Here is a 55,473-nt window from a genome sequence, read left to right on the forward strand (position 1 = left end):
GAAGCCGACGGCACCCGCGACGCCGAGCGACGCGGCCAGCGTCGTGCGGGCGAGCATCGTGCGAAACAGCGATTTCGTGCGAAACAGCGATTTCACGGACATGAAACCATGACCTTCTGCTGGTGTGACCTTTGTCGTTCTCGACCGTCCGGCCTCCCGGAGGCCGGACAACGCTGATCCTGCCGGGCGACGGCTGAACGCTCCCTGACAGGGTGCGTTTCAGCCCGCGGCGACGGGTCCGGCGGCCGGCGGGCGCGCGGCCCGGCGGAGGATGCGCCGGCGCATCGGCTCCTCGAGGCCCCGGTGCAGGAGGACGCTGAGGGCGAGGGCCAGGGCGGCGGCGAGCCCCGCCCCGAGCCAGGGCGCGGCGGCGAGGCGGCCCCCGAGGGCGATCCGGTCGAGGCTGTTGACCAGGGCGTAGGCCGGGACGTGGATGAGGTAGAGGGCGAAGGAGATCCGGCCGAGGAAGACGAAGCCGGGCCTCACCAGGGGGCCGCTGCGGAGCTGGGCGCCGGCCAGGATCAGGGGCGCCCAGGCCAGGGCCGTCAGGCCGTTGTGGAGCAGCACCGCGGGCAGGTGGGGCGCCCCCGCCACCAGCGCGAGGCCCGCCAGGGCCGCCAGGGCGAGGAGGGCGGGCGTGGGCAGGCGCCACCGGGTCCAGGCCCCGTAGAGGAGGAGCCCGGCCACGAATTCCGGCAGGCGCAGCAGGGGGTTGTACTTGATGGCCTGGGCCAGCAGCACCGGGCCTGCGCCCCCCGCCTCCGGATCGATGAGCGAGACGCCGGGGGCGTAGCGCGCGAAGGCGAGGGCAGCCCCGGCGGTCAGGACGATCCACGCGGCGAGGGTCAGCCGCGCGGTGCGGCCGGGCGCCCCGCGCGCCAGGGGCAGCAGGAGGGGAAACAGGGCGTAGAAGACCACCTCCACCGAGATCGACCAGCTCGGGCAGTCGAGGGCGCAGGCGGCCCCCGGCACCCAGGCGTGCAGGCCCAGCGGCGCCAGCACCGCGCTCGCGGCCATCAGCCCCTGCAGGGGCGGGGGGGACTTCGCCACCCAGGCGACGAACCAGGGCAGGGCGAGGACGAGGCAGGCCAGGTAGACCGGGTAGACCCGCGCCACCCGGGCCCAGGCGAAGCGCGCGCGAGCGGCGCGGTCGGTCAGGTCCACGTCCCGGTAGGTGTAGGCCAGGATGAAGCCCGAGAGCAGGAAGAAGAAGGTCACCCCGGAATAGCCGAGGCGCACCGCCCCGGGGATCGCCGCCTCCGCGAAGAAGAAGGTCGCGTAGTGGAACGCCACCACGTAGGCGGCGGCCACGAAGCGCAGGGCGGTGAGCGCCGGCAGCGGCGCCACAGGGGGATGGGCGCTCATCGCGGGGCCTCCGCGACCACCCGCCCGGCGGCACCGAAGCGCAGGCCGAAGACCGAGAGGGCGACGAGGAAGAACAGCGCGTTGGTGGCCTGGTAGAACACCGATTCGAAGACGCCCACCATCAGGCCGAACAGCCAGATCCGCAGGAAGAGCAGCCGCAGGGGGTCGAGGGCGGGGCCGGCCCCGGACCGGCTTTGGGCCTGGAGGTCGGAGAGGGGGGCCAGCACCATCCACCACACCGTGAGGGCGAGGCCCGGCAGGCCGCTCTCCAGGGCGGTGTTGAGGTAGCCGTCATGGGCGTCGGTGGCGCGGTTGACCCAGGTCGTGGCCTCGCCGCCGCCGCCGTAGAACACGCTCTCCCAGAAGGCGCCGTAGCCGAAGCCGGTGAGCGGCTTCTTGGCGATGTTGTCGAGGGCGAAGCGCCAGATCTCGGTGCGGCCGGTATAGGTCGGGTCGGCGGCCAGGCCCGCCACCAGGGCGCCGAGGCTGGGCGACAGGACCGAGCCCACGGTGAGCAGGAGCAGCAGCACCAGGGGGCCGAGGAGGATCAGGCGGCGCCAGGTGCCCGAGGCCAAGAGGGTGCAGGCCCAGGTCAGGCCGAGCACCGCCGGGGTCATGACCAGGGAGGTCTTGGCGTTGGTGAAGACGAGGAACACCCCCGCCAGCCCCACGACCGCGTAGCCCAGGAGGCGCTGGCCCATCCCGGCCCAGAACAGCCCGACGATGATGAACAGGCTCATGGCCGCGCCGGCGCCGTTCTTGTGGGCGAAGACGCCGCGCCAGCTGCCCGCGTGCTCGGGCTCGATCAGGTCGAGGGCGGTGTGCATGGCGCGCTCGGGCACCAGCACGAGGCCGAGGTAGCAGGTCGCCAGCACGAGGAGGACGGTGCCGCCGAGGACCTGGGCGAACTGGCGCGCGTCGCGGGCGAGCACCAGCACGCTCACCACCCCGCCGAACATGATGACGAGGGAGACGAGGCGCCGCGCCGAGACCGCGGGTTCGATCGAGAGGGCGGTGGAGACGCCGATCCAGGCCAGCATCGCCAGGATCGGCAGGGTGGCCAGGGGGCGCAGGGCCTCCCGCCCGCGCCAGGCCAGCGCCGCCGCCGCGATGCCCGCCATGACCAGGAACAGCCCCTGGTTGACGAGGTTGCCGCCGGCCCGCGAGGCGGCGTTCTCCGCCGCCGTCCCGTCGAGGAAGGGATCGGCCCCGATCAGGATGAAGAGCAGGATCGCGCCCATCGCCCCGATGCGCAGGGCATCGGGGAGGTCCGCCCGCCGCGTCGCACCCGCGCCGGTGGCGATGCCCGTCGTCATGGTCCACTCCCGCGCTCGAGGGCCGGCAAGGTCTTGCGCACTCTAGATCCGCCGGTGCCGCCCGCTAGGCGCGCAGAATACGTTTAAGAACGCGCAAAGGACCGGCGGGCCCGCCTCACGGCCCGGCCGGCCCCCAGGGGACGATGTCGGTCGCCCCGGTGATCGCGCCCACGATGCGCTCCCGCTCGGCCCGGCCGGCGGCGAGGCGCCCCCGCACCGCCGCCAGCACGGCGGGGTCGGCGCCGGCGGGCGTGCCGGCGGCGAAGGGCGGGGCGGGCGCGTATTCGAGGCCGAGCTGGATCGCCTCCGCCGCCGGCCGCCCGGCGAGCTCGGCCGCCAGGGTCAGGGCGAAGTCGATCCCGGCGGTGACGCCGCCCCCCGTGAGGAGGGTGCCGTCGCGCACCACCCGCTCGGCGACCGGGATCGCCCCGAAGGCCGCCAGGAGGTCGAGGCTGGCCCAGTGGGTGGTGGCGCGCCGGCCCCGCAGGAGTCCGGCCGCCCCGAGCACCAGGGCCCCGGTGCAGACGGAGGTGACGTAGCGGGCGCCCCCCGCCTGGTCGCGCAGGAAGGCCAGGACCGCCGCATCCCGCATCAGCCGGTTCACCCCGAGGCCGCCGGGCACGCAGAGCACGTCGAGCTGCGGGCAGTCGGCCATGGCCAGCGTCGGGGCGAGCACGAGGCCGGTGGAACTCGTCACCGGCGCCCGGTCGGCGGCCACGAGGTGGACCCGCGCCTCCGGAATCCCGACGAAGACCTCGTAGGGCGCGGTCAGGTCGAGCTGCTGGACGTCGGGGAAGGCGAGAAGGCCGATCGTGAGGGGCATCGGGACTGTCTCCGGCTGTCTGGACAGGACGACCCTAACCCCGCAGGCTCCGGCCGACATGACCAAGAGGCCTCGTTTCCTGCCAGATCGCACCGCGGACGAACCCTTGCGCCACGAACCCTTGCGCCACGAAGTCTCGCGCCACGAACCCCGCCGCATCGAGATCCTCGCCTTCCCGGGGGTGCAGCTCCTCGACGTGTCGGGGCCGCTTCAGGTGTTCGCCACGGCGAACGATCTCGCGGGCGAGGCCCCGGCGCCCTATGCCCTGCGGGTGGCGGCGGCGGGCGGCGGCGTGGTCCTGAGCTCCGCCGGGCTCGGCCTCGCGACGGAGCCGCTGCCGGCGGCGGAGGCCCCCGTGGACACCCTCGTGGTCGCCGGCGGGCGCGGCGTCGACGGGGCGATCGCGGACGGGCTGCCCGCCTGGGTCGCCGCCCGGGCACCCCGCGCCCGGCGGGTGGCCTCCGTCTGTACCGGCGCCTTCCTGCTCGGGGCGGCCGGCCTCCTCGACGGGCGCCGGGCCGTGACCCACTGGACCCGCTGCGACGCGCTCGCGCGGCGCCATCCGGAGGCCCGGGTCGAGCCGGATCCGATCTTCATCCGGGACGGCGCGGTCTGGACCTCCGCCGGGGTGACGGCGGGCATCGACCTGGCGCTGGCCCTGGTGGAGGCCGATCTCGGCCGGGCCGCGGCGCTGGCGGTCGCCCGCCACCTCGTCGTCTTCCTCAAGCGCCCGGGCGGCCAGGCCCAGTTCAGCACCGTCCTGTCGCAGCAGGTCCTGTCGCCCGGGGCGGGCGGCGCCCGCTTCGAGGCCCTCCAGGCCTGGATCGCCGATCATCTCGCCGAGGACCTCACCGTGCCGCGCCTGGCCGAGATGGCCGGCATGAGCCCGCGCGGCTTCGCCCGCCACTACCGGGCGGCCACGGGGCTGACCCCCGCCCGCGCCCTGGAGCGCCAGCGGGTCGAGGCGGCCCGGCGGCTCCTGGCCGAGACCGCGCTGCCGGTGAAGCGCATCGCCGCGCGCTGCGGCTTCGGCTCCGAGGAAACCCTGCGGCGCAGCTTCCTCCGCCACGGGGCGGTGGCGCCTGGCGTCTGCCGCCAGCGGTTCCACGCGGCCGGGGCGGGGGGGCCGGGCGCGGCGGCCGGCGACCCCGCGGAACCGGAGATTTGACATTCCCGGCCGCATCATCGACACCGCCGGCCTCGCGGCATCGACCGGAATCAGCGACCGGATTCCCGGGTCGGGTGCCGGTCCGGAGCCGCGTATGTCCCCCCTGACGGCCCATCCGCCCGCATGACCGACCGCGCCACCGTGCCCCGCCCGGCCCGTGGGGACGCCTTCGCGTTCCCGGACAGCCTCCTGTCCGCCGCGGCCCGGAGCCATGCCCGGGCCTGCGCCCTCCTGGTGGCCCTCTGCCTCGTCTGCTTCCTGCCCGGGATCGTCTCGCTCCAGCCCATGGACCGGGACGAGCCGCGCTTCGCCCAGGCCTCCAAGCAGATGCTGGAGACCGGCGATCTCGTCGACATCCGCTTCCAGGCCGAGGCCCGGCACAAGAAGCCCGTGGGCATCTACTGGGCCCAGGCCGCCGTGGTCGGCGCCGCCGAGGCGCTCGGCGTGCCGAACGCCCGCACCACCATCGGCCTCTACCGCATCCCGTCCCTGCTGGGCGCCATCGGGGCGGTGCTCCTCACCTACTGGTCGGCCCTGGTCTTCCTGCCCCGGCGGGGCGCCGTCCTCGCCGCCGCCCTGTTCGGGGCCTGCGTCGTGCTCTCGGCCGAGGCGCGCCTGGCCAAGACCGACGCGCTGCTCTGCGCCTGCGCCGTGGCGACCTTCGGCGGCCTCGCCCGGGCCTGGCTCCGGCGCGACCGCGCGGAGGGGCATCGCGTCGAGGGCCCCCTCGACACCGCCACGGTGCTGACCTTCTGGCTCGGCCTCGCCCTCGGCATCCTGATCAAGGGCCCGATGGTGCCGCTGTTCTGCGGCCTGCCGGCCCTGATCCTCTCGCTGCGGTGGCGCTCCGGCCGCTGGCTCGGCGCCCTGCGGCCCGGCCTCGGCCTGCCGCTGACCCTGCTGATCGTGGCGCCCTGGTTCGCGGCCATCACCTGGAAGAGCGGCGGCGCCTTCTACGGGGAGGCGGTGGGCCACGACATGCTGAGCAAGGTCCAGGGCGGCTCGGAGAAGCACTTCGCCCCGCCCGGCGCCTACCTGGTGGCGTTCTTCGGCACCTTCTGGCCGGGTGCCGCCTTCGCGGCGCTCAGCGCCCCCTTCGCCTGGGGCTACCGGCGCGAGCCCGCCATCGCCTTCCTCCTCGCCTGGATCGTGCCGACCTGGATCCTGTTCGAGATCGTGCCGACCAAGCTGCCCCACTACGTGCTGCCGCTGATGCCGGCCATCGCCATCCTCACCGTGCGGGCGCTGGCCGCCGGCGCCCTGCACCCCGAGCGCCGGGGCGCGCGCCTCACCGCCGGGCTCGTGGTGCTGATCCCCGTCGGCCTCACCCTCGGCCTCTCGGCCTTCGCCTTCGCCTACGACCGGACCCTGCCCTGGGCCGGGCTGCCCCTGCTGCTCGGCGCCAGCGCCGTCGCCGCCCTGGCCTGGCGCGCCTTCGCCCGCGGCCTGCCCGAGCGCGCCCTCGGCCTCGGCGTCCTCGCGTCGATGCTGCTCTCGCCGGCCGTGTTCGGCCTGACCCAGCCGGTGATGGCCGCCCTCAAGGTCTCGCCCCGCCTCGCGGCGATCCGCGATGCCTTGCCCTGCCCGCATCCCCGCGTCGCCAGCCTCGGCTACCGCGAGCCGAGCTTCGTCTTCCTGATCGGCACCGACCTCGCCATGCTCGGCACCGGCACGGAGGCCGCCGACTTCCTGAAGGGCGACGGTTCGCTCAGGGGGGACGCCTGCCGCCTCGTCTACGTCGAGGGCCGGTTCGCGAGCGAGTTCGACGCCGCCGTCAAGGCCGCCGGGCTGGCGCCCAACCGGGTCGGCACCGTCTTGGGCTTCAACATCAACGGCGGACGCCGGGTCGACCTCTCGGCCTACGCGGCGACGCCCTGACCTCCCTCGGATCGAACCTCCATGCGCCTCTCCGTGATCATCCCGGTGAAGGACGAGGCCGGCAACATCGCGAGCCTCGTCGCCGAACTCGAGACCGCCTGCGCGCCCCTGGCGCCCTTCGAGGTGATCTACGTCGATGACGGCTCCACCGACGGCACCGCCGAGGCCCTGCGGGCGGCCCAGAGCGGACGGCCCTGGCTGCGGGTGCTCGCCCACGACCGCACCGCCGGCAAGGCGGCCGGCATCCGCAGCGGCATCGCGGTGGCGCGGGCGCCGGTCTGCGCCCTGATGGACGGCGACGGCCAGAACGACCCGGCCTTCCTGGCGCCCCTGCTCGAGGCCATCGAGGCGGGCGGCGCGCGGGTCGGCCTCGCCCAGGGCCAGCGCGTCGGGCGCAAGGACGGGCGGCTGAAGAGCCTCCAGTCGCGGATCGCCAACGGGGTCCGGGTGCGCATCCTGAAGGACGCCACCCGCGACACCGGCTGCGGCTACAAGCTCGTGCGCCGGGACGTCTACGGGACGCTCCCGTTCTTCGACGGGCAGCACCGCTTCATGCCGGCGCTGGTCGCCCGCGAGGGCTTCGGCGTGGTCCACCGGGACGTGGTCGACCGGCCCCGCTTCACCGGCACCTCGAAATACGGCCTGTTCGACCGCCTCTGGGTCGGGCTCCTCGACCTGGCCGGGGTGTGGTGGCTGATCCGGCGCAAGCGCGTGACGCCGCGGGTCACGGACGTGACGGGAGCCTAAGCCATGCTGATCCAGCTCGCCGAGGACGTGCGCGGCTACGTCTACGACGTCTTCGTCACCCGCTTCGATGCCTGGCTGGTCTTCGGCATCCTGGCCCAGGCGGTGTTCGGCGCCCGCTTCGTGGTGCAGTGGCTCGCCTCCGAGCGGGCGGGCAAGAGCGTGATGCCCCTCGCCTTCTGGTTCCTCTCCATCGCGGGCGGCCTGATGACCCTGGTCTACGGCCTCGTGCGGCGCGAGCCGGTGATCATCTTCGGGCAGGCGCTGTCGACCTTCATCTACCTGCGCAACGTCGCCCTGATCCTGCGCGAGCGCCGCGCCGCCCGGGCGGTGCCCTGACCATGGACCCGCTGCCGCCCTTCCACGACGACCTGGACGCGGCCCTCGCCGAGGTCTGGCGCCTGCTGGTCGAGGGGCCGCGCTTCCGCCGCAACGCCTTCCACATGCCGGCGCTGGCCACCGTCGACGCGCAGGGGCACCCGCAGGTGCGCACCGTGGTGCTGCGGCACGCCGACCCGGTGGCCGGCGCCTTGCGCTTCCACTGCGACCGCCGCTCGGACAAGGCCTCCGAGATCGCGGCCTCCGGGCATGCGGCCCTGCACGGCTACGATTCCGCCGCCAAGATCCAGATCCGGGCGTCGGGCCCCGCGACGCTCCACGGCGACGATGCCCTGGCGGAGGCGGCCTGGGCCGGGTCGATGGCCATGAGCCGGGTCTGCTACGGCGCCGACCCCGCCCCCGGCGCGCGCCTGCCCGCGGGCGATGCCTACACCCTGCCGGACCCCGAGACGGCCCTGACCCTCGGCCGGCCGAACTTCTGCGCCGTGGTGGTCACGCTCGCCCGCCTCGAATTCCTCTACCTCGACCGGCGCGGCCACCGCCGGGCCGCCTGGGCGCGGGCCGACGGCTGGCGCGGGGTCTGGCTGGCGCCCTGAGGGCGCGCCGCCGCCGAGCCGCCGGGCGTTGAGCGGCCCGGCCACGGGGACGCGGCCCCGCCGCCGGGGCCGGCGCGGGGGATGGCCCACGGAGACCGGGCGGAACGAACGCCCGGCGAAACGGGAGACGCGGGACGCCGCGAGACCACGTTTTGGAAACAGGTATGCCGGTCCCCCGGCGTCCCTCGGCCCGGCCCCTCGCGGGGCCGATCCGGTTCGTCACGACGTCTTCTCGGCACCGGCGACCCGGCTTGTGGCAGCCCCCCTCCGGATCCGCCGCCCTGGCGGGCGGTGCGGTCCGGCGGCCGTCTGATCAGGGCGCGTGGCCCCGAGCCCGCCTCGTAGTGGGCGGGCCGTCCGCTCTCTCGGTGCGCCTCAGGGGACCGGGTGCAGCCGTGCGGCCTTGCAGCCGTGCGGCCTTCCCGTCCGAGACGCCTTGCGTCGCCGATGCGGCCCGGGGCGATGGCGAAACCGGGCCATCGACGCGGGGCGCCGTCTCCTCCCCCCGAGCCCCCCGGCCCGGTCCGCCGGGGGGCCTCCCGCGTGGGAGGCGAGTGCCCGGACTGAACCACACAATAGGAATATTGTCAATGCTTTTCGGTGGCGGCGGTGGGGCCGCCGGCGCCGGACCGGAGAAATCCGTTGCGGCTTCGTCGTGCCGGCGCCCGCTCACAGCGCCGCGCGCAACCGCGAAAACCCCGCGTCGAGATCCGCCTGCAGATCCGCAACATCCTCCAGGCCGATGTGGAAGCGCAGGGCCGGGCCCTCGGGGGCCCACCGGGTGGCGGTGCGGTAGGTCCTGCAGTCGAACGGGATGACGAGGCTCTCGAAGCCGCCCCAGGAGAAGCCCATTCCGAAGAGCTCGAGCCCGTCGAGCATCGCCGCCACGGCCCGCTCCGGGGCGGGCTTCAGGATGACGCCGAACAGGCCCGAGGCGCCGGCGAAGTCGCGCTTCCAGATGGCGTGGCCGGGATCGTCGGGGAGGCCTGGATGGAGCACGCGGGCCACCTCCGGCCGGGCCTGGAGCCACCGCGCCATGGCGAGCCCCTGGGCCCCGTGCTCGCGCAGGCGCAGGGCCATGGTGCGCAGGCCCCGCAGGGCCAGGAACACGTCCTCCGGGCCGGGACACATGGCGAAGTGCTCGAAGGTCCGGTGCAGGGCCGGCCAGTATTGCGCGTTGGCCGAGGTCAGGCCGAGGAGCAGGTCCGAGCCGCCCGACAGATACTTGGTCCCGGCCTCCACCGCGATGTCGACGCCGCGCGCATGGGGCGGGAACAGCAGCGGCGTCGCCCAGGTGTTGTCCATGATGACGGCGGCGCCCCGGGCGTGCACGATCTCGGCGATGGCCGGCACGTCCTGCATCTCGAAGCTCTGCGAGCCCGGGGCCTCCACCAGCACGGCCTTGGTGGTGTCGCGCATCAGGGCGCCGATGCCGGCGCCGATCAGGGGATCGTAGTACTCGACCGCGACCCCGAAGCGCTTCAGGACGCCGTCGCAGAAGATGCGGGTGGGGCGGTAGGCGGAATCGCTGACCAGCAGGTGGTCGCCGGCCGAGACCACCGCCATCAGGGCCACGGTCAGGGCGGCGAGGCCCGACGGCGTCAGCACGGTGCCGGCCGCGCCCGCGAGCTCGCTCCAGGCCTGGGTCAGCGAATCCGTCGTCGGCGTGCCGGAGGTGCCGTAATCGTAGCGCCCGCGCCGGTGCTGGAGGTCGTCGTAGGTCGGGAACAGCACCGTCGAGCCGCGATAGATCGGCGTGTTGACGAAGCCGTGCTGGGCGGAGGGATCGCGCCCCGCATGGACGAGGCGGGTGCTCGCCCCGAAGCGGGCGGGGTCGCGGGGAGGGGTGTTCGACATCGGCACCGGTGGGCGAGGGGTGAGCGTGCGGCGACCGAAGCCCGGCCCGCGCGCCGGCGTCAAGCCGGGCGGCCGGATCAGGCCTCCTCGTCCGCGCGCCTCAGGGGAACGACCGTCACGAGCCTGGCGACGCCATCGGCCTCGACTTGCCAGACCGAGCGCACCCAGGGCTCCCGGCCGTTCGGCGCGCGAAGCCGCCCTTCGAAGACGAGCTTGGTCGGGCCGTTTTCCCGATATTCTGCAACAACCTGACTCAAAAGCGTTGAGGTAGGATCTGGCTACGAGGTGAAGTCATCTGCGAAAGGTTGACAGGGGCAGCCTTCGCACTGACTTTGGTTGACTCTACCAACCTTTTCCTTCAGCGCCACGAGACAGCCGTTGACTTGTGAGTCAACCGACACCCATATTGCGGCATTGGAGGCGGCTGGAGAGTTGCACCTTTTTGTGCCGCACATGCGGGAGGACCAAGCGTATAGGCGTCGCCTATGGCTGACATCGGACGTATGGACATGGGTCCACCCAAAGAGAAAGGGACCATCGAGCTAACGCACGGACCTTTCTCAAACGGTTTGTGATGGGGGAGGATTTTGACAACGATACGCTGCTCAAACGCCTTCGGCCTCCAAAGCAAGGCCTCTACGCTTTCCGAGTTTTGTTCGACCCACAACATCGCATCGTCGGCGGCTTCCTCAGGCCGGGTGAGTTCGTGGCAACGGCTCACCGGCTTCGCCGTGACTTGGGAACAGAAACCTGGGTACCGACGCTTACTGCCGCCAAAACAGAATGGAGTCGTTTGCTTCCACAGCATCCCCGCTTACTTTCGGATAGAGTCCTGAATTTGGTTGATTTCACGCCATGACCGCTTTCGTGCCAGTACCGCTTAATCTAGAGTTTGAGGATGATCTGCGAGCTGACGCGCGCGCAGAAATGTTTTTTACTCTACAAAAAGCGTTTAAATCTCGCGGCATAAAGGCCAAAGAACTTGGTGATATTTTAAACAAAAATAAAAGCTATGTTTCGCGGGTTTTGAATGGGTCTCAAGGGTCTATTGATTACGAAACCTTGTGCGTCTTTATGTATGCACTTGGGTACCATGTGCCTTTGAGCCCGTTATCGTTTGAGGAAGTGCGCTGTAGGAAAGCAAATTTCGACGCTAGGCCGCGCTATACAAGCGATGTTCAGGCGAACAAGTTTAATAAAAGCATTGATTTTAAAGATAGCCAAAATAGCTCAGAATTTACTAAAAATTCTTCTGGGGTAGTAAAGAAGCCGTATTTCAGAGAGGCATCGGTTTCGCTGGAGAAGGCGTCATGACCGAGAAAACGATGACTGTTGGTAGCGCTATTCTTTGCGATGATCTGCGCACCGAGATTACCGGGAAAAATATAATCATTGGAGTTTATGATCCGATTTTCTCAGTCGAAAGCTTCCCAATAAATCATAAATTTGCCATCGCCTTCATTGTAGATGTTTCTGCTGGCGGTAACCATAGCTTCCGATTTCGAGTTATAGATAACTCTGACGGCCAAGTTCTTAATGGCAGAATTCAGCTTGACACGGAAGAGGGTGGGAAAAACGTGTCGCTACCTGCGGTTTTTTTCAATTTAGAAATGAAGAAATCAAGCACGTTAGACATTGAAGTCTCTTACCCCAATGATGAGGAAAATTGGAACAATGTTGGGGTATGGAAGATAGTTGAAGAGTTAAGGCAGGATCCCGTTTCCTCTTCTGAGAACGTAAGACCTGTTAATAGTGTTGATTAGTGAAATTTGGTTATTTAATGCCAAAATTCTAACGTTTGCGCGCCTCCCAGCATATTTGATCCCGCCTTGGACTGCGGCTCGCGCGAGGCTTTGAACCAGACGGTAGGCTGAAGCCGAAGGCCAGGAAGAAGCGTGCCTTCGAGCCGCCCCGTGGATGGGAGAGGTCCAACAGGTAGTCGACGAGCTTGTTGTTGCGGATCGTGAACCGCGTCGGAGAGGCCGCCGGCCCGCTCAAGCCGCCCGGCGCCCGATCCGCTTGATTCCGGTGGCCCGAACCGTCGCGAGGGCGCCTTCGGGCTCGGCGAACTCGACCTCGTAGGCTGATCCGTCCTGCCAGACGGCCACCACGGTTCCCTCCGTGCCGGCCTGGATCAGTGTTCCGTCATCCGTCCGCGCGTCGGCCAGCAGCACGACGTCATCGAGTTCCCTGAGATCGACCCCAGGCTCGTCCTTTCGCAGGAGATAGAAGACTTCGACGGACATGGGCGAAGGATATCCGGCGCGCGCCGGCCGGACAAGCCACGCGGCCCGATCCTTTGGTCTTGGGGCCCCCTGGTCTTGGGCCCGACGCCTGGGTTCCCGGCTTGACCCCGGCCGCCGATGCCCTGCAATGCGCGCATGCGATCCCTGTCGATCCCGCTCCTCGCCGCCCTGCTCGCCGCGTCTCCGGCGCTGACCCAGACTGCGGCGCTCGCGCAAGGCGACACCCTCGCCCAGGTCAAGGCGCGCGGGCACCTCGTCTGCGGGGTCAGCGGCGGGGTGGCGGGCTTCAGCATGCCGGACGGGCAGGGGCGCTGGCACGGGCTCGACGTGGATTTCTGCCGGGCGCTCGCCGCGGCGATCTTCGACGATCCCGACGCGGTGCGCTTCATCCCGCAATCCTCGGCCGCGCGCTTCACCGCCCTGCAATCGGGTGAGATCGACGTGCTCGCCCGCAACACCACCTGGACCCTGTCGCGCGACACCGCCGCGATGAACTTCCCGGTGATCACCTTCTTCGACGGGCAGGGGTTTCTCGTGCGCAAATCCCTGAACGTCACGGCGGTGAAGCAACTCGACCGGGCCACGATCTGCCTGCAGCAGGGCACCACCACGGAGCTCAACACCGCCGACTGGTTCCGCACCCGCGGGCTGACCTACCAGGTGGTCACCTTCGCCAACAGCGAGCAGACCCTGGGCGCCTACGAATCCGGCCGCTGCGACGCCTACTCCACGGACAAGTCCTCCCTCTTCGGCGAGCGCCTGAAGACCGCCCACCCGGAGGCGCACGTGATCCTCGAGGAGGCGATCTCCAAGGAGCCCTTCGCGCCCGGCGTGCGACAGGGCGACGATGCCTGGCGCGACCTCGTCGCCTGGACCCACTACGCCATGCTCGACGCGGAGGAGGCGGGCATCACGCAGGAGAACGTGGACCGGCTCCGGGGCGAGACCCTGAGCCCGGACGTCAAGCGCATCCTCGGGCTGGAGGGCAAGTACGGCCAGGGCCTCGGGCTGACCGGCGACTGGGCCTACCGGATCGTCCGCCACGTCGGCAATTACGGCGACGTCTTCGCCCGCAACCTCGGCGACGGGACGCCCCTGAAGATCCCGCGCGGGCTGAACGCGCTCTGGACGAACGGGGGCCTGCACTACGGGCCGCCGATCCGGTGAGGGGGGATGGGATGGACCGCGCGTCCGGGCGGACCCGCCCCCGCAGCGGGGGGAGGGGTGCGCGGGGAGGTCGGCGCGTGCCTCGATCCCCGCGCGCCCTCGCGCTCCAGGCCCTCGTCGTGGTCGCGCTCGCCGCGCTCGCGTATGTCGCCGCCACCAACGCGTCCGAAAAACTCGCGCGCCAGGGCATCACCGCCGGCTTCGGCTTCCTCGGACGCTCGGCGGGGTTCGACATCAGCCAGCGGCTGATCCCCTACGCCGCCGCGACCGCGACCTATCTCGACGCGTTCCGCGTCGGGCTCCTCAACACCCTGCTGGTCTCGGGCCTCGCCATCGGGCTGGCCACGCTGATCGGATTCGCCGTGGGCATCGCCCGGTTGTCGCCGAACTGGCTCGTCCGGACCCTGGCGGCCACCTATGTCGAGACCCTGCGCAACCTGCCGCTGCTGCTCCAGCTCCTGGTCTGGTACGTGGCCGTGCGGGTGGCGCTGCCCGAGGCGCAGCGTCCGGCGGCCTGGGGCGGGGCCTATCTCAGCCAGCGCGGGCTGGTCCTGCCCCGCCCGGAATTTTCGGGTGTCGCCTGGCTCGTGCCCGCAGCCGTCCTGGCGGGGATCGTCCTGTCGGGCGCCTGGGCGCGCCGCAGGGCCCGCCGCGTCGAGGCCGGGGCCGCGCCCGGCCCGATCGTGGGGCCGGCCCTCGCCCTGGTGCTCGGCCTGCCGGCGCTCGCCTGGATCGGTCTCGCCCGCGCCGGGCACCCCGTGCCGGTCGCCTGGCCGGCGCCCGGTCCCTACGGACCCGAGGGCGGGCTCGGAATCCTGCCGGAATTCGCCGCGCTGCTCCTCGGGCTCTCCACCTACACGGCGGCCTTCATCGCCGAGATCGTGCGCGCCGGCCTCAACAGCGTGGCCCGGGGCCAGGGGGAGGCGGCCGCCGCCCTGGGCCTGAGCCGGGCCAAGACCTTGGCGCTCGTCACGATTCCCCAGGCGATGCGGGTGATCGTGCCGCCGCTCACCAGCCAGTACCTCAACATCACGAAGAACTCGTCCCTGGCGGTGCTGATCGGCTATCCCGACCTCGTCCACGTCTTCATGGGCACGGTGCTCAACCAGACCAACCAGGCCGTGGAGGTCGTGGCGATCACCATGGCGGTCTACCTGACCCTGAGCCTCGGCCTCGCCGCGCTGATGAACGCCTACAACCGCCGCGCGGCCCCGGGGATGCGATGAATCCGGGGTCCCCATGAGTCCGGTCTGTCCATGACCATCGTCCGCGAGACCCTGCTGCCCCCGGCCCCGCCGCCGCGCCGGACCGGCGGCCCCGTCGGCTGGCTGCGGGACAACCTGTTCTCGGGCCCCGGCAACACGCTCGCCACCCTGGTGGTCCTGGCCGGGCTGGCGCTCCTGCTGCCGCCGGCGATCCGCTTCCTCGTCACCGACGCGGTCTGGAGCGGGACGTCGGGCGAGGCCTGCCGGCCGGCGACCGCCGGGCACCCGGTGGGCGCCTGCTGGGCCTTCATCGGCGACAAGATCAACTACCTCGTCTACGGCTCCTACCCGGCGGCCGAGCGCTGGCGGCCGAACCTGTTCTTCGGCCTCGTGGCGCTCAGCGCGGTCTGGATGCTGTGGCTCGACGCGCCCAAGCGCGGCCTCGGGGCGGTCTTCGTCTTCCTGGTGGGCCCGATCCTGTCGGTCTGGCTGCTCTCGGGCGCCTCCGTCCTCGGCCTCGCTCCCGTCGCCACCAGCCTGTGGGGCGGCATGCTGGTGACCCTGGTGGTCTCGCTCGTCGGCATCGTCGCCGCCCTGCCGCTGGGCATCCTGCTGGCCCTGGGGCGGCGCTCCGAACTGCCGGTGCTGCGATACGCCTGCATCGGCTTCATCGAGTTCTGGCGCGGGGTGCCGCTGATCACCGTGCTGTTCATGGCCAACGTGATGCTGCCGCTGTTCCTGCCCGGGGACCTCACCGTGGACCGGCTGGTGCGCCCGCTCGTCGGCATCGCGCTGTTCGCCTCCGCCTACATGGCCGAGATGGTGCGCGGCGGCCTGCAGGCGATCCCCGAGGGGCAGGGGCGGGCGGCCCTGGCGCTGGGCCTCACCCGATGGCAGGCCCTGCGCCTCGTGATCCTGCCCCAGGCCCTCAAGGTGGTGGTGCCCGGCATCGTCAACACCCTGATCGGCCTGTTCAAGGACACGACGCTCGTCTCCATCGTGGGTCTGGCCGACTTCATCCGGGTGCTGGAGGCGGCGCGTGCCGATCCGCGCTGGTCGGCGCCGACGATCCCCGCCACGGCCTACGCCTTCGCGGCCCTGTTCTACCTCGCGGTCTGCTTTTCCATGGCGCGCTACGCCGCCTTCATCGAGCGGCGTCTGGCCGCCGGCGAGCGGGGCCGGTCGTGACGGACGGCCCCGCGACCCCGGATCCCGCGACCCCTGATCTCAAGACCCCCGCCGTCGAGTTCCGCGGCGTGAACAAGTGGTTCGGCACCGCCCACGTCCTGCGCGAGGTCTCCCTCACGGTGGCGAAATCCGAGCGAATCGTGATCTGCGGCCCCTCGGGCTCGGGCAAGTCGACCCTGATCCGCTGCGTCAACGGCCTCGAGGCCCACCAGGGCGGCACGATCCGGGTCGCCGGCCAGGACCTCACCCCGGCCCGCATCCCGGCGGTGCGGCGGACCGTCGGCATGGTGTTCCAGCACTTCAACCTGTTTGCCCACCTCACCGTGCTGGAGAACTGCACCCTGGCGCCGATCCACGGGCGCGGCATCGGGCGTCGGGCCGCCGAGGCGCGGGCGCGGGACGAACTCGAACGCCTCGCCGTCGCGGATCTGGCGGACCGCTACCCCGGCCAGCTTTCCGGCGGGCAGCAGCAGCGGGTGGCCATCGCCCGCGCCCTCTGCCTCGACCCGGCGGTGATGCTGTTCGACGAGCCGACCTCGGCCCTCGACCCCGAGATGGTGCAGGAGGTGCTCGACGCCCTGACGGATCTCGCGGGACGCGGCATGACCCTGCTCTGCGTCACCCACGAGATGGGCTTCGCCCGGCGGGTCGCCGACCGGGTGGTGTTCATGGACGCGGGCCAGATCGTCGAGGTCGCGCCGCCGCAGGCCTTCTTCGACCGGCCCGAGCATCCCCGCACCCGGGAATTTCTCGCGCGTCTTCTCTGAGGGACGGGAGGCCCCGCGCTGCGGGCGCGGCCCCGGCGGAGTTGTGCCGGCGCAGGACCGTTCGCGAAACCGGACGCTCCGGTTCGTTAACGCCGATGCGCTAAATCCATCCCGGTACTCGCGTATCCGGGAAGCCCGTCCCTTGCGTATCCTGCGGAACATCGTCGTCGGCAGCGTCTTCGGCGGCAGCGCCCTGGTCATCGCCTTCGCCTGCGTCGACCGGCTCGACCATCCGGCGCCCCGGGCGGCCGTGCCGGTGGCCGCCCTCACCCGGCTCCGCCCGCCCGAGCCCACCGTGACGGGCGCGCTCCCGGCCGAGACCGGCCCCTCGATCAGCGACATCCTCGGGCGCGACGCCGTCGCCCGCCAGACCGTCACCCGTCCGCCCGTGCCCAAGGCCTCCACCACTCGCGAAACCCCTGCCCGCGAGACGGCGGGTCGGGCCCCGGCCAAGCCCGTGGCCAAGGTCGCCGCCGCGCCGGCCCCGAAGCCGGCGAAAAAAACCGCCGAGGGCTTCGACACCGAGCGCCTGAACGCCCTCATGCGCGGCGACCCCGCCGTCACCCTCGCGCGCACGCGCTGAGCCCGCCGGGCGCCCCGAGCGCCCCCGCCATGCGCCATCCCGCACGGGGCGCGTCCCTGAACGCCTGCTATAAGCCGCGCCCGGTCCCCCCGCGGGCCGCGGCGAGGCCGCCGGCAAAGGGCCGGCGGCAAGGGGAGGCGGCCTTTGGGTCTGATCTACGCGCTCGGCGCCTATCTCAGCTGGGGCCTCGTGGTCCCGGTGCATTTCCGCCTGCTCGACGCCGTGCCGGCCCCCAGCATCCTGGCCCACCGCATCGTCTGGTCGAGCCTGCTCGTCGCCGGCCTGCTCGTGGCCCTGCGCCGCCGGATCCGGACCCCCTTCCCCCTGGTGCGCCGGCACGGGCTCCTCGTCCTGTCGGCCGGCCTGATCGGCGTGAACTGGCTCCTCTACCTCCGGGCCGTGCAGTCCGGGCACATGCTCGACGCCAGTCTCGGCTACTTCATCAACCCGCTGATGAGCGTCGGCCTGGGCGCCCTGGTGCTGGGCGAGCGCCTGCGCCCGGTCCAGGCCGCGGCGGTGGCGCTGGCCGCCGGCGCCGTGCTCCTGGCCGTCGCCCTGGCGGGCAGCCTGCCCTGGGTCTCGCTCGCGCTGGCCGGCAGCTTCTCGCTCTACGGGCTCGCCCGCAAGGTCGTGGGCGTCGACGCCATGGTGGGCTTCGCCGCCGAGACGCTGGTGCTCCTGCCGGTGGCGCTGCTCTACCTCGCGGCCTTCGCGCCGCCGGTGATCCAGGGCGACCCCGTGCGGGCCGGCCTGATCCTGCTCACCGGAGTCACCACGGCCCTGCCGCTGATCTGGTTCGCGGCGGCCGCCGAGCGGCTCACCCTGGCGACGCTCGGGCTGATGCAGTACCTCGCGCCCTCCTGCCTCCTCCTCCTCAGCACCCTCGTCTACGGCGAGCGGCTGGAGCCGCACCGGATGGTGCTGTTCGGGCTGATCTGGCTGGCGCTGGCGATCTACGCCGCCGACGCCTATCGCGCCGCCCGGCAGGCGCGGGCCGCCTGAGGGCCCGCGCCGGAACCCCTCGCCCCGAACCCCTCGCCCCGAACCCCTCGCCCCGAACCCCTCGCCCGAAGCCCCGCCGCGTGCGATCCTGGCCCCCCGGGAGGAGGTGACCCGTGCCGACCAACCGCATCACCGACATCGCCGGCCTCCGGGTCGGCCACGCCAGCGATCCGCGCCTCGCCAGCGGGGTCACCGCGCTCCTCTTCGACGAACCCGTGGTGGCGGGCGTCGACGTGCGCGGCGGCGGCCCCGGCACCCGCGAGACCGAACTCCTCGATCCCGAGCGCACCCTGGAGCGCATCGACGCCCTGGTGCTCTCCGGCGGCTCGGCCTTCGGCCTCGACGCCGCCGCGGGCGTCGTCGCCCACCTCGCCGAGACCGGGCGCGGCTTCGCGATCGGCCCGGCCCGGGTGCCGATCGTGCCGGCCGCGATCCTGTTCGACCTCCTCAACGGCGGCGACAAGGCCTGGGGCCGGTTCTCGCCCTACCGCGACCTCGGCTACGCGGCGGCCCTCGCCGCCACGCGGGCGTTCGCCCTCGGTTCCGTCGGGGCCGGGACGGGGGCGGCCACCGCCAACCTGAAGGGCGGCATCGGCTCCGCCTCGGCGGTCGTCGCGGGCCTCGCGGCCGCCGGCGTCGCGGCCGGGGGGCCGGCCGAGAGCGGATCGCCCGTGCGGGTCGGGGCGCTGGTGGCGGTGAACGCCTTCGGCCGGGTGACGCTGGGGGAGGGGCCGCATTTCTGGGCCGGCGCCGACGAGGTCGGCGACGAATTCGGGGGCCTCGGATTGCCCGCCGCGATGCCGGCCGATGCCTTCGCCTGGCCGCCGCGCAAGGCGCTGGCCGGGGCGAGCACCACCCTGGCGGTGGTGGCCACCGACGCCGCCCTCACCAAGGCCCAGGCCCTCCGCCTGGCCGTGATGGCCCAGGACGGCCTCGCCCGGGCGATCCGCCCGGTCCACACGCCGCTGGACGGCGACGTCGTCTTCGCGGTCTCCACCGGGCGGGTGGCGCTGGCCGATCCCGTCACCGACCTCGCCCGCATCGGCGACGCGGCCGCCCGAACCCTGGCGCGCGCCGTGGCGATCGGCGTGCATCGCGCGACGGTGCCGCCCGGATGGGCCGGGCCGCCGGCCTGGCGGGATCGCTTCGGGACGTGACCGGTTCGGAACGCGGCCGGCCCGGTTCAGGCTCGGCGCGATTCGGGCTCGGCGCGATTCGGGCTCGGCCCGGTTCACGTCTGGCCGAGTTCGGCCTTCGAATCCGCGATGAGGCCGGCGAGGCCGGCATCGACCTCGGCCCCGAGCAGGCGGCGCTCGGCCTCCGTCAGGTCGGCGGCCCAGCCGCGCTGGCCGAAGCCCTCCGCGCACTTGGCCCGCTCGGCCGTAAGATAGGCCTCCGTCTCGGCGGGCTGCGTCCGCATGGCCTGGACCAGGCCGAACCAGGCCGCGCGCTCCACCACCGCGAGGCGGGCGCGCAGGCGGATCATCACCGCGCGGTCGGGGTCGACGTCGTCCATGGCGTGTCCGGTCTCCGGGAGCGCCGCGTCAGCGCCGCGGCTCGCAGCGCGTCTTCACGTAGGTGCCCTGGTCGTTGCCGTGCCCCGCATTGGCGGCGAGCACGGGCCCCTGCATCAGGCATTCCTGCAGGGTGTGGGCGGGGCCCGTGATGATGTCGAGCGCCGTGTCCCGCGAGCAATCCGGGGCCTGGACGGTGGAGGCGCAGACGAGGGCGACGACGAGGACTGGGTTCATGGGGGGATTAACTGGATCAGGCCGGCGACGCGGCAAGGGCGGCTTTTGCCGCGGGTGCAGTTTAATGCCTGCGGGGTGATGCCTGCGGGGCTCCTCGACACCGGCCGCTCTCCGCGCCGGCCCGCGTTCCTCCTTTGTTCAAGTAGGGACTCTGGGATCGCGTCGGTCAAGGCCAAGATGCCTAGGATATCGCGCCTAGGTTCTTGCACCTAGGACAAGAGGCTCATCCTCCGCATTCCCTTCCAGGGTGACTCGAACGAAAGAGGAACAAAGGGGGACCTGCCGGCTCTGTCTGCGCGCCGGGTGCGGCCCATGGCCTGTGGATGCCGGCCCCGCGCGACGGACCGGCCCGATGGCGCGCGTGTTAAGGTCTTCGTGCGAGAGCCAGGAGGTGCGGAGGACCAGCCTCCGCGCGGGAGCCGGAGCAGGCATGACGGTCGGCATCGAGATGGGTCTGAGCATGGGGCCGGGGGCGGAGCCCGCGCGCCTCGACCTCGAGGAGCTCCTGGCGACGCGTCTCCTGGTCCAGGGCAATTCGGGCTCGGGCAAGTCGCACCTGCTGCGGCGCCTGCTGGAGCAGAGCGCCGGCGCGGTGCAGCAGGTGGTGATCGACCCCGAGGGCGACTTCGTCACCCTGGCGGAGGCCTACGGCCACGTGGTGGTGGACGGCGCCCACGGGGAGGCCGACCTGCAGGCCATCGCCGCGCGGGTGCGGGCGCACCGGGTCTCGGTGGTGCTCACCCTGGAGAGCCTCGACATGGAGGCACAGATGCGCGCCGCGGCCGCCTTCCTGGGCGGGCTGTTCGAGGCCGAGCGCACCCACTGGCACCCCGCCCTGATCGTGGTCGACGAGGCCCAGATCTTCGCGCCGGCGGCCGCCGGCGACGTCTCCGACGAGGCCCGCAAGGCCTCGCTGGGGGCCATGACCAACCTGATGTGCCGGGGCCGCAAGCGGGGCTTGGCCGGCATCATCGCCACCCAGCGCCTGGCCAAGCTCGCCAAGAACGTGGCGGCCGAGGCCACCAACTTCCTGATGGGCCGCACCTTCCTCGACATCGACATGGCCCGCGCCGCCGACCTCCTCGGCCTCGACCGGCGCGGGGCCGAGCGCTTTCGCGACCTGTCCCGGGGCGAGTTCGTGGCGCTCGGCCCGGCCCTGAGCCGGCGGCCCCTGGCGCTGCGCATCGGCCCGGTGACGACCTCGGCGCGCTCCGGCTCGCCGAAGCTCGTGCCGCTGCCCGCCCCGGCGGATGCGGACCTGCGCGCCCTCATCCTCACCCGCTCGCCCGACGAACCGACCCTGGCCTGGGCGCCGGCGCCGCGCACGCCGCCGACCCCGCGCGCCACCCCGGCCGATCTGATGCGCGAGCTCAGCGCCTACCGTCCGGAGCCGGTGGAGGCGCCCGAGCCGATGAGCGAGGACGAGATCCGCGCCGGGCTCGACGCGGTCCTGCGCGGCATCGCCGCCGACCCGGATGCCGGCGGCCAGCCGGTGGCGGTGGTCTACCAGGACTTCCTCGTGCGCTGCCGGATGCGCGGCCTCGACGGCGAGGCGATCAGCCTGGCCGCCTTCCGCCGCCGCCTCGGGGTCGCCCGGGCCGGGTTCGACGGGGCCGACGTCGCCCCGGACGAGGCGGACGGGCGCTGGGAGGAGGCGCAAGGGGTCGCCGCCACCCTGCCGGACGAGGTCCAGGGCCTGTTCCTGCTGCTGGCCCGGGCGGCCCTCGCCGGCGAGCCCTGTCCCGGCGACGAGGCCCTGGCCCGGGCGATCGGCAGCCGCTCGCCCGGCCGGGCCCGGCGCCTGCTCGCCTATGTGGAGACCCGCGGCACCATCGTGTGCCGCATGGATTACCGCGGCAACCGCATCGTCGCCCTGCCGGCCCTGGCCTGCGAGACCGGACCCGGTGATCCGAAGGCGCCGGTCGAGGCCAAGTCCGGCGCCGCGGCCGCGGCGCCGCCGGCCGCGGAATCCGGCCTGCCGGGCCTGTTCGCCGCCGAGTAGGCCCGCGGGCGAACAGGCTCTCAGCTGAACAGACCTGGGGCCATCGCCGCGCGCAGCATCTGCGCGAGGCGGTCCAGCGCCGGGGAGCGGCGCCCGGTCGAGGCCCGCAGCGACAGACCGATCCGGGGCAGCGCCGGCAGGTTGGCCTCGGCCGGCTCCAGGGCGCGGAGGGTCGGCGGCAGCCCGTGGGGCACCCGCAGGGCGATGCCGAGGCCGGCCCCCACCGCGGCCCAGAGCCCGGTCAGGCTCGGCGACGCGAAGGCGACCCGCCACGGGATCGCGGCCCCGTCGAGGGCCCGCAGGCCCGCCTGGCGGAACAGGCACGGCGCGGCGAAGGCGACCAGGGGCAGGGGCGCGTCGGGCGCGCGCACGAACCCGTCCCGCGGCCCGATCCAGGCCATCGGCAGGTCGAGGCGCGCGAGCGGCGCCGGGCCCGGCCAGGCCTCCGACGGCACGGCGCCGGATTCCCAGGCCAGCACGAGGTCGAGGCGCCCGGCCTGAAGCCCCGCCAGCAGGGCGGCGTTGGTCTCCACCCGCACCTCCACCTGCACGCCGGGGTGCTGGCGCGCGAAGGGGCCCAGGAGGCCCGGCAGCCAGGTCTCGGCGAAATCCTGCGGCAGGCCGAGGCGGACGGTGCCGGCCAGCGCCGGTTCGCGCAGCCGGGCCAGGGTCTCGTCGTTGAGGGCGAGCAGGCGCCGGGCCGGGCCGAGGAGGGCCTCGCCGGCCTCGGTCAGGGCGAGGCCCCGGCCGGACTTCCGGGTCAGCGGCTGGCCGAGTTGCGCCTCGAGCTTGCGCAGCTGCAGGCTGAGGGTGGACGGCGAGCGGCCGAGGCGGTCGGCGGCCTTTGCGAAGCTGCCGAGGTCGATTCCGGTGACGAAGCTGCGCAGGGCATCGAGGTCGAGGCTGGTGGCGACCATTCGGTTTTCCCAAACGATCCGTTCGGATCTTCGCGATTTTCGCGACGATGCTGCGCCTCTAAGCTTGGATGGGTCAACACCACACCCCGCGAACCCCCACCCGCAGGAGCCCCCCATGCCGTTCGTCCGCGTCACCCTCTCCGGCCTGCCCCCGAGCGGGCGCGCCCGCGAGGCACTCCAGGGGGGCGTCACCGCCCTGATGGCCGAGGTCCTGGGCAAGCGCGCCGACCTGACGGCGGTGCTGGTGGAGGGCACGGCGCCCGGGGCCTGGAGCATCGGCGCGGAACCGGTGGAAACCGCGGCCCATCTCGAGGCCACGGTCACGGCCGGCAGCAACAGCCCGGCCCAGAAGGCGGCCTTCCTCGCGGCGGCGCACCGGCTGCTCGCCGAGACCCTCGGGGCGGGCCTGCCCCTCGCCACCTACGTGGTGGTGAACGAGGTCCCGGCGGAGTCCTGGGGCTATGGCGGGCTCACCCAGGCGCAGCGCGCCCGGGACCGGGCCTGACGGGGGCCTTCAGCGCTTCGTGGCGGCCTCGTAGTATTTCGGCTCGAACAGGCCCTCCAGGGGGACGTCCTTGTCGAGGGTGCCGATCGAGACCTGGTAGGCCTGCATCGCCTTCGTGGCCGCGATGATCTGGCGCGGGTCGGCGGTGAACTTCGCCGCCGGCGAGGTCAGCGCCCGGGTGATGGTGGCGGTGTCGGTGATGCCCTTGCCCAGCGCCGCCTCCACGGGCTTGGCCGCGCGGGCCGGATCGCTCTTCAGGAGCTCGGTGGCGCGCACCACGGCCTTCACCAGGCCTTCCACGGCGGCGGGGTTCTTGTCGGCGAAGGCCCCGAACACGCCCACCACGGTGCCCGGCTGGTCGGGGAACATCTCGCCCCCGGTGGCGACGAGCTTGATGGCGGGGTTGCGCATCTGCACGATGGTGAGCGCCGGCTCGCGGATCGAGGCGCCGTCGACGGCCCCGGCCAGCATGGCCTGCTGGGTCGCGTCGATGCCCATCGCCACCACCTCGGCATTGGCCTTGTCGGCCTTGGCCACCTGCCAGAGCCAGTGCTGCAGGGTGGTGTTGGGCACCGAGCCCGGCGGCTGCGTGGCGAGGCGGGCGGGTTTGCCCTCCTTGGCCCGGAACTGCGCGAAGGCCTGCGCCTTGTCGGCGCCGTCGGCGAAGTAGGGCGCGAGCTTCGGGCCGGCCACGAACACCATCTCCTCGATGGCGGTGGCGGCCACCACCCGCACGTCGATGCCCTTGGTGCGGGCGACGGCCAGCGGCGCGACGCCGGCGACGTAGACGTCGATGGTGCCGGAGGCCAGGGCCTGGATCATGTTCGGGCCGGATTCGAAGGTGGTGAAGGTGGGAGCGAGGCCCGCCTCCTTCAGCCAGCCCTCGCCGTTGGCCACGAAGATCGGCGCCGCGCCGATCACCGGGATGACGCCGATGCGGACCGGGACCGGCGCGGCGGTCTGCGCCGCGGCCGGTCCGGCGGCGAGGAGGCCCGCGCTGGCGGCGAGGGTGGCGGCGAAGAAGGTCGCGGCGAAGGTGACGGTACGGCGGGTCGGGCGCATCGGGTGGTTCCGGTCGGGGGCGGGCCGAACCCGGGCGCGCACGCGGCGGGACGGCGTGCGGCGGCGCGGGGCCGGCCAGGAGGATGCCGCGCAGTGGCACGCACGGGGCGTCAGCGCAAGAATCCGCTCCGGTCTCGGCGCCCCACCCCGGATGTTTGGCGTTTTCATCTCCGCCGCATGCGCGAAGGAGAAGATGAATCTCCTGCCGGCGAAGGGTTGCAGGCGGGCCGGCAAGGTCGAGAGCCCGTCGAATTCGCCCGCGCCGCCTTCGGGATCCGTCCCGTTACGGGAACGGGTCCGGACCCACCCCGTTGTCACCCCGTCGCGGCACCGGCCGCCGACGTGAGATTGAGGGAAACCTGTTATGAGCCTCCTCGGCAGCATCGTCAGCAAGATCCTCCATCCGTTCGGCGGCGGCGACGCGCAGGCCAAGCCGTCCGAGGCGAACGCACAGCCCTCCGCCGGCGGTTCGGACGCCCCCGCCTCGACCCCGACCAGCACCGGCGCCCCGGCCGGCGGCCCCGTCGACGTCGAGCAGGTGCTCAACGGCATGGCGGCGAAGAATTCGCAGACCCTGAACTGGCGCACCTCGATCGTCGACCTGATGAAGCTCCTCGACCTCGATTCGAGCCTCACCGCCCGCAAGCAGCTCGCCGACGAACTGCACTACACCGGCGACAAGGAGGACTCGGCCACGATGAACGTCTGGCTGCACAAGCAGGTCATCAAGAAGCTCGAGGAGAACGGCGGCAAGGTGCCGGCCGATCTCAAGGACTGATCTTTTTTCGGACGATCCGGCGCGGCCCGATGTCGGGTCGCGCAGAGGGGCAGGGGACGGCGTTCCCTGCCCTTTCTCGTGTCACCGCTTACCATGAAGGGGCAGGCGTCTGCGGCCTGGATCAGTCGGATGTCCGGCCGGCTTGTTCGTCTTCCATGTGGCGCCGCAGCACGGCGTTCATGCGCGCCTGGTAGCCCTTCCCACCACGTTTGAAGAACGCGACCACATCCCGGTCGAAGCTCGCGTGCACCGTCGTCTTGACCGGCGGCAGGCCGATCGTCGCCTCCGCCCAGTGGTTCTCGTCGGAGGCGGGGTTGTCCGCATCATCGGCCGCGAGCCGCTCGATCTCCGCGGGGGGCCTGGCGTGAAGGGCGGTCCAGTCCGTTCGTCCCGGAAGCGCCTTAGCTGTCTTGCTGACGGGCACGGAAAATCCTCCTTTCCTTTCGGCCCGCGAGCCGAGCCGAGATGATACGATACCTGGGCGGCCGCACCGTGAACGTGACGTTCAGAACGAGCCCGCCGTGTGCGACGAGCATATTGAACCGTTTTTCACCGTAGTCCCAGCGCCTGTCTTCGACGATCAGCGCGAAGCGTCCGTCGAAGACCTCATCGAGGTCGGCGAAATCGATCCCGTGAAGCGCAATGTTCGCGGCCGCTTTGAGATCGTCCCAGACCGTGCGCTCCGCCTCGCCCATCGTCTCGGCCGGTGGTGTGACGTGGGGAGAGGATCGCTGCCGCGATCGCCCGACGCGAAACGCCATCCTAGGGAGAAAAAATCCAGCTTTGCAACCGGGGGTATCGATCGGCTATGGCGCGGGAACCCGCCTTCAGCCCTCCAGCCGCTGCCCCAGGCGCCCGGCAAGATCCTGGATGAACTGGAACGCGGTCCGGCCCGAGCGCGAGCCGCGGGTGGTCGCCCATTCGAGGGCCTCCGCGCGGACCCGGTCCGGCTCGGCGCGCAGACCATGGCGCGCGACATAGGCGCGGATCATCGCCAGGTACTCGTCCTGGCTGCACTTGTGGAAGCCGAGCCAGAGGCCGAAGCGGTCGGAGAGGGAGACCTTCTCCTCCACGGCCTCGCCCGGGTTGATCGCCGTGGAGCGCTCGTTCTCCACCATCTCCCGGGCCAGCAGGTGGCGCCGGTTCGAGGTGGCGTAGAACAGCACGTTCTCGGGCCGTCCCTCGATGCCGCCGTCCAGCGCCGTCTTCAGGGACTTGTACGAGGTGTCGTCCCCGTCGAAGGAGAGGTCGTCGCAGAAGACGATCCAGCGATGGGCGTCGCCCCGCAGCGTCGCCATCAGGTCGGGCAGGGCCTCGATGTCCTCGCGATGGATCTCCACCAGCTTCAGGGGGAGGGCGCCGGGCGCCCGCGCCGCGTTGATCTCCGCGTGCGCCGCCTTGACCAGCGAGGACTTGCCCATGCCGCGCGCGCCCCAGAGGAGCGCGTTGTTGGCCGGCAGGCCGTCGGCGAACAGGCGGGTGTTCGCCACCAGGGTGTCGCGGGCCCGGTCGATGCCGGTCAGGAGGCCGATCGCCACCCGGTTGACGCGTGGCACCGGGATCAGCCGGCGCTCCGGCCCCCACAGGAAGGCGTCCGCTTCCGTCAGGTCGACGGGCGCGCGCGGGGCGGGGGCGGCGCGCTCCAGGGCGGCGGCGATCCGCTCCAGCACCGGCAGGAACGCCGCCAGGGTTGCCGGATCGACGGCCGGGTCGGCGGGGGGCGTGGCGGTCATGGACGGCTCCTCGAACTCGGGTCCCGCGACGGGGCGGACAGGGCGGGTCAGACGTGGCGGGTCAGACGTGGCGGGTCGGACGTGGCGGGTCCCGTGCTTTACGGTGCCGGAGCGCCGCGATGAACCCGATAAATCGCGCCGCCGCCGGCGATTCGCGGCCCCGGACCCATTCGCCTCACCCGGGCGGCGTTGCTTTCACTTAGGCCCTGGCTATAGTCCGCGCGCTTTTTGACAAGCCCGGACGCCCCCTCGACCGAGGGTCTGGCGGCGCGGGCCTTATCCTTGAGGAGTCACCCGCTTGATCACCCCCGCCTTCGCGCAAGGGGCCACCTCGGCCGCTGGCGGAGCGGACATCGCCTTGCAGGTGGTGCCGTTCGTCCTCATCTTCGTCATCATGTACTTCCTGATCCTCCGCCCGCAGCAGCGCCGCGTGAAGGAGCATCAGAACATGGTCAAGAACGTCCGCCGCGACGACACCGTCGTGACCACCGGCGGCATCGTCGGTCGCGTCACCAAGGTCGCCGACGAGGCCTCGGAGATCGAGGTCGAGATCGCGCCCAACGTCCGCGTCAAGGTCGTGCGCGCGATGATCTCGGAAGTCCGCGTCAAGGGCGCGCCGGTCAAGGCCGCCTGAAGGCGGCGACCCGGGCGCTGCAGGCCGGGCCCACGGCCCGCGGCGCCCTTGAGGAAACGGACACAGGACGGACCCGGCGGATGCTGCGCTTCTCGAGAACCAAGATCGTCACGACGCTGGCCGTCATCCTGATCGGCCTCAGCCTCGCCGTGCCGAGCTTCTTCTCGGCCGAGCAGCGCAGCCACTTCATGGCCTCCCTGCCGAGCTGGTTCCCCAGCTGGATCGTGCCCCAGCGCGCCATCGTGCTGGGCCTCGACCTCCAGGGCGGCTCGCAGCTCCTCCTCGAGGTCGACCAGAACGACCTCGCCAAGTCCCTGACGACGGCCCTGCGCGACGATGTCCGCCGGGTCCTGCGCGAGGCCGGCGGGGTGACGCCGGAGGGCGGCATCCAGATCATCCCGCGCGGCGTCCAGCTCCGGATCTCCAACGAGGCCGCCCGCGCCAAGGTGCTGCCGAAGCTGCGCGAGCTCGCGCAGCCGATCTCCAACGCCCTGGTGGGCCAGGGCGGCGGCCAGACCCTGACCGTCGCCGAGAAGCCCGAGGGCGTGATCCAGCTCACCCTCACGGATGCGGGCCTGACCGACCGGACGCGCCGGGCCGTGACCCAGGCCATCGAGGTCATCCGGCGCCGCATCGACTTCGGCGGCACCAAGGAGCCCTCGATCCAGCAGCAGGGCGCCGACCGCATCCTCGTTCAGGTCCCCGGCCTCCAGGATCCGCAGAAGCTGGAGGACCAGCTCGGCAAGACGGCCAAGCTCGAGTTCCGGATGCTGGCGGATTCGCCCTCCGGCGACGTCGACCTGCTGCCCTCCAAGGACGAGAAGGGCGCCCGCGTCCCCGTTGAGCGTCGCGTGATGGCCTCCGGCGCCGACCTCACCGACGCCCAGCCGGCCTTCGACCATCAGACCCAGGAGCCGATGGTCAGCTTCAAGTTCAACCTGAAGGGCGCCCAGAGCTTCGGCCAGGCGACCTCGGAGAATGTCGGCCGCCGCATGGCCATCGTCCTCGACAACGAGGTGGTCTCGGCCCCCCGCATCAACACGCCGATCACCGGCGGCTCCGGCCAGATCACCGGCAACTTCACCGTGGCCCAGGCCAACGAGCTCTCGATCCTGCTGCGGGCCGGCGCGCTCCCGGCCAAGCTCACCGTGGTCGAGCGCCGCGTCGTCGGCCCCGGCCTCGGCAGCGACTCGATCCAGGCCGGCAAGTACGCCACCCTGGTGGCCGGCGCCCTCGTCATCGCCTTCATGTTCGCCACCTACGGGGTGTTCGGCTTCTTCGCCAACATCGCCCTCATCGTGCACGTGGGCCTCATCCTCGGCCTGATGTCGGTGCTGGAGGCGACCATGACCCTGCCGGGCATCGCCGGCATCGTGCTCACCATCGGCACGGCGGTGGATTCCAACGTGCTGATCTACGAGCGCGTGCGCGAGGAGGTCCGGGCCGGGCGCTCCATCGTGTCGGCCCTCCAGGCCGGCTTCGACAAGGCCTTCGCCACCATCATCGATTCGAACTCGACCATGGCGATCGCCGCCCTGATCCTGTTCTTCCTCGGCTCCGGCCCGGTGAAGGGCTTCGCCGTGGTCTTCATCCTCGGCATCCTCACCACGGTCATCACCGCCGTCACGCTGACCCGGATGATGATCGCCCTGTGGTACAACATGGCCCGGCCCAAGGCGCTGCCGTTCTAATCCGCCGTTCGCCCGTTCACCGTTTGCAAGAGGAGGTCGATCCGATTTTCGCGTGATCCGCTCGGTCGCCACGCCACCACGTCATTCCGGGGCGCCGCAGGCGAGCCCGGAATGACGGGGAGCCCGGAGGAGACGAGCGCGGCCACGCAGAAGCCCGATCGACCGCATCGCCGAAAGACCCGAGACCGATCATGCGCCTGCTCCGCCTCTGGCCCGACGAGTCGCACGTCGACTTCATGCGCTTCCGGCGCATCACCTTCCCGCTCTCGGCGTTCCTGTCGGTGGCGACGGTGGTGTTGTTCCTCACCGTCGGCCTGAACTTCGGCATCGACTTCAAGGGCGGCACCCTGGTGGAGCTGCAGGCGAAGTCGAAGACGGCCGATGTCGGGGCCGTCCGCCACACCGCCAACGGCTTCGGCTTCGGCGAGACGGAAGTGCAGGAGCTGGGCGGCGAGGGCACCGTCCTGGTGCGCTTCCCCCTGCAGCCGGGCGAGCAGGGCCAGACCGCCGTGATGCAGAAGGCGCACGCCGCCTTCGACGCCGAGTACGAATTCCGCCGCACCGAGACCGTGGGACCGCGCGTCTCGGGCGAGCTCGTGCAGTCCGGCACCATCGGCGTCGTGCTCTCGGTGCTCGCCGTGCTGTTCTACCTCTGGTTCCGCTTCGAGCGGGAGCTGGCGCTCGGCGCCATCGTGGGCACGCTGCACGACATCGTGCTGACGCTGGGCGTCTTCGTCATCAGCCGCATCGAGTTCAACATGACCTCGATCGCCGCGATCCTGACCATCGTGGGCTACTCGCTCAACGAGACCGTAGTGGTGTTCGACCGGACCCGCGAGCTGATGCGGCGCTACAAGACCATCCCCACGGTGGAGCTCCTCAACCTCTCCATCAACTCGACGATGTCGCGCACGGTGATGACCGCGACCTCGGCCTTCCTGTCGCTGCTCGCCCTGGTGCTGTTCGGCGGCGAGGCGATCAAGGGCTTCGCCATCGTGATGCTGGCCGGCGTCGTGATCTGCACCTACTCGGCGATCTTCGTCTCGACGCCGGTGCTGATCTATCTCGGCCTGATGCTCTCGGGCGTGAAGGCGCAGGGGCGCCCGGCCGGCGGGCGCGTGCCCCAGGCGGCGGAGTAGGGGCGGGCATGGCGTCCCTCGGCAGCCTGCACGACGGCTTCGTTCCCGGGCGCCACCTCATCGACGCCTACGGCAACGGCGGCTTCCGCTTCGCCGAGATGTCGCATCGCGGCTCGATCCTGGTCACGCCGTCGGGCATCCGGGCCTGGGACGTGGGCGCGCCCCGCGCCATCGACCGGAACAGCCTGCGCCCGATCCTCGCCGAGGCCGGGGCGGTGGACCTGCTGCTGATCGGAACCGGGCTCGAGATCGCGCCTTTTCCTGATGCGCTCCGGCGCTGGCTCAAGGAGGGCGGCATCGGCTTCGACGTGATGCAGACGGGGGCGGCGGCGCGCACCTACAACATCCTCATGGCGGAGAACCGCAAGGTCGCCGCCGCCCTGATCGCGGTCGCATGATGAATTGCGGGACATGACGGATTCGGACACCCGGACCAGCCCGGCCGAGGGCAACCTCACCTTCGCCTTCCAGCATTGCGAGGCCCTGGTCCGGGAGGGCGATCCCGACCGCTACTTCGCCACCCTCTTCGCGCCCGCGAGCGCCCGTCCCCACCTCTTCGCCCTCATCGCCTTCAGCCTCACCGTCGCGCGGGTCCGCGAGGCCGCCTCCAACCCGATGGCCGGCGAGATCCGCCTGCAATGGTGGCGCGACGCCCTCCAGGGCGAGGCCCGCGGCGACGTGAAGGCCAACCCCGTGGCCGCCGCCCTCGACGACGCCATCGTCCGGCGCAAGCTGGGGCGCCAGCCCTTCGTCGATCTGATCGACGCCCGGGTCTTCGACCTCTACGAGGACCCGATGCCCCGGGTGAACGACCTCGAGGGCTATTGCGGCGAGACCGTCTCGGCCCTGATCCGCCTCGGCGCCCTCGTCCTCTGCGACGGGGTCGAGCCCGGCGGGGCGGCGGCCGCCGGCCATGCCGGCGTCGCCTACGGGGTCACCGGCCTCCTGCGGGCGCTGCCCTGGCACGCCCGGGCCGGCCAGGTCTACCTGCCCGCCGACATCCTCAAGACCTACGGGGTCACCCGCGAGGACATCGTCACCGGGCGCGGCGGCCCCGGGCTCCTGCGGGCCACCGCCGATCTCCGGGCGCTGGCCCGCCGCCACCTCAAGGCCTACGCGGCGGCCCGCGCCACCATCGCGCCGGCGGCCCGCCCCGCCTTCTTAGCCGTCGCCCTGGTGGAGCCCTACCTCGCCGCCATGGAGCGGCCGGGCTACGACCCCCTCAACACCGTTGTCGAGATCCCGCGCTGGCGCCGCCTCTGGACCCTCTGGCGGGCCTCCCGCCGGGCCTGAGGGCGGGCCGGTCGCCCATGAAAAAGGGCGGCCCCCGAAGGAGCCGCCCGTCATCCCTCGCGAAAGAGGCGGCCCCGAACGAGCCGCCCCGTCATCCGTCGCGAAAAATCCGCCTCAGCGGGCCTTCTTCGTCAGCTTCTCGGCGATCTCGAACATCTCCTGGGGCGCGTAGTCCGGGGTGAAGGCCGAGGGCACGCCGGTGAGCTGGTGGATCTTGCCGCCGTCGGGCATCCCCTCGACGACGCTGAGCTCGCCCGGCGGGTCGCCCGGAAGCGCCACCTCGCCGTTGCCCCAGATGCCGGCCATCTCGGTGTAGTCGCCCGGGCTGAAGGTGTAGAGCCGGCGGTGCGAGCCCTCCTGCAGGTACTTCTGGCACTCGGGGATCTTGTCGAGGTTGATGTTCGGGGTCGGCAGGAACTTCTCGATCTCGACGCCGGTGATCTTCTTCAGCGCCAGGGCGTAGGCGTGGGCGTGCACCGAGCCGCGCACCAGCAGATAGCCGCAGACCTCGCGGCCCGTCGGGTCCGTCAGGGTCTCGTAGACGCGCAGCTTGTGCAGGCGGGCGCCGCACTCGAGGTGGAAGTTGTGCAGCAGGTCCACCACGACGTTGCCCGTGGTGGTGATGAAGTCGTTGTTCCAGGACGCGCCGTTGCTGTTGACCGGCGTGACGCCGCCGCCGTTCGACAGGAAGGCGGCCGCGAGGCGGATGTCCTTCATGTCCTCGAACGGGGCCTTCGAGATGTCGCCGCCGTCCTTCTCGTCGCCGTCGTTGTCGGGGCCGTTGTTCAGCATCGCCACGCCGTTGCTGACGAGCTCCACGTGACCGAGTTCCTCGGCCGTGATCGCGGCGACGAGGCTATAGAACGGGCGCAGCTTCGATTTGCTTCGAAAATTGAAGCTCTGGAACATGTAGTTTCCCAGGGTCGACATCTCGCCGTACTTGCCACCGAGCAGTTCCTGCAGGGCCGCAGCGGCGTTGGGATCCTTCCGCTTGGGGGCGGGAAGCTCGGCCTGTAGCTTGTCGACGCGCATAAACATGGATTAAATCTCCGCTTCCCGTCGTTCGGGGTCTCGACAGGGAAGTGGTCGCCGGACGCGCATGTTCCGCTGGCCCGGCCAGGAATGCGGCGGCCGCGGCGTCGCGGACCGGGGCGGGTGCGCCGGCGGCGCGGACGGATCTTCGTGCAACACCCTCTGAATACATGATTAACCGCGTTGAGCCGGCCGAACGGCTCTGCTAGCAACGGGAACAAGGCCCGGCATGAGATCGGGTTGCCCTGGAGGAGGACGGCCCCCGTGAACACAGTGACCACCTGGAATCAGGTCTACGACCCATTCGGGAACGCCTGGCTCTCGACGCTTGCGGCCTCGCTGCCCGTCATCGCCCTGCTCGGCATGATCGCGAGCGGCAAGGTCCAGGCCCATATCGCGGCCGTGCTCTCCCTCGTGCTCGCCTTCTGCGTCGCCGTCTTCCTGTTCGGCATGCCGGGCGACCTCGCCCTGCGCGCCTCCGGCTACGGCGTCGCCCTCGGCCTGTTCCCCATCGGCTGGATCATCCTGAACGTCATCTTCCTCTACCGCCTGACGGTGGAGAAGGGCTGGTTCGCCACCCTCCAGCAATCGGTGGCGGGCATCACCACGGACCGGCGCCTCCAGCTCCTCCTCGTGGCCTTCGCCTTCGGCGCCTTCTTCGAGGGGGCGGGCGGCTTCGGCACCCCGGTGGCGGTGACGGGCGCGATCCTGATCGGCCTCGGCTTCTCGCCGCTGGCCGCCTCCGGCCTCTCGCTCATCGCCAACACGGCGCCCGTGGCCTACGGGGCGCTCGGCGCGCCCATCCAGGGCCTCGCCTCGGTGACGGGCTACGATCCCTACATCCTTGGCGCCATGATCGGCCGGCAGCTGCCGTTCTTCTCGATCATCGTGCCGTTCTGGCTGATCTGGGTGTTCGCGGGCTTCCGCGGCATGATCAAGATCTGGCCCCCGATCCTGGTCTGCGGCGGCTCCTTCGCGGCGGCCCAGTTCCTGATCTCGAACTACGTGAACCCCTGGATCGTCGACATCGGCGCCTCCCTGATCTCGATGGCCGCCCTGGTGGCCTTCCTCAAGGTCTGGCAGCCCAAGGAGGTCTGGACCTCCCCGGCGCTTCGCGGCAACGACCCGTCGATCGGCTACGTCAACGGCGGCCGTCCGGTCTCCCTGGGCGCCGCCGTCCCGGGCGACCTGCCCAAGGTGGATCTCGGCGGCCGCACCGCGACCTCCCGCGAGATCGCGATGGCCTGGGTTCCGTGGATCATCCTCTCGGTGATCGTGGCGATCTGGGGCACCGGCTGGTTCAAGAGCCTCGTCAACCCGATCTTCACCTGGAAGTACGAGGTCCCGGGCCTGCACAACGTCATCATGAAGGTGCCGCCGGTGGTGGCCAAGGCTCATCCGGAAGCCGCCGTCTTCGCCTTCACCTACATGTCCTACACCGGCACCGGCGTGCTGTTCGCGGCGATCATCTCCGGCCTGATCATGCGCTTCTCGCCCTGGCGCCTGGTGACGGCCTACATCGAGACGATCTGGGTCTTGCGCTACTCGCTCATCACCATCGCGGCGATGCTGGCTTTGGGCGTGCTCACCCGCTACGCCGGCGTCGACGCCACCCTGGGCCTCGCCTTCGCCGGCACCGGCATCCTCTACCCGTTCTTCGGCACGCTGCTGGGCTGGCTCGGCGTCGCGCTCACGGGGTCGGACACGGCCTCCAACGTGCTCTTCGGCGGCCTGCAGAAGATCACCTCGGAGCAGCTCGGCCTGTCGGGCATCCTCATGGCCTCGGCGAACTCGTCGGGCGGCGTGATGGGCAAGATGATCGACGCCCAGTCGATCGTCGTCGCCTCCACCGCCACCGGCTATTTCGGCCAGGAGGGCAAGATCCTGCGCTTCGTGTTCTGGCACTCGATCGTGCTGGCCTGCCTGGTCGGCGGCCTCGTGATGCTGCAGGCCTACGTGCACCCGTTCAGCGCGATGGTGATCCACCCGTAGGGGCGATCCGCTCGACACCCTGACGACAGGGCCCGCCCCGGAGACGATCCGGGGCGGGTTTTTTCGTGACCGCGCACGGCCCGGGGGCCGGCCGCCCGCGATGCCGCTTGTGTCCCGGGCCGCGCGGGGGCAAGTCCTGGGGATGTTCTTCCGCAAGCTCGCCGCGCGCTACAGCCTCGCGAACCTCAAGCCGGTGGAGACCGCGCGGCTGCGCCTCGCGCCGCTGGTGCCGTCCGACGCCGAGGCCCTGCGCGCCCTGACCGACGACCCGGCCATCACCGGGGCGGTCGACTTCCTGCCCGCCCCCTTCACCCTGAAGGACGCGCGCCAGCTCATCGGCCCGGCCAAGGTGACGAAGGACTGCTTCCTCGGCGCATGGCTGCGGACGGACGGGGCGCTCGCGGCGGTGATCGGCCTGCACCTGCGCGGCGACCACGCCGCCGAGGTCGGCTACTGGGTCGGCGGCGCGGCCCGGGGGCAGGGGCTCGGCACCGAGGCGGTCACCGCCGCGGTGGGCCTGCTGCAGGAGCGCTTCCCCCACCGCGTCATCATCGCCCAGTGCCGCCCCGAGAACGCGGCCTCGGTCGGCCTCCTGCGCAAGGTCGGCTTTCGCGACACCGGCGACCCGGGCCAGCTGCCCGGACGCCGGATCTTCACGGTCGCGTCGGCGTGACCGGGGCCGGGATTCCGGTCGCCGGCAGGTCCGACGCCCGCCGGCGGTGGACGACGACCGTGGCCAGGAGACCGCAGGCGCCCCCCAGGGCGAGCCACAGGCCGGGGGCCGCCTTGTTGCCCGTCTCCGCGATGAGCCAGGTGGCGACCAGCGGCGTCATCCCGCCGAACAACGCGGTCGCCAGGGAATAGGCCAGGGAGAACCCGGCCGTGCGCACCTCCGGCGGCACGATCTCGGTGAGCGCCACCACCATGGCGCCGTTGTAGCCGCCATAGAGGAAGGACAGCCACAGCAGCACCCCCAGCATGGTCTCGAAGCTCGGATGCGCCACGAGCCAGGCCAGGGCCGGATAGGCGGTGACCAGGGTCAGGCCCGAGAACAGCAGCAGGATCGGGCGCCGGCCGATCCGGTCGGAGAGCGCGCCCATCACGGGGAGCCAGACCAGGTTCGACACCGCGACGCAGAAGGTGACGATCAGGCTGTCGGTGTCGGAGAGCCGGAGGACGGTCTTGCCGAAGGTCGGGGTGTAGACCGTGATCGCGTAGAACGCGATCGTGGTCATCGCCACCATCAGCATTCCGAGCCCGACGATCCGCCAGTTCCGCCCCAGGGTGCGCAGCACCGCGCCCACCGGCGGGTGGACCTTGCGGGCCTGGAAGGCCGGGGTCTCCTGCAGCGAGCGCCGGATGTAGAACAGGAACGGCACCAGGAGGCAGCCGATCAGGAAGGGGATGCGCCAGCCCCAGGCGCCCATCTCGGCCGGCATCAGCAGGCGGTTGAGGGCGTAGCCGATGGCCGCCGCCGCCATGATCGCCACCTGCTGGCTGCCCGATTGCCAGGCGACATAGAAGCCCTGGCGGCCGGGGGGCGCGAGTTCGGCGAGGTAGACCGAGACGCCGCCGAGCTCGACCCCGGCGGAGAAGCCCTGGAGCAGGCGGCCGACCAGCACCAGGATCGGCGCCACGAGGCCGATGCTGGCGTAGTCGGGGACCAGGGCGATCAGGATCGTGCCGGCGGCCATGATGGCCAGGGTGACGATGAGCCCCTTCCGGCGGCCGACCCGGTCGACATAGGCCCCGAGCAGCACGGCCCCCAGGGGCCGCATGAGGAAGCCGGCCCCGAAGGTCATGAAGGTCAGCATCAGCGCGGCGACGTCGCTCTCGCTCGGGAAGAACGCCTTGGCGATGTAGGCGGCGTAGAACCCGAAGGCGAAGAAGTCGAACATCTCCAGGAAGTTGCCGCTCGTCACCCGCAGGACGGCGGCGGCCCGGGAGCCGGCCTGGTCGTGATCCGCATGGCCCGCCATCGCAGTTCCTCGCCTGATACGTTCGGCCCTGGGCCGTTCATCCCAGGGTGACCGCATTTTTTCGCCGCCGCTAGGGCGGGGGAGGGGCGGAGCGGTTTCAATGCGGGCGCCGTGTTCGGGGCGCCGCGGCGGGCTCCCTACTCGGCCGCGATCTGCGCCGGTCCGTGGCCGAGCCAGGCCGCGAGGTCGGCCCGGGCCCGGTCGGTCATCGCCTTCTTCTTGGCCACCGCCTTCTCCGGCCCCTTCAGGCGCTTGCCCCCCTCGCCCTTCGGGGCGTGGTCGAGGGGCGGGAACAGGCCGAAATTCACGTTCATCGGCTGGAACGAGCGCGGGGCGCCGGCCTCCTCGGCCGCGATGTGGCCGCCGGTGATGTGGCCGATCAGGGCACCCAGCGCCGTGGTGGCGGGGAGGGGCGCGAGGGCCTCCCCGCGCGCTTCGGCCACCGCGAAGCGGCCGGCCATCAGGCCGATGGCGGCGCTCTCCACGTAGCCCTCGCAGCCGGTGATCTGGCCGGCGAAGCGCAGGGACGGCCGCGCCTTCAGGCGCAGGGTCGCGTCGAGGAGGCGGGGGCTGTCGAGATAGGTGTTGCGGTGGAGGCCGCCCAGCCGCGCGAACTCGGCGTTCTCCAGGCCGGGAATCGTGCGGAACACCCGGACCTGCTCGGAATAGGTCAGCTTCGTCTGGAACCCGACCATGTTGTAGAGGGTGCCCAGCGCGTTGTCCTGGCGCAGCTGGACGATGGCGCAGGCCTTCACGGTGGGGTCGTGCGGGTTGGTGAGGCCCACCGGCTTCATCGGGCCGTGGCGCAGGGTCTCGGGGCCGCGCTCGGCCATGACCTCGATCGGCAGGCAGCCGTCGAAATAGGGGGTCGAGGCCTCCCACTCCTTGAAGCCGATCTTGTCGCCGGCGACGAGCGCCTGGATGAACCGGTCGTACTGGTCGCGATCCATGGGGCAGTTGATGTAGTCGGCGCCCGTGCCGCCGGGCCCGACCTTGTCGTAGCGCGACTGGAACCAGGCCTTGCCCATGTCGATAGAGTCACGGTGCACGATCGGCGCGATCGCGTCGAAGAAGGCCAGCGACTCGGCCCCGGTCAATTCGCGGATCCCCTGCGCCAGGGACGGGGCGGTGAGGGGGCCCGTGGCGATGATGGTGCGGCCCCAGGCCTCGGGGGGCAGGCCCTCGACCTCCTCGCGCACGATGCGGATGCGCGGATGGCCCTCGATCGCCGCGGTGACGGCCCGGGCGAAGCCCTCGCGGTCGACGGCGAGCGCCCCGCCGGCGGGAACCTGGTGCGCGTCGGCCGCGCGCAGGATCAGCGAGCCAAGGGTGCGCATCTCCTGGTGCAGGAGGCCGACGGCGTTGCCGTTGGCGTCGTCCGAGCGGAACGAGTTCGAGCAGACGAGTTCGGCGAAGTCGCCCCCGTGATGGGCCTCGGTGCCGCGCACCGGGCGCATCTCGTGGAGCACCACGTCGTGGCCGCTCTCGGCGATCTGCCAGGCGGCTTCCGACCCGGCGAGGCCGCCGCCGACGATGTGGATGGGCAAGGATTCCGCGTGGTCCGTCATCGGCACGGGATAGACCCGCCCGGGACTTGGATCAATGCGGGGCTTGGATCAATGCGGGGCGGCTCAATGCAGCTGCGGCGAGACCAGGAAGCGCTCCCGGTCCGAGGAGGTCACCGAGAGCTTGAGGGGCTTGCCGTCGCGCTGGATCGTCAGGGGCACCCGCACCCCGGCCTCGCCCAGGGCCCAGACCTGGCGGAAGAAGCCCGCGAGGTCGGCCACCGGCTCGCCCGCCACCGCCACGATGACGTCGCCCGGGCGCAGGTCCGCCGCCTCGGCGGGACCGTCGTCGGCGAGCCCCATCACCACCACGGACTCCTCGCCGTCGCTGGCATAGAGCCCGAGCCAGGGGCGGACCGGCCGGTCGACGCGCCCGCGGGTGGTGAGGTCGTCGAGGATCGGCGGCAGCAGGTCGATCGGCACGATCATGTTGATGGTCTTCGGTCCGGCGGTGCCGCCCTGCTGCAGCTGCAGGGAGCCGATGCCGAGGAGCGCCCCGTCCGGTCCGATCAGCGCCGCCCCGCCCCAGTGCGGATGCGAGGGCGCGGTGAACAGGGCCTCGTCGAGGACGTATTCCCAGTAGCCGGCGAATTCCTGGCGGGCGACGATCTCCACGGCGAGGCTGCGCGCGCGTCCGCCGACCCCGGCCATCACGGCCCGGTCGCCGATCTTGACGGGCGCGGAGCGCCCGAGCTTCAGCGGCTTGATCCGCAGGTCGCCCAGCGCCTGGACGAGGCCGAAGCCGGTGACCGCGTCGAAGCCGACCACGTGGCCGGGCACGGAGCGCCCGTCATGGGTGGTGAGCCAGACGGAATCCGCCTCGGTCACGAGGTAGCCGATGGTGAGGACGAGGCCGTCCTCGCCGATGACGACGCCGTTGCCGGCCCGCTCGGTGCCCAGCGTCTCGGCGGTGAAGGCCTCCGGCGGTACCCGCGTGGAGAGCGCCACGACGGCGGTGAGCGCCTGCTCGAGGTCGTAGCCGTAATCTGCGGCCTTGGGCTGGGCGGATGCGGGGATCTTCCAGTCTCCGGGCGAGGCCATGGGCGCGTCTTTCCTGCCGTCGTGTCGTGTCGATGAGACCGGAGATAGGTCGCCGGCTCGGATTCCGACAGTCTGGAGCGACCCTGCGACCGCTCAAGGCCCGGCGCGCAGCACCTTGCCGGGATTGAGCAGGCCCTGGGGATCGAGAGCGCCCTTGATCCGGCGGGCCAGCGCCATCTCCTCCGGCCGCCGGTGGTGGACGAGGGCGTCGACCCGGTACTGGCCGATGCCGTGCTCGGCCGAGATGCTGCCGCCGAACCGCGCCACCGCGTCGTGGACGATGCGGTTGATGGCGTCCGATCCGTGCCCGGGGCCGATCAGGACGTTGTAGTGGATGTTGCCGTCGCCCATGTGGCCGAAGATGTTCGGCCGGGTGCCCGGCGCGCCCGCGGCCAGGGCCTCGCCCGCCGCCGCCAGGAAGTCCGGGATCGCCGGGATCGGCACCGAGACGTCGTGCTTCACGCTCTTGCCGGCCCGGGCCTCGGCCTCGGTGATGTGCTCGCGCAGGGCCCAGAGGGCGGCCGCCTGCGGGCCGGATTCGGCGAGCACGCCGTCGGTGGCGTCGCCCCGCTCCAGGGCCTCGCCCAGCAGCGTCTCGACGGCCTCGCGCAGGCCGGGCAGGCTCGATCCCGCCTCCATCAGCACGGTCCAGTCGGCGGCGGCGATGGGACTCGCCAGGCCCGCATGCTGGGCCACCAGGGCGAGGGATTCCCCCGCGATCAGCTCGAAGGCCTGGATGGTGTCGCCCAGCGCATCCTGGGCCGCCCGGAGGAGGCGCAGGGCCGCCGCCGGATCGGGCACCGCCAGGAGCGCCGTGGCGGTGTGGCGCGGGCGCGGCACCAGGCGCAGGATGGCGGCGGTGACGATGCCCAGGGTGCCCTCGCTGCCGATGAAGAGCTGCTTCCAGTCGTAGCCCGCATTGTCCTTGCGCAGGGCGCGCAGGCCGTCGACCACGGTCCCGTCGGCGAGCACCACCTCGAGGCCGAGGACGAGGTTGCGGGTCATGCCGTAGCGCAGGACGTTGAGGCCGCCCGCATTGGTGGCGATGACGCCGCCCAGCATGGCCGAACCCTCCGCCGCCAGGCTGACGGGGAGGAGGCGCCCTTCCGCCGCCGCCGCCTCCTGCGCCACCTTGAGGATGCAGCCGGCCTCCGCCTCCAGGGTCAGCCCGAGGGGGTCGACCCGGCGGATCGCGTTCATGCGGGCGAGCGACAGCACCACCTGGCCGCCGGAGGCGTCCGGGGTTGCGCCCCCCGCAAGGCCGGTATGTCCCCCCTGGGGCACCACCGCGACGCCGGCGGCGTGACAGGCGGCCATCACGGCGGCGACCTGCGCCGTGGTGCCCGGGCGCGCCACCGCCGCCGGCCGGCCCGGGAACAGGCGGCGCCAGTCGACGGCGTAGGGCGCGCAATCCTCCTCGCCCGTCAGCAGGCCGCCCCGGCCGAGGCTGGCCTCCAGGCGGCCGAGGAGGTCGGCCTGTGCGCGCGTCTGGCTCATCGGAAGGCTCCTCGTGCTGGCGGTCCGGCCCGGGCCGGACGGTCCGGGAAACGGGTCGTCCCGGCATTCCGGCGCCGGCCCGCCGGGTCAAGGGGGCGGCCTGACAATCGCCGCCGATGCTCAAGGCCGGCCCTTGACCGGACCCGTGAACTGGCTTCTCACACGGCCCATTCGGGCGCCGGCGTCACGGTCCCGGCCGCGTCGCGCGGCCTTCGGGGCCGGCGCCCCATCCGCCCGCCACGGGCGCGAGATCCGAGAAGAACACGACCATGGCCGAACGACTCTCCTTCCCGAAGGACAAGATCCGCGTCCTGCTGCTCGAAGGCATCAACGACAGCGCCGCCGAGCTGTTCGCCGCCGCCGGCTACACCAACGTCGTCCGGGTGGCCAAGGCCCTGGACCGGGAGGCCCTGCACGAGGCCCTGAAGGGCACGCACATCCTCGGCATCCGCTCGCGCACCCAGCTCGACGCGGCGGCCCTGGCCCACGGCGAGCGCCTCCTGGCGGTGGGCTGCTTCTCGGTGGGCACCAACCAGGTCGACCTCGAGGCCGCCCGCCACCGGGGCATCCCGGTCTTCAACGCGCCCTACTCGAACACCCGCTCGGTGGCCGAGCTCGTCATCGGCGAGATCGTGATGCTGCTGCGCCGGATCGTGCCGCGCTCGGTGGGCGCCCATGCGGGCGAATGGGACAAGTCGGCCACCGGCTCGCAGGAGGTGCGGGGCAAGACGCTGGGCATCGTCGGCTACGGCAATATCGGCTCGCAGCTCTCGACGCTGGCGGAAGGCATGGGCATGCGGGTGGTGTTCTACGACCAGACCGACAAGCTGCGCCACGGCAACACCGAGCCCACCGACAGCCTGGAGACCCTGCTGGCCCAGAGCGACGTGGTCTCCCTGCACGTGCCGGAGACGCCCGAGACCCACAACATGATCGGCGAGGCCGAGATCCGGGCGATGAAGCCCGGCGCCTTCCTGATCAACAACGCCCGCGGCACCGTGGTCGACCTCGACGCCCTGGCCCGCGCCCTGCGCGACGGCCACCTGCGGGGGGCCGCCGTCGACGTGTTCCCGGTGGAGCCCGGCTCCAACCAGGAGCGCTTCGTCAGCCCGCTCCAGGGCCTGCCCAACGTGATCCTGACGCCGCATATCGGCGGCTCGACGGAGGAGGCGCAGGAGCGCATCGGCTCCGAGGTGGCGCGCAAGCTCGTCGATTACTCCGACATCGGCTCGACCGTCGGCACCGTGAACTTCCCGCAGGTGCAGCTGCCCGCCCGTCCCACCGGCACCCGCCTGATCCACGTCCAGCGCAACATCCCGGGCATGCTGGGGCGCCTCAACGACACCTTCGCCCGGCGCGGGGTGAACATCGCGGCGCAGTTCTACCAGACCGACGGCGAGGTCGGTTACGTGGTGGTGGAGACCGACGTCACCGATGCCGACGCCGAGAGCCTGCTGGAGGAGATCCGGGCGCTGGACGGCACCATCCGGGCCCGCCTGCTCTACGAGCGCCGCTGAGGCGCGCGCAGTCGCCTGCTCTACGCGTGCCGCTGAGGCGCGCGCAGTCGCCTGCTCTACGAGCGCCGCTGAGGCGCGCGCAGTCGCCTGCTCTACGCGTGCCGCTGACGCGCGCAGTGGCGCACCGGCGCCGCCTCGGTTAACCTGGGTTGAGACGGTGCCATCCGAAGCACCGTCGCCGGACCGATCCCGCGCGCGCCGGAGACAGAGGAAGCCCAGCCGTTGCGTGCAAGTCCCCTGCGTGACGGCCCCCCGCGTGGCGGTTCCCAGCCCGATGGTCCCTCGGCGGACGATCCGGCGCGCACCGATGCGGTCCTCGTCGATCTGATCGCCCGGATCGCCCGGCGCGACGAGGCCGCCCTGCGGACCCTCTATGATCGGACGGCCCCGAAACTTCTCGGCGTGGTCCTGCGTATCCAGTCCGATCGCGGCCTGGCCGAGGACGTGCTGCAGGACGTGTTCCTGCGCATCTGGCAGAAGGCCGCCACCTACAGCCCGGCGGCCGGACGGCCGCTGGCCTGGCTCTGCACCATCGCCCGCAACCGGGCGATCGACGGGGTGCGGCGGCGAAGCGAGACGCAGGGGCCGGTGACCGAGGACGGGGAGGATTGGGTGGAGCGGCTGGCCGACCCCCACGACAGCGAGGGCGCGATCCTCGGGCGCAACGCCCTCCAGGCCTGCCTCGGCCGGCTCGAGGCGCTGCACCGCGACTGCATCGTGCTGGCCTATTGCGAGGGCCAGTCCCGGGAGGATCTCGCCCTGCGCTACGACCGCCCCGTGAGCACCATCAAGACCTGGCTGCATCGCGGCCTCGCGACCCTGCGCGGCTGCCTGGACGGTGCCCCATGACCCCCGATCCGGAGGAGCGCGACCTGCGCCTGGCCGAGTACGTGCTCGGCACCCTGCCGCTGCCCGAGCGGGCGGCGGTGGATCTCGAGCTCGCCGTGGACCCCGCCGCCCGCGCGGCGCGCGACGCCTGGGAACGCCGCCTCGCGCCCCTCGCCCTCGGGGCACCCGAGGTCGTGCCGGGGCCGGAGGTCTGGCCGGCGATCGCCCGGCGGCTCGCCGCCGACGGGCCGCGTCCCGCCTCGACGATCGACGTCCATCCGGGCGGCGATCTCGGACCCGCCGCCAACGACGACCGCATTGGCGCCCTGCAGGGCGCCCTCCGGCGCTGGCGCTTGACCGCCGGCACGGCGGCCGCCCTGGCGGCGGGGCTCGCCCTGTTCATCGCCGTCGGCGGACCGCGCCCCGGCACCGGGCCGGGCGAGGGCGACGGGCGCTACGTGGCGGTGGTCAGCCGCGGCGGCGAGGCCCCGGCGCTCCTCGTCAGCATCGACACCCGGGCCGGGACCGCCCGGGTGCGCCCGGTGGGGGCGCAGGCCCCGGCGGGGCACAGCCTGGAACTCTGGTACGTCGGCGCCGGCGCGGCCCCGAAGACCCTCGGCCTCGTGGGCACCGACGCCAGGGTGCTGGACAAGGCGCTGGCCCTGCCGGCCGAGGCCGGCGCGCTGGCGGGCGGCACCTTCGCGGTCTCCGTCGAGCCGGCGGGTGGCTCGCCCACCGGCCAGCCGACCGGGCCGGTGGTCTATTCCGGCCCGCTGATCCGCGAATAGGCGGCGGGCCCGGGACGGCCGGCCCTGCGCCTCACCCCAGCAGCTTGTCCAGGGTGATCGGGATGTCGCGCACCCGCACGCCGGTGGCGTGCCAGACCGCGTTGGCGATGGCGCCGGCGGTGCCGGTGATGCCGATCTCGCCCACCCCCTTGATGCCCAGCGGGTTCACGTGCGGGTCGTGCTCCTCCACCAGGATCGCCTCCATGGCGGGCACGTCGGCGTTCACCGGGATGTGGTACTCGGCGAGATTCCCGTTCATCACCCGACCCGAGCGCGGGTCGAGCAACGCGTGCTCGTGCAGGGCCAGGGACACGCCCCAGATCATGCCGCCGTAATACTGGCTGCGCACGAGATGCGGGTTGATGATCCGCCCGGCCGCGAAGGCGCCCACGAGGCGCGTCACCCGGATCTGGCCGAGGTCGGGGTCGACCTTCACCTCCGCGTAGACCGCCCCGTGCGCGTGCATCGCGTAGGTCTTTCGCGATGCGGGGTCGCCCGCGCCCTGTCCCTTGGCCTCGACGGAGGTCCTGCCGGCGCGGGCCAGGATCTCGCCGAAGGATTCGGAGCGGGCGGGGTCGTCCCGGCGGGCGAGGCGGCCGTCGGCGGCGGTGACGCCGGCATTGCCGGCGCCGTAGAGGGGCGAGGCCCGATCGGTGACGGCGAGCTCCGCCAGGGCGGCGATGGCGCCCTGCGCGGCGTTGTCCACCGCCGTGCCGCTGGTGGCGGTGCCGGTGGAGCCGCCGGCCAGGCCGCCGTTCGGCAGGTTCGAATCGCCGATGCGCAGCTCGACTTGGGTAATCGGGAGGCCGAGCCCGTCGGCGCCGATCTGCGCCAGCACCGTCCAGGCGCCCTGGCCCATGTCCTGGGCGGCGGTCTCGATGAGCCCCGTGCCGTCGGCCCGGATCGTGGCGCGGGCCTCGCCCTGCATCATCCCGGCCGGGTAGGTGGCGGTGCCGAGGCCCCAGCCGACGAGGAGCCCGTCGGCGTCGCGCATCTGGCGCGGCTGGCGCGGGCGGGCGGCCCAGCCGAAGCGCGCGGCTCCTTGGGCGTAGCATTCGCGCAGCGCCTTCGAGGAGAAGGGCCGATGGGTGATCGGCTCGACCTCCGCGTAGTTGCGCAGGCGGATCTCCAGGGGATCGAGGTCGAGCTCGAGGGCCAGCTCGTCCAGCGCACTCTCCACCGCGACGCTGCCCGAGGCCTCGCCGGGGGCCCGCATGAAGATCGGGGTGCCGATATCGGCCCGGGAGACCGCGTGCGTGGTGGCGATCGCGCCGGCCGCGTAGAGGTGGCGCGAGAGGATGCCGGAGGGCTCGATGAAGTCGTCGTGCCGGCTCGTCAGGGTCAGGGTGTGGTGGTCGAGGGCCGTGAGGGTGCCGTCCCGGGAGGCGCCGAGCTTCAGGGTCTGGCGCGTGGCGGCGCGGTGGCCGACCGGGCCGAACATCTGCTCGCGCCGGGTCACCAGCTTGACGGGGCGTCCCACGAGCTTTGCCGCCATAATGCCGAGGATCTGCGGCGCGGCGATGAAGCCCTTCGAGCCGAAGCCGCCGCCGAGATAGTGGCAGACCACGTGGATGTTCTCGGGCGGAATGCCGAACAGGCCGGCGAGCCGGCCCTTGGCGATCCAGAGCGCCTGGGTCGGCGTGTAGAGGGTTAGGCGGTCGCCGTCCCACGCGGCCACGCTGGCATGGGGCTCCAATGCGTTGTGGTACTGCGCGGCCGTGTCGTAGGTCGCCTCGATCCGGGTCTCGGCCGCCGCCATGCCGGCGGCGAGGTCGCCCGAGCCCTCGTCGGTGGCCGAGCCGGCCCCGACGGTCTCGGGGCGGAAGATCTCGCCGGCCCCGAGGGCGACGCTGACGGGCTCCGAATCGTAGCGGGGCGCCAGCAGGGCCGCGCCCTCGGTGGCGGCCTCCAGCGTCTCGGCGATCACCACCGCGATCGGCTGGTTGGCGTAGCGCACGCCGTCGTTCTGCAGGAGGTCGAGGCGGAAGGCGAAGGGATTGTCCTTCAGGTCCGGCGACTGGGCGAGCGCCGGGGCGTTCTGCGGCGTCATCACCGCGACGACGCCGGGATGGGCCTCCGCCGCCGCGACGTCGAGATGGGTGACCCGGCCGCGGGCGACCGCACTCACCGCCATCACCGCGTGGGCCAGGCCCTCGGGCCGGAAATCCGCGCTGTAGCGGGCCGCCCCGGTGATCTTGGCATGGCCGTCGCGCCGGGTGAGCGGCTGGCCGATGGAGGCGCCGTGGCGCTGACGCTCAGGCATGGGCGGGGGCTCCGGCCGAAGGGATGAGGGGATGGGGAGCGAAGGGACTGGCCGGCAGCGCGGGGACGCGGTCCGGGGTGCCGGCGGCCGCCAGGGTGAGCGCGCGGACCACGATGCGGCGGGCGAGCTCGATCTTGTAGGCGTTGTCCCCCGAGGGCTTGGCGTCGGCCAGCGCCGCCTCGGCCGCCTTCGCGAAGGTCTCGGGCGTGGGGGCGGCACCGGCCAGCAGATCCTCTGCCGCCCGGGCGCGCCAGGGCTTCAGGGCGACGCTGCCGAGCGCGATGCGGGCCTGCCCGATCCGGTCCCCGTCCATCGCCAGACCCACCGCCGCCGACACCACCGCGAAGGCGTAGGAGGTGCGCTCGCGGACCTTGAGGTAGCGGCTGTGCCCGGCGAAGGCCTCCGCCTCGGGGGGCAGGGTGACGGCGACGACGAGGTCGCCCGCTTCCAGCACGGTCTCGCGCTCCGGGTGATCGCCGGGCAGGCGGTGGAACGCCTCCAGGGGCACGGAGCGGGTGCCGCCGGCCCCCGCGATCTCGACGGTGGCGTCGAGGGCGGCGAGCGGCACGCAGAAGTCGGACGGGTGGGTGGCGATGCAGTGATCGCTCCAGCCGAACACCGCGTGGCTCCGGGTGACGCCGCCCAGCGCCGCGCAGCCGGCGCCGGGGTCGCGCTTGTTGCAGGCGCTGGCGGTGTCGTAGAAATACTGGCAGCGGGTCCGCTGCAGCACGTTCCCGGCGGTGGTGGCGGCGTTGCGGAGCTGGCCCGAGGCGCCCGAGAGCAGGGCTTCGGCGAGCGCCGGGTAGCGCCGGGCGATGGTCGCGTCGTGCGCCAGGGCCGCGTTGCGCACCAGGGCGCCGATCCGGGTCGACCCGTCGGCGCCGCGCTCGATGCGGTCGAGGCCGGGCAGGCGGGTGACGTCGACGAGGGTGTCGGGCCGGCTGATCCCGCCCTTCATCAGGTCGACGAGGTTGGTGCCGGCGGCGAGATAGGCCGCCCCCGGCCGGGCGGCGGCCGCCACCGCCTCGGCGACGCTGGTGGCGCGGATGTAGTCGAAGGCCTTCACGCCGCATCCTCCGCGAGCTGGCGGCCGGGCAGGACGTCCGGCCCGCTCATCGCCGCATGGGCGGTGAGCACGGCTTGCGTGATGCCCGCATAGGCGCCGCAGCGGCAGAGATTCCCGCTCATGCCCTCGCGCACCCGCTCGGGGTCGCCCCCGGTCTGGCCCTCCTGGATCAGCCCGACCGCGCCGAGGATCTGGCCCGGGGTGCAGAAGCCGCACTGGAAGCCGTCATGCTCCAGGAAGGCGGCCTGGACCGGGTGCAGGGCGTCGCCCGCGGCGAGGCCCTCGATGGTGGTGATCGAGGCCCCGTCGTGGCTGACGGCGAGCGCCAGGCACGCATTCACCCGGACGCCGTCGAGGAGGATGGTGCAGGCCCCGCACTGGCCCCGGTCGCAGCCCTTCTTGGCCCCGGTGAGGTCGAGGCGCTCGCGCAACAGGTCGAGGAGGGTGACGCGCGCATCCTCCAGGACGACGCTGCGGCGCACGCCGTTCACGGTCAGCGTGATGGGAAAGCTCATGCGGGGGACACCTCCGGCCGGCTTGTCTGGAAAGGCTCCAGATAGAACCGGCGCGGTGCCCGACCAGGGGGGCCTTCAGCGCGCGGCGGCCTTCGCCTCCGCCTCCTTGCGCGCCAGGATGGCCCGCATCTGCGCGATCTCGGTGTCCTGCGCCGTGACGATGCGCTCGGCGAGCGCCCGGACCTCCGGGTCCTTCGAGTATTGCAGGGCGACCCGGGCCATGGCGATGGCGCCGGCATGGTGCGGGATCATGCCGGCGGCGAAATCGCGGTCGACATCGCCGGAATAGCGGATGTCCATGTCGCCGTGCATGCGCATGGCGGCCTCCTGGAACGCCCTGGTGGAGGGGGATGCGCCGGCCTTCGCCGCGCCGGCCGGTTTTTCCGCGTGCGAATGGCCCGGTGTGGCGTGGCCGTGGTCGTGGCCATCCCCCGCGGGGTGATCCTCATGGGCCGGGGCGGCGCCCGTCAGGGCGAAGAGGGCGAGGGTGGCGAGGACGGCGGCGGCGGTCTTCATGGGGGTCGGTCTCCGGGAGATCAGAACAGGGCCGGGGCGGGGGCGCCCGCGGCCGGCGCCGAGGCAGGGCCTTGCGCCGCCTGGAGGCGGGCGAAGGCGCCCCGGCCGAAGCGCAGGACGAGGACGGGGGTGAGCACCGCGTCGAGGAGGGTGGCGCTGAAGAGGCCGCCGAAGATCGTGACCGCGACGGGGTGGAGGATCTCCTTGCCGGGCGCCGTGCCGTCGACGAGGAGGGGCACCAGGGCGATGCCGGCGGCCAGCGCCGTCATCAGGACGGGCACCAGCCGCTCGTTGCTGGCCCGCAGCACCAGGGCCGGCCCGAAGGGCAGGCCCTCGGCGATGCCGAGGTTGAGGATGTGGCTGATCTTCAGGATGCCGTTGCGGGCGACGATGCCGGTGAGCGTCACGAAGCCGATCATCGAGGCCACCGAGAGGGGCAGCCCGGCGAGGAAGAGCGCCGCGACGCTGCCGATGAGGGCGAGCGGCACGTTGCCCATGACGATGAGGGCGAGCACGCCGGAGCGGTAGCGGCTCGCCAGCAGGGCGAAGACCAGGGCCAGCGAGACGAGGCTGAGGAGCCCGATGGTGCGGGTCGCCTCCCCCTGCGCCTGGAACGCGCCCTCCAGGCTCGCGGTGATGCCCTGGGGGAGCGTCGTGCGCGCCAGCGTGTCGGCCATGGCGGCGGCCACCGCCGCGCCGTCCGCGCCCGCCTGGGTGTTGGCCTGCACGACCAGCCTGCGCCGGCCGTTCTCGCGAAGAATCTGGTTGGGGCCGTCGCGCTCGGTGATGTCGGCCAGCGCATGGGCCGGTACCCAGCCGGTGGGCGTCTCGATGAGGAGTTCGCGGAGTGCCGCCACCGAGCGGCCGGATTCCGGCAGGCGCAGGGTGACGTCGTAGCGGCGCAGGCCGTCCACCAGGGTCGAGACCACCCGGCCGTTGGCCAGCCGGCTCACCGCCTCGACCACGGCGCCGGGGGCGATGCCGTAGAGGGCGGCGCGTCCGGAATCGACCCGGACCTCGAGCTGCGGGATCCGGACCTGCTTCTCGATGGACAGGTCGGCGATGCCGGGGATCGTCTCGAACGCGGTCGTGAGGGCTTCGGCCGTGCGCCGCAGGCCGTCGAGGTCCTCGCCGAACAGCTTGAGGGCGATCTCGGCCCGGACGCCCGAGAGCATGTGGTCGAGGCGGTGCGAGATCGGCTGGCCGACATTGAGCGAGACCGGCAGCACGCCCAGGCGCGCCCGCAGATCCGCCACGATGGCCGCGCGCGGCCGCCCGCCGGGCTTCATCGCGATCTCCAGGTCCGTGGAGTGGACGCCCTCGGCATGCTCGTCGAGCTCGGCCCGGCCGGTGCGGCGCCCGACCCGGTCCACCTCCGGGATGTCGAGGACCAGACCTTCGGCGATGGCGCCGATCCGGCTCGATTCGGCGAGGGAGATGCCCGGCGTGAAGGCGAGGTTGACGGTGAACGAGCCCTCGTTGAAGGCCGGCAGGAAGGCCCGCGGCAGCGTGGTGGCGGCGAAGGCCGCCGCACCGACGCCGAGCACGGCCGCCGCCATCACGGCGCGCGGGTGACCGAAGGCGAACGCGACGAGGCGGCCGTTGCCGGCCTTGAGACCGCGGATCAGCCGGCCCTCCGGCGCCTCCAGGGTCTTCAGGCCGGGGAGCAGCCAGGAGGCGAGGGCGGGTGTCAGGGTGAGCGAGACGAGCAGGCTCGACAGGATCGCGATGATGTAGGCCTGCCCCAGGGGGGCGAAGAGCCGGCCCTCGATGCCCGACAGGGCGAAGAGCGGCACGAAGACGAGGCAGATGATCACGGTCGCGTAGACGATGCCGGAGCGGACCTCGTTGGAGGCCGCCACGATCACCGCGAAGGCCGAGCGGGGCGCGCCCTCGTGACGGTTCTCGCGCAGGCGCCGCAGGATGTTCTCGACATCCACCACCGCGTCGTCGACGAGCTCGCCGATGGCGATGGCGAGGCCGCCCAGCGTCATCGTGTTGATGGACAGCCCGAGCGCGGAGAAGATCGCCGCCGTGGCGAGGATCGAGACCGGGATCGCGGTGAGCGAGATCAGGGTGGTGCGCGCGTTCATCAGGAAGGCGAACAGCACCAAAGCCACCACGGCGACGGCCTCGAGGAGCACCTGGACCACGTTGTGCAGGGAGGTCTCGATGAAATCCGCCTGCCGGAACAGCACCTTGTCGGCCTGGATCCCGGGCGGCAGGCTGGGGCCGAGCTGGGCCAGCGCCTCTTCCACGGTCTTCGTCAGCCGCACCGTATCGACGCCCGGCTGCTTCTCCACCGAGACGATGACGGCGGGCTTGCCCAGGTAACCGCCATCGCCGCGCCGGGGCCGGGGCGCGAAATCCACCTCCGCCACCTGCCGCAGGTAGACCGGACCCGCGGGCGTGCCCACCACGAGGTTGCGCAGGTCGTCGAGGTCGATGGTCCGGCCGATGGCGCGGATCAGCACCTCGCGGGCCCCCGCATCGGTGAAGCCGCCGCCCGCATTGGTGCCGAAGCCCTCCAGGGCCTGGGTCAGGCTGGCATGGGTGACGCCCAGGGCCCGCATGGCGGCGGGGTTCGGCGCCACCCGGAACTGGCGCACCGCGCCGCCGATCGGGATGACCTGCGCCACGCCCGGAATGGACAGGAGGCGCGGCCGGATGGTGAAGTCGGCGGTCTCGCGCAGTTGCATCGGGCTCGCGGTCTCGGAGGTCACCGCCACCAGCAGGATGCCGCCCATGATCGACGAGACCGGCCCCATCTGGGGCATCACGTCGGCGGGGAGCTCCGAGCGGGCCAGCGCCAGGCGCTCGGCCACGAACTGGCGCGCCCGGTAGAGGTCGGCGTCCCAGGCGAACTCGACGGTGACGATGGACAGGCCGATGCCCGAGACCGAGCGCACCCGGGTGACGCCGGGCAGGCCGTTCATCCGGGTCTCGATCGGGTAGCTGACGCGCTGCTCGACCTCCGGGGGCGCGAGCCCTTCCGCCTCCGTCATCACCGTGACGGTGGGCCGGTTGAGGTCCGGCAGCACGTCGACGGGCAGGCGGGTCAGGGCGAGGAGCCCGGTCAGCACCAGGGCGGCGGCCAGCGCCAGCACGAGCAGGCGGTTGCGCAGGGACTGCGCGACGATGGTCTCGAACATCGGGCCTCTCCTCAGCGGATCTGGTCGAGGAGCTCGGCGCCCTGGACGACGACGCGGCGCCCGGCCGCGATCCCGTCCTCCACCAGCATCCGGTCGGCATCCAGCGGCGCCACCCGCACCGGGCGGCCGAGGAAGCGCTCGGCGCTGACGTGCTCGTAGACGAGGCTGCCGCCCTCCGCCCGCACGACGCCGGAGCGCGCCACCGGCAGGCCGGGGCGGGCCTGGCCGACGGGGGCCAGCACGGTGACGAACTGGCCCAGGCGCAGGCCCTTCGCCTCGCCCTCCACCGCGAACTGGACCGGCACCGCCTGGTTGCGGTCCGCGAGCCCCGTGCCGCGATAGGCGAGCTGCAGGGTGCCGCCGTCGCCCAGGCGCGCGGTGGCCCGGCTGCCCTCGGCCAGCGCCTCGAAGCTCAGGGCCTCGACCCAAAGCTTGCCCGGATCGACGATGCGGTAGACCACGGTGCCGGGGGCCGCCATGGCGCCCGCCACCGCGTTCGCCTCGGCGATGACGCCGTCGACGGGGGCGACGAGGGATTCGGGCTCGCGCCGGATGGCGTCGAGGGCGGCGCGGCGGTCCCGCAGGCCGCCGAGTTCCGAGCGGGCGTCGTCGAGCTGGGTCTGCGCCACCGCGCCGGTGGTGGAGAGCCGCTCGAAGCGCCCGACCCGGCGCTCCAGGATGGCGATCTGCTGGTCAAGCTCGCCCTGGCGCTGGCGCATGTCGGAGACGTCCACCGCCTGGACCGGCGGCGTCACGGTGGCGAGCACCTCGCCGCGCGCCACCCGGGTGCCGAGGCGGGGAAAGCCCCGCTCCGGCGGCGCCAGCCGGCCGCCGACGGAGGATTGCACCACGCCGCTGGCATTCGGGTCAGGGATGATCCGGCCCGGCAACGCGACGCTCCGGGTGACGGAGGCTTGCGCCGTCAGGCCGGTGCGCAGGGCCAGCAGCCGCTGCAGCGACTTCGGCACGAAGACCGAGCCGTCGGGCAGGCGGCGCGCCCGCTCCATCAGGGTGCCGCCGGTGAGCGCCGCCGGGGTGACGGGCGGCTGCGTCTGGTCGGGGCCGTGGCCCTCGTGCGCCTGCGCCGCGCCGCCGAGGAACAGGGCGAGCACCAGCGTCGCCCCGACGGCGAGGAGGACGGCCAGGATCACGGCCAGAGACTGGCCCGCGCGGCGCCGGAGCGCCAGGGCGAACGCCCCGAGCCCCATCAGGAAGCCGCCGGCCGCCAGCGCCGCCGGGCTCTGCCGCGCGAGGCGATCGGCCAGGGCCGTGGCCGAGGCGGCGGCGCCCGAGGCCGAAGGTCCGGCGGTCGGGGCCGCGATCGGGGCGGCCAGGTGGAGATCGAGGTCGAGGAGGTCGGTGCGGCCCTCGGCCGAGACGCCGACGACGAGGTCGTGGTCGGTCCCGGCCGCGAGCCAGGGCGCCGCGAGGCGGTAGGTGCCGGGCGCGGTCTCGGCGGCCTTGCGCCGGCCCTCGGGCGTCATCACGGCGACGCCCGCCTCCGGGACGGGGGCGTTGGTGGCGAAGGCGTCGAGGTAGAGCACGAGATCGGTGCCCTGCACCACGGCGACGAGCTCGAAGCGCTCGGAGACGGCCTCCGCCCGCGGGGCCGTCGCGGCCGGAGCCGGCGGCGCGTCCGCACCATGATCGTGGCCCTCATGGGCGAGGGCGGCCCCGGACAGGACGGGCAGGGCGGGGAGCGCGAGGGCGACGAGGAGGGCGAGCGCGCGCAGGGCGGCCGCGAGGCAACGGAACATGGACCGGGAGTCTTTCGCCGAGGAGCACGGAACGGCGTCCCGGCCGCGAGCCTCCATCGGGAGTCTCGCGGGCCTCATGGGACGCGCGGCAGCGTCAGGCGTCGAATCGAGGCGGTTCGGGGAGGGTTTCCGGGACGATGTCCGTCCGGGCGGGGAGGGCGCGTGCCAGGGCGCGGTCGCCGGGCCCGCGCGGGCCGGCCACGGCGTCGCTGTCCGGGGCGAGCCCGGCCCCGGTGCAGCAGGCGTTCGAGCTGCGGCAGCCGGCATGGCCGCAGAGGCCGTCGCAGGCGCCGGTGCTCAGCGCCTTGATCGGGGCGGCGGCCAGCACCACGCGGGTCCGGATCGCGGCCCGCGGCAGGAGGATCCGGTCTTCGCCGCCGAGCCGGGCCTCCGCCGAGACGGCGGGGGAGGGGGCGGTCGCGGTCACACCCGCGGCGTGCGGATGGCCCGCATGGGCTTCGGCGCCGGACGGCATGAGGCCGACGGCGATCAGCACGATCACCGCCGCGAGCCAGAGTGCCATGTGCCGGACGCGCATCATATCAACGACCGACATAGCACACCGCGCCGGGCGACGACAGGCCGGTTTTCGCGCAGGGCGTGCCCGCGGGCACCCCGGCTCGACCTAAGAGGCTGGGAACGCACGGGGTTTCTCGCGGCACCGGTTCCCCTCCCCCGCCGCATGCTCTAAGCGGGCGACCCGGAGGCTCCGCCTTCGGGCGGCACCGCCTGCAGGCGGCAGCGGAGGACGGCGCGCGATGAGAACTCTCCTGGTGATCGGGATCGGCACCGGCAACCCCGAGCACATGACGATCCAGGCGATCCGCGCCCTCAACACCGCCGACGTGGTCTTCGCCCTCGACAAGGGCCGCGCGAAGGCCGACCTCGTCGACCTGCGCCGGGAGATCTGCAGCCGGTATCTCACGGACAGGCCCTACCGCTTCGTCGAGGCCCAGGATCCCGAGCGCGACCGCAATCCGTCCGATTACGGAGCCACCGTCGAGGCCTGGCACGCCGCGCGCGCGGCGCTCTACGAGGCGATGATCGCGGCGGAACTCGGCCCGGAGGGCTGCGGCGCCATCCTGGTCTGGGGCGATCCCTCCCTCTACGACAGCACGCTCCGCATCCTCGACCGCATCCGGGCGCGCCGAACCCTGGACCTCGCGGTCCGGGTGATCCCGGGCATCACCAGCGTCCAGGCGCTCGCGGCCGGCCACCGCATCCCCCTCAACCGCATCGGCGGGCCGATCACCATCACCACCGGCCGGCAGATCGCCGGCGGCCTGCCCGCGGGCAGCGACGCCACCGTGGTGATGCTCGACGGCCGGCCCCGCTTCGACCATCTCGACCCGGACCTGACCATCTACTGGGGCGCCTTCCTCGGGACCGCCGACGAGATCCTGGTCTCGGGCCGCCTCGGCGACGTGGCCGACGAGATCGGCGCCGTCCGCGCGGCCGCCCGCGCCCGGCACGGCTGGATCATGGACACCTATCTCCTGCGCCCGCCCGAGCCGGCCAGCGCGGACTGAGCCCCCCTGCGACATGGTCGCCCATCCGCCGGAAGGATCCTCCGGCCTCCTGCCCGACCGACAGGGGATTCTCCCGCGTCGCCGCAGGGACACATCAACAAAAATCCCTTTCCTCCAAAGCTGGCGCGACCCGTGACTGTCCGAGACTTGGCCGGGTGTTTGCACGAGACTTCGCCGGGCCAATAATCGTCCGATCCGGCCGCGACGACGACTGTCGCGGGCCAGGATCGGGAGGGCTTGCGGATGGCGGCGCACGAGGTTCGGGCGGACGGGTTCGGAGGGCAGGGGCGCGCGCGGACGCTCTGTGCGGTGCTGGTCGCCGGGGTCGCCTGCGCCGTCCTGGCGGCCGCCGGGGCGCTTCCCGCCCTCGGCGCGGCCTACACCGCCCTGTCCCTGCACCTGGAGGACCGCTTCCACACGCAGGAGCCCGGGCCCCCAGCGCGCATCGCCCTCGGGCCGGAGGGGCGCGACATCCGGTTCGCCGGGGTGATCGGGGCCGGGACGGCCGCGCGCCTCGCAGCCCTGCTGGCGATCCATCCGGAGGTGACGCGCATCCATCTCACCAGCGAGGGCGGCCTCGTGGAGGAGGCGACGGCGATCGGCGACCTCATCGCCGCCCGGGGCCTTGCCACCTACGTGCCGGACTATTGCGTCTCCGCCTGCACCCTGGCCTTCGTGCGCGGGGCC

The 55,473-nt window shown here is 72.3% G+C and carries 54 protein-coding genes (1 of these 54 running past the window's edge); 29 read left to right on the top strand and 25 right to left on the bottom strand.

Annotated features, from left to right (window positions below):
• Positions 1-219: 219 nt before the first annotated feature.
• The 3 genes from ASF18_RS04175 to ASF18_RS04185 all read right to left on the bottom strand — a co-directional run bounded on the left by ASF18_RS04175 (position 220) and on the right by ASF18_RS04185 (position 3,504).
• Positions 220-1,365 carry an acyltransferase gene (locus ASF18_RS04175; protein WP_082487049.1) on the bottom strand — a complete coding sequence of 382 codons (1,146 nt, stop codon included), beginning with the start codon at positions 1,363-1,365 and terminating at the stop codon, positions 220-222.
• Positions 1,362-2,681, bottom strand: a complete 1,320-nt coding sequence (locus tag ASF18_RS04180; RefSeq protein WP_056349748.1) for an O-antigen ligase family protein — start codon at positions 2,679-2,681, stop codon at positions 1,362-1,364. The genes ASF18_RS04175 and ASF18_RS04180 overlap by 4 nt, the downstream gene beginning before the upstream one ends.
• Positions 2,682-2,796: 115 nt before the next feature.
• Entirely contained in the window at positions 2,797-3,504 is a 708-nt protein-coding gene (locus tag ASF18_RS04185; protein ID WP_056349750.1) for a DJ-1/PfpI family protein, read from the bottom strand.
• A gap of 106 nt (positions 3,505-3,610) precedes the next feature.
• Here ASF18_RS04185 and ASF18_RS04190 point away from each other — a divergent pair, with 106 nt between their 5' ends.
• From ASF18_RS04190 to ASF18_RS04210, 5 genes are all read left to right on the top strand, one after another.
• Positions 3,611-4,672 (top strand): helix-turn-helix domain-containing protein, encoded by a 1,062-nt coding sequence (locus tag ASF18_RS04190; protein WP_244472572.1) that lies wholly within the window; start codon positions 3,611-3,613, stop codon positions 4,670-4,672.
• A 123-nt stretch (positions 4,673-4,795) separates the two neighbouring features.
• On the top strand, positions 4,796-6,550 hold the full coding sequence (locus ASF18_RS04195) for a glycosyltransferase family 39 protein (protein WP_056349755.1): 1,755 nt from the start codon (positions 4,796-4,798) through the stop codon (positions 6,548-6,550).
• A gap of 21 nt (positions 6,551-6,571) precedes the next feature.
• Positions 6,572-7,297, top strand: coding sequence for a glycosyltransferase (locus ASF18_RS04200; protein ID WP_056222008.1), 726 nt, complete (start codon positions 6,572-6,574; stop codon positions 7,295-7,297).
• A gap of 3 nt (positions 7,298-7,300) precedes the next feature.
• Complete coding sequence (locus ASF18_RS04205) at positions 7,301-7,633, top strand: lipid-A-disaccharide synthase N-terminal domain-containing protein (protein ID WP_056349757.1); 333 nt, start codon at positions 7,301-7,303, stop codon at positions 7,631-7,633.
• A 2-nt stretch (positions 7,634-7,635) separates the two neighbouring features.
• Positions 7,636-8,229 carry a pyridoxamine 5'-phosphate oxidase family protein gene (locus ASF18_RS04210; protein ID WP_056349760.1) on the top strand — a complete coding sequence of 198 codons (594 nt, stop codon included), beginning with the start codon at positions 7,636-7,638 and terminating at the stop codon, positions 8,227-8,229.
• A gap of 669 nt (positions 8,230-8,898) precedes the next feature.
• Here the strand turns inward: ASF18_RS04210 and metC are convergent.
• Complete coding sequence (gene metC, locus ASF18_RS04215; protein ID WP_056349942.1) at positions 8,899-10,086, bottom strand: cystathionine beta-lyase; 1,188 nt, start codon at positions 10,084-10,086, stop codon at positions 8,899-8,901.
• A gap of 855 nt (positions 10,087-10,941) precedes the next feature.
• Between metC and ASF18_RS22800 the strand changes: the two genes are divergently transcribed.
• Positions 10,942-11,400 carry an XRE family transcriptional regulator gene (locus ASF18_RS22800; protein WP_082487054.1) on the top strand — a complete coding sequence of 153 codons (459 nt, stop codon included), beginning with the start codon at positions 10,942-10,944 and terminating at the stop codon, positions 11,398-11,400.
• Positions 11,397-11,849 (top strand): hypothetical protein, encoded by a 453-nt coding sequence (locus tag ASF18_RS23515; protein ID WP_156649632.1) that lies wholly within the window; start codon positions 11,397-11,399, stop codon positions 11,847-11,849. The genes ASF18_RS22800 and ASF18_RS23515 overlap by 4 nt, the downstream gene beginning before the upstream one ends.
• Positions 11,850-11,877: 28 nt before the next feature.
• Here the strand turns inward: ASF18_RS23515 and ASF18_RS25150 are convergent, their stop codons facing one another.
• Both ASF18_RS25150 and ASF18_RS04220 read right to left on the bottom strand, forming a co-directional pair.
• On the bottom strand, positions 11,878-12,084 hold the full coding sequence (locus tag ASF18_RS25150) for a DUF6883 domain-containing protein (RefSeq protein ID WP_348271390.1): 207 nt from the start codon (positions 12,082-12,084) through the stop codon (positions 11,878-11,880).
• Positions 12,081-12,332: a DUF4926 domain-containing protein gene (locus tag ASF18_RS04220; protein ID WP_056222016.1), complete on the bottom strand. Its 252-nt coding sequence runs from the start codon at positions 12,330-12,332 to the stop codon at positions 12,081-12,083. Before ASF18_RS04220 ends, ASF18_RS25150 begins: the two co-directional genes overlap by 4 nt.
• A gap of 135 nt (positions 12,333-12,467) precedes the next feature.
• Here ASF18_RS04220 and ASF18_RS04225 point away from each other — a divergent pair, with 135 nt between their 5' ends.
• From ASF18_RS04225 to ASF18_RS04255, 7 genes are all read left to right on the top strand, one after another.
• Complete coding sequence (locus ASF18_RS04225; RefSeq protein ID WP_056349762.1) at positions 12,468-13,499, top strand: amino acid ABC transporter substrate-binding protein; 1,032 nt, start codon at positions 12,468-12,470, stop codon at positions 13,497-13,499.
• Positions 13,500-13,576: 77 nt separating this feature from the next.
• Positions 13,577-14,725 (top strand): ABC transporter permease subunit, encoded by a 1,149-nt coding sequence (locus tag ASF18_RS25020; protein WP_056349764.1) that lies wholly within the window; start codon positions 13,577-13,579, stop codon positions 14,723-14,725.
• Between the two features lie 30 nt (positions 14,726-14,755).
• Positions 14,756-15,892, top strand: a complete 1,137-nt coding sequence (locus ASF18_RS04235; RefSeq protein ID WP_056349766.1) for an amino acid ABC transporter permease — start codon at positions 14,756-14,758, stop codon at positions 15,890-15,892.
• A 68-nt stretch (positions 15,893-15,960) separates the two neighbouring features.
• The gene (locus tag ASF18_RS04240; RefSeq protein WP_244472583.1) at positions 15,961-16,659 is read left to right on the top strand and encodes an amino acid ABC transporter ATP-binding protein; all 699 of its coding nucleotides are present in this window, start codon (positions 15,961-15,963) and stop codon (positions 16,657-16,659) included.
• 142 nt (positions 16,660-16,801) lie between these two features.
• Positions 16,802-17,242 carry a hypothetical protein gene (locus ASF18_RS04245; protein ID WP_056222033.1) on the top strand — a complete coding sequence of 147 codons (441 nt, stop codon included), beginning with the start codon at positions 16,802-16,804 and terminating at the stop codon, positions 17,240-17,242.
• Positions 17,243-17,386: 144 nt separating this feature from the next.
• Positions 17,387-18,244: an EamA family transporter RarD gene (gene rarD, locus ASF18_RS04250; protein WP_056349768.1), complete on the top strand. Its 858-nt coding sequence runs from the start codon at positions 17,387-17,389 to the stop codon at positions 18,242-18,244.
• Between the two features lie 113 nt (positions 18,245-18,357).
• A complete protein-coding gene (locus tag ASF18_RS04255; RefSeq protein ID WP_056349770.1) occupies positions 18,358-19,401 on the top strand; it encodes a P1 family peptidase in 1,044 nt (347 codons plus the stop codon).
• A 74-nt stretch (positions 19,402-19,475) separates the two neighbouring features.
• Here ASF18_RS04255 and ASF18_RS04260 read toward each other — a convergent pair whose 3' ends face one another.
• A complete protein-coding gene (locus tag ASF18_RS04260; protein ID WP_056222045.1) occupies positions 19,476-19,760 on the bottom strand; it encodes a hypothetical protein in 285 nt (94 codons plus the stop codon).
• A 28-nt stretch (positions 19,761-19,788) separates the two neighbouring features.
• The gene (locus tag ASF18_RS04265; RefSeq protein WP_056222048.1) at positions 19,789-19,995 is read right to left on the bottom strand and encodes a hypothetical protein; all 207 of its coding nucleotides are present in this window, start codon (positions 19,993-19,995) and stop codon (positions 19,789-19,791) included.
• A gap of 430 nt (positions 19,996-20,425) precedes the next feature.
• Between ASF18_RS04265 and ASF18_RS04270 the strand changes: the two genes are divergently transcribed.
• A complete protein-coding gene (locus tag ASF18_RS04270; protein ID WP_056222051.1) occupies positions 20,426-21,997 on the top strand; it encodes an ATP-binding protein in 1,572 nt (523 codons plus the stop codon).
• A 20-nt stretch (positions 21,998-22,017) separates the two neighbouring features.
• Here ASF18_RS04270 and ASF18_RS04275 read toward each other — a convergent pair whose 3' ends face one another.
• Entirely contained in the window at positions 22,018-22,914 is an 897-nt protein-coding gene (locus tag ASF18_RS04275; protein ID WP_056349772.1) for a LysR substrate-binding domain-containing protein, read from the bottom strand.
• 115 nt (positions 22,915-23,029) lie between these two features.
• On the opposite strand from ASF18_RS04275, the gene ASF18_RS04280 reads away from it, so the two are divergent.
• Entirely contained in the window at positions 23,030-23,419 is a 390-nt protein-coding gene (locus ASF18_RS04280; protein WP_056349774.1) for a tautomerase family protein, read from the top strand.
• A gap of 9 nt (positions 23,420-23,428) precedes the next feature.
• Here ASF18_RS04280 and ASF18_RS04285 read toward each other — a convergent pair whose 3' ends face one another.
• The gene (locus ASF18_RS04285; RefSeq protein ID WP_056222058.1) at positions 23,429-24,481 is read right to left on the bottom strand and encodes an ABC transporter substrate-binding protein; all 1,053 of its coding nucleotides are present in this window, start codon (positions 24,479-24,481) and stop codon (positions 23,429-23,431) included.
• A 364-nt stretch (positions 24,482-24,845) separates the two neighbouring features.
• Between ASF18_RS04285 and ASF18_RS04290 the strand changes: the two genes are divergently transcribed.
• Positions 24,846-25,259: a DUF3597 domain-containing protein gene (locus ASF18_RS04290; RefSeq protein WP_056274936.1), complete on the top strand. Its 414-nt coding sequence runs from the start codon at positions 24,846-24,848 to the stop codon at positions 25,257-25,259.
• Positions 25,260-25,380: 121 nt separating this feature from the next.
• Here ASF18_RS04290 and ASF18_RS04295 read toward each other — a convergent pair whose 3' ends face one another.
• The 3 genes from ASF18_RS04295 to ASF18_RS04305 form a co-directional block, all read right to left on the bottom strand.
• Positions 25,381-25,683 (bottom strand): BrnA antitoxin family protein, encoded by a 303-nt coding sequence (locus ASF18_RS04295; protein WP_056349776.1) that lies wholly within the window; start codon positions 25,681-25,683, stop codon positions 25,381-25,383.
• Positions 25,661-25,954: a BrnT family toxin gene (locus ASF18_RS04300; protein WP_056349778.1), complete on the bottom strand. Its 294-nt coding sequence runs from the start codon at positions 25,952-25,954 to the stop codon at positions 25,661-25,663. Before ASF18_RS04300 ends, ASF18_RS04295 begins: the two co-directional genes overlap by 23 nt.
• 132 nt (positions 25,955-26,086) lie before the next feature.
• A complete protein-coding gene (locus ASF18_RS04305) occupies positions 26,087-26,992 on the bottom strand; it encodes an ATP-binding protein (RefSeq protein ID WP_056222067.1) in 906 nt (301 codons plus the stop codon).
• A 298-nt stretch (positions 26,993-27,290) separates the two neighbouring features.
• On the opposite strand from ASF18_RS04305, the gene yajC reads away from it, so the two are divergent.
• The 5 genes from yajC (at position 27,291) to ASF18_RS04330 (ending at position 31,749) form a co-directional block, all read left to right on the top strand.
• A complete protein-coding gene (gene yajC / locus ASF18_RS04310) occupies positions 27,291-27,626 on the top strand; it encodes a preprotein translocase subunit YajC (protein ID WP_055949106.1) in 336 nt (111 codons plus the stop codon).
• Positions 27,627-27,706: 80 nt separating this feature from the next.
• Positions 27,707-29,317 carry a protein translocase subunit SecD gene (gene secD / locus ASF18_RS04315; protein WP_056222070.1) on the top strand — a complete coding sequence of 537 codons (1,611 nt, stop codon included), beginning with the start codon at positions 27,707-27,709 and terminating at the stop codon, positions 29,315-29,317.
• A gap of 191 nt (positions 29,318-29,508) precedes the next feature.
• Complete coding sequence (secF, locus tag ASF18_RS04320; RefSeq protein WP_056349780.1) at positions 29,509-30,456, top strand: protein translocase subunit SecF; 948 nt, start codon at positions 29,509-29,511, stop codon at positions 30,454-30,456.
• Between the two features lie 8 nt (positions 30,457-30,464).
• Entirely contained in the window at positions 30,465-30,854 is a 390-nt protein-coding gene (locus ASF18_RS04325; protein ID WP_056349782.1) for an MTH938/NDUFAF3 family protein, read from the top strand.
• 13 nt (positions 30,855-30,867) lie between these two features.
• Complete coding sequence (locus tag ASF18_RS04330) at positions 30,868-31,749, top strand: phytoene/squalene synthase family protein (protein WP_056274930.1); 882 nt, start codon at positions 30,868-30,870, stop codon at positions 31,747-31,749.
• Positions 31,750-31,863: 114 nt separating this feature from the next.
• Here the strand turns inward: ASF18_RS04330 and ASF18_RS04335 are convergent, their stop codons facing one another.
• Positions 31,864-32,787 carry a manganese catalase family protein gene (locus ASF18_RS04335; protein ID WP_056222081.1) on the bottom strand — a complete coding sequence of 308 codons (924 nt, stop codon included), beginning with the start codon at positions 32,785-32,787 and terminating at the stop codon, positions 31,864-31,866.
• Positions 32,788-33,054: 267 nt separating this feature from the next.
• On the opposite strand from ASF18_RS04335, the gene ASF18_RS04340 reads away from it, so the two are divergent.
• Entirely contained in the window at positions 33,055-34,773 is a 1,719-nt protein-coding gene (locus tag ASF18_RS04340) for an L-lactate permease (protein WP_056222231.1), read from the top strand.
• A 142-nt stretch (positions 34,774-34,915) separates the two neighbouring features.
• Entirely contained in the window at positions 34,916-35,446 is a 531-nt protein-coding gene (locus ASF18_RS04345) for a GNAT family N-acetyltransferase (protein WP_056349784.1), read from the top strand.
• On the opposite strand, the gene ASF18_RS04350 is transcribed toward ASF18_RS04345, so the two are convergent.
• The 4 genes from ASF18_RS04350 to ASF18_RS04365 all read right to left on the bottom strand — a co-directional run bounded on the left by ASF18_RS04350 (position 35,427) and on the right by ASF18_RS04365 (position 40,855).
• Positions 35,427-36,752 carry an MFS transporter gene (locus ASF18_RS04350; RefSeq protein ID WP_056349786.1) on the bottom strand — a complete coding sequence of 442 codons (1,326 nt, stop codon included), beginning with the start codon at positions 36,750-36,752 and terminating at the stop codon, positions 35,427-35,429. The genes ASF18_RS04345 and ASF18_RS04350 overlap by 20 nt on opposite strands.
• Before the next feature lie 137 nt (positions 36,753-36,889).
• A complete protein-coding gene (trmFO, locus tag ASF18_RS04355) occupies positions 36,890-38,320 on the bottom strand; it encodes a methylenetetrahydrofolate--tRNA-(uracil(54)-C(5))-methyltransferase (FADH(2)-oxidizing) TrmFO (protein WP_056349788.1) in 1,431 nt (476 codons plus the stop codon).
• Positions 38,321-38,383: 63 nt separating this feature from the next.
• The gene (locus ASF18_RS04360; RefSeq protein WP_056349789.1) at positions 38,384-39,358 is read right to left on the bottom strand and encodes a S1C family serine protease; all 975 of its coding nucleotides are present in this window, start codon (positions 39,356-39,358) and stop codon (positions 38,384-38,386) included.
• Between the two features lie 93 nt (positions 39,359-39,451).
• Positions 39,452-40,855: an FAD-binding oxidoreductase gene (locus ASF18_RS04365; RefSeq protein ID WP_056274924.1), complete on the bottom strand. Its 1,404-nt coding sequence runs from the start codon at positions 40,853-40,855 to the stop codon at positions 39,452-39,454.
• Between the two features lie 269 nt (positions 40,856-41,124).
• On the opposite strand from ASF18_RS04365, the gene serA reads away from it, so the two are divergent.
• From serA to ASF18_RS04380, 3 genes are all read left to right on the top strand, one after another.
• On the top strand, positions 41,125-42,372 hold the full coding sequence (gene serA, locus ASF18_RS04370) for a phosphoglycerate dehydrogenase (protein ID WP_056349791.1): 1,248 nt from the start codon (positions 41,125-41,127) through the stop codon (positions 42,370-42,372).
• 324 nt (positions 42,373-42,696) lie between these two features.
• Complete coding sequence (locus tag ASF18_RS04375; protein ID WP_056222237.1) at positions 42,697-43,221, top strand: sigma-70 family RNA polymerase sigma factor; 525 nt, start codon at positions 42,697-42,699, stop codon at positions 43,219-43,221.
• A complete protein-coding gene (locus tag ASF18_RS04380; RefSeq protein WP_056349793.1) occupies positions 43,218-43,988 on the top strand; it encodes an anti-sigma factor in 771 nt (256 codons plus the stop codon). The genes ASF18_RS04375 and ASF18_RS04380 overlap by 4 nt, the downstream gene beginning before the upstream one ends.
• 31 nt (positions 43,989-44,019) lie before the next feature.
• Here the strand turns inward: ASF18_RS04380 and ASF18_RS04385 are convergent, their stop codons facing one another.
• The 7 genes from ASF18_RS04385 to ASF18_RS04415 form a co-directional block, all read right to left on the bottom strand.
• The gene (locus tag ASF18_RS04385; RefSeq protein ID WP_056349796.1) at positions 44,020-46,251 is read right to left on the bottom strand and encodes a xanthine dehydrogenase family protein molybdopterin-binding subunit; all 2,232 of its coding nucleotides are present in this window, start codon (positions 46,249-46,251) and stop codon (positions 44,020-44,022) included.
• The gene (locus ASF18_RS04390) at positions 46,244-47,317 is read right to left on the bottom strand and encodes a xanthine dehydrogenase family protein subunit M (RefSeq protein ID WP_056349799.1); all 1,074 of its coding nucleotides are present in this window, start codon (positions 47,315-47,317) and stop codon (positions 46,244-46,246) included. Before ASF18_RS04390 ends, ASF18_RS04385 begins: the two co-directional genes overlap by 8 nt.
• Entirely contained in the window at positions 47,314-47,832 is a 519-nt protein-coding gene (locus tag ASF18_RS04395; protein ID WP_056222106.1) for a (2Fe-2S)-binding protein, read from the bottom strand. Before ASF18_RS04395 ends, ASF18_RS04390 begins: the two co-directional genes overlap by 4 nt.
• A 75-nt stretch (positions 47,833-47,907) precedes the next feature.
• A complete protein-coding gene (locus ASF18_RS04400) occupies positions 47,908-48,348 on the bottom strand; it encodes a DUF305 domain-containing protein (RefSeq protein ID WP_056349801.1) in 441 nt (146 codons plus the stop codon).
• A 20-nt stretch (positions 48,349-48,368) separates the two neighbouring features.
• Positions 48,369-51,500 carry an efflux RND transporter permease subunit gene (locus tag ASF18_RS04405; RefSeq protein ID WP_056349804.1) on the bottom strand — a complete coding sequence of 1,044 codons (3,132 nt, stop codon included), beginning with the start codon at positions 51,498-51,500 and terminating at the stop codon, positions 48,369-48,371.
• Between the two features lie 11 nt (positions 51,501-51,511).
• On the bottom strand, positions 51,512-53,257 hold the full coding sequence (locus tag ASF18_RS04410; RefSeq protein WP_056349806.1) for an HlyD family efflux transporter periplasmic adaptor subunit: 1,746 nt from the start codon (positions 53,255-53,257) through the stop codon (positions 51,512-51,514).
• Positions 53,258-53,351: 94 nt separating this feature from the next.
• Positions 53,352-53,780, bottom strand: a complete 429-nt coding sequence (locus ASF18_RS04415) for a hypothetical protein (protein ID WP_156649635.1) — start codon at positions 53,778-53,780, stop codon at positions 53,352-53,354.
• A 235-nt stretch (positions 53,781-54,015) separates the two neighbouring features.
• Here ASF18_RS04415 and cobF point away from each other — a divergent pair, with 235 nt between their 5' ends.
• Together cobF and ASF18_RS04425 are read left to right on the top strand one after the other, a co-directional pair.
• On the top strand, positions 54,016-54,786 hold the full coding sequence (gene cobF, locus ASF18_RS04420; RefSeq protein ID WP_056349811.1) for a precorrin-6A synthase (deacetylating): 771 nt from the start codon (positions 54,016-54,018) through the stop codon (positions 54,784-54,786).
• 243 nt (positions 54,787-55,029) lie between these two features.
• Positions 55,030-55,473: the beginning of a hypothetical protein gene (locus tag ASF18_RS04425; protein ID WP_056349813.1), read on the top strand. 834 nt of this gene lie beyond the right edge of the window; 444 of the gene's 1,278 nt are visible here — the first part of the coding sequence; its start codon is at positions 55,030-55,032; its stop codon lies off the right edge, out of view.

It is taken from the genome of Methylobacterium sp. Leaf89 (assembly GCF_001422215.1).
GTDB lineage: Bacteria > Pseudomonadota > Alphaproteobacteria > Rhizobiales > Beijerinckiaceae > Methylobacterium.

Coding starts and splice junctions, on each gene's coding strand:
- ASF18_RS22800 (WP_082487054.1), top strand. CDS start 10,942: ATGACCGCTTTCGTGCCAGTACCGCTTAATCTAGAGTTTGAGGATGAT.
- metC (WP_056349942.1), bottom strand. CDS start 10,086: ATGTCGAACACCCCTCCCCGCGACCCCGCCCGCTTCGGGGCGAGCACC.
- ASF18_RS04405 (WP_056349804.1), bottom strand. CDS start 51,500: ATGTTCGAGACCATCGTCGCGCAGTCCCTGCGCAACCGCCTGCTCGTG.
- ASF18_RS04400 (WP_056349801.1), bottom strand. CDS start 48,348: ATGAAGACCGCCGCCGCCGTCCTCGCCACCCTCGCCCTCTTCGCCCTG.
- ASF18_RS04220 (WP_056222016.1), bottom strand. CDS start 12,332: ATGTCCGTCGAAGTCTTCTATCTCCTGCGAAAGGACGAGCCTGGGGTC.
- trmFO (WP_056349788.1), bottom strand. CDS start 38,320: ATGACGGACCACGCGGAATCCTTGCCCATCCACATCGTCGGCGGCGGC.
- ASF18_RS04360 (WP_056349789.1), bottom strand. CDS start 39,358: ATGGCCTCGCCCGGAGACTGGAAGATCCCCGCATCCGCCCAGCCCAAG.
- secD (WP_056222070.1), top strand. CDS start 27,707: ATGCTGCGCTTCTCGAGAACCAAGATCGTCACGACGCTGGCCGTCATC.
- secF (WP_056349780.1), top strand. CDS start 29,509: ATGCGCCTGCTCCGCCTCTGGCCCGACGAGTCGCACGTCGACTTCATG.
- ASF18_RS04260 (WP_056222045.1), bottom strand. CDS start 19,760: ATGGACGACGTCGACCCCGACCGCGCGGTGATGATCCGCCTGCGCGCC.
- cobF (WP_056349811.1), top strand. CDS start 54,016: ATGAGAACTCTCCTGGTGATCGGGATCGGCACCGGCAACCCCGAGCAC.
- ASF18_RS04175 (WP_082487049.1), bottom strand. CDS start 1,365: ATGAGCGCCCATCCCCCTGTGGCGCCGCTGCCGGCGCTCACCGCCCTG.
- ASF18_RS04380 (WP_056349793.1), top strand. CDS start 43,218: ATGACCCCCGATCCGGAGGAGCGCGACCTGCGCCTGGCCGAGTACGTG.
- ASF18_RS04305 (WP_056222067.1), bottom strand. CDS start 26,992: ATGACCGCCACGCCCCCCGCCGACCCGGCCGTCGATCCGGCAACCCTG.
- ASF18_RS04395 (WP_056222106.1), bottom strand. CDS start 47,832: ATGAGCTTTCCCATCACGCTGACCGTGAACGGCGTGCGCCGCAGCGTC.
- ASF18_RS04280 (WP_056349774.1), top strand. CDS start 23,030: ATGCCGTTCGTCCGCGTCACCCTCTCCGGCCTGCCCCCGAGCGGGCGC.
- ASF18_RS04275 (WP_056349772.1), bottom strand. CDS start 22,914: ATGGTCGCCACCAGCCTCGACCTCGATGCCCTGCGCAGCTTCGTCACC.
- ASF18_RS04410 (WP_056349806.1), bottom strand. CDS start 53,257: ATGTTCCGTTGCCTCGCGGCCGCCCTGCGCGCGCTCGCCCTCCTCGTC.
- ASF18_RS04185 (WP_056349750.1), bottom strand. CDS start 3,504: ATGCCCCTCACGATCGGCCTTCTCGCCTTCCCCGACGTCCAGCAGCTC.
- ASF18_RS04195 (WP_056349755.1), top strand. CDS start 4,796: ATGACCGACCGCGCCACCGTGCCCCGCCCGGCCCGTGGGGACGCCTTC.
- ASF18_RS04335 (WP_056222081.1), bottom strand. CDS start 32,787: ATGTTTATGCGCGTCGACAAGCTACAGGCCGAGCTTCCCGCCCCCAAG.
- ASF18_RS04415 (WP_156649635.1), bottom strand. CDS start 53,780: ATGGCACTCTGGCTCGCGGCGGTGATCGTGCTGATCGCCGTCGGCCTC.
- ASF18_RS04265 (WP_056222048.1), bottom strand. CDS start 19,995: ATGAACCCAGTCCTCGTCGTCGCCCTCGTCTGCGCCTCCACCGTCCAG.
- ASF18_RS04285 (WP_056222058.1), bottom strand. CDS start 24,481: ATGCGCCCGACCCGCCGTACCGTCACCTTCGCCGCGACCTTCTTCGCC.
- serA (WP_056349791.1), top strand. CDS start 41,125: ATGGCCGAACGACTCTCCTTCCCGAAGGACAAGATCCGCGTCCTGCTG.
- ASF18_RS04270 (WP_056222051.1), top strand. CDS start 20,426: ATGACGGTCGGCATCGAGATGGGTCTGAGCATGGGGCCGGGGGCGGAG.
- ASF18_RS04345 (WP_056349784.1), top strand. CDS start 34,916: ATGTTCTTCCGCAAGCTCGCCGCGCGCTACAGCCTCGCGAACCTCAAG.
- ASF18_RS04235 (WP_056349766.1), top strand. CDS start 14,756: ATGACCATCGTCCGCGAGACCCTGCTGCCCCCGGCCCCGCCGCCGCGC.
- ASF18_RS04325 (WP_056349782.1), top strand. CDS start 30,465: ATGGCGTCCCTCGGCAGCCTGCACGACGGCTTCGTTCCCGGGCGCCAC.
- ASF18_RS04385 (WP_056349796.1), bottom strand. CDS start 46,251: ATGCCTGAGCGTCAGCGCCACGGCGCCTCCATCGGCCAGCCGCTCACC.
- ASF18_RS04205 (WP_056349757.1), top strand. CDS start 7,301: ATGCTGATCCAGCTCGCCGAGGACGTGCGCGGCTACGTCTACGACGTC.
- ASF18_RS04330 (WP_056274930.1), top strand. CDS start 30,868: ATGACGGATTCGGACACCCGGACCAGCCCGGCCGAGGGCAACCTCACC.
- ASF18_RS04290 (WP_056274936.1), top strand. CDS start 24,846: ATGAGCCTCCTCGGCAGCATCGTCAGCAAGATCCTCCATCCGTTCGGC.
- ASF18_RS04365 (WP_056274924.1), bottom strand. CDS start 40,855: ATGAGCCAGACGCGCGCACAGGCCGACCTCCTCGGCCGCCTGGAGGCC.
- ASF18_RS04225 (WP_056349762.1), top strand. CDS start 12,468: ATGCGATCCCTGTCGATCCCGCTCCTCGCCGCCCTGCTCGCCGCGTCT.
- ASF18_RS04180 (WP_056349748.1), bottom strand. CDS start 2,681: ATGACGACGGGCATCGCCACCGGCGCGGGTGCGACGCGGCGGGCGGAC.
- ASF18_RS04200 (WP_056222008.1), top strand. CDS start 6,572: ATGCGCCTCTCCGTGATCATCCCGGTGAAGGACGAGGCCGGCAACATC.
- ASF18_RS04350 (WP_056349786.1), bottom strand. CDS start 36,752: ATGGCGGGCCATGCGGATCACGACCAGGCCGGCTCCCGGGCCGCCGCC.
- ASF18_RS23515 (WP_156649632.1), top strand. CDS start 11,397: ATGACCGAGAAAACGATGACTGTTGGTAGCGCTATTCTTTGCGATGAT.
- ASF18_RS04210 (WP_056349760.1), top strand. CDS start 7,636: ATGGACCCGCTGCCGCCCTTCCACGACGACCTGGACGCGGCCCTCGCC.
- ASF18_RS04300 (WP_056349778.1), bottom strand. CDS start 25,954: ATGGGCGAGGCGGAGCGCACGGTCTGGGACGATCTCAAAGCGGCCGCG.